Annotated in this window: 48 protein-coding genes and 7 pseudogenes (1 of these 55 running past the window's edge); 24 read left to right on the plus strand and 31 right to left on the minus strand. The window is 71.0% G+C overall.

Annotated features, from left to right (window positions below):
- Positions 1–291 (minus strand): annotated as a pseudogene (locus AB0F91_RS11845) (acetyl-CoA C-acetyltransferase) (its annotated part extends 351 nt beyond the left edge of the window); the annotation flags it as partial.
- Positions 292–581: 290 nt separating this feature from the next.
- Here AB0F91_RS11845 and AB0F91_RS11850 point away from each other — a divergent pair.
- The 4 genes and pseudogenes from AB0F91_RS11850 to AB0F91_RS11865 form a co-directional block, all read left to right on the plus strand.
- Positions 582–1,007: pseudogene (locus AB0F91_RS11850) on the plus strand (acyl-CoA dehydrogenase family protein); the annotation flags it as partial.
- 243 nt (positions 1,008–1,250) lie between these two features.
- A complete protein-coding gene (locus tag AB0F91_RS11855) occupies positions 1,251–2,285 on the plus strand; it encodes an acyl-CoA desaturase (protein ID WP_360597102.1) in 1,035 nt (344 codons plus the stop codon).
- Positions 2,286–2,295: 10 nt separating this feature from the next.
- Positions 2,296–3,366: an MBL fold metallo-hydrolase gene (locus AB0F91_RS11860; protein ID WP_360596971.1), complete on the plus strand. Its 1,071-nt coding sequence runs from the start codon at positions 2,296–2,298 to the stop codon at positions 3,364–3,366.
- A 156-nt stretch (positions 3,367–3,522) separates the two neighbouring features.
- The gene (locus tag AB0F91_RS11865) at positions 3,523–3,738 is read left to right on the plus strand and encodes a hypothetical protein (protein WP_360596973.1); all 216 of its coding nucleotides are present in this window, start codon (positions 3,523–3,525) and stop codon (positions 3,736–3,738) included.
- Positions 3,739–3,741: 3 nt separating this feature from the next.
- Here the strand turns inward: AB0F91_RS11865 and AB0F91_RS11870 are convergent, their stop codons facing one another.
- Positions 3,742–3,963 (minus strand): hypothetical protein, encoded by a 222-nt coding sequence (locus tag AB0F91_RS11870; protein ID WP_360596975.1) that lies wholly within the window; start codon positions 3,961–3,963, stop codon positions 3,742–3,744.
- Positions 3,964–4,241: 278 nt separating this feature from the next.
- On the opposite strand from AB0F91_RS11870, the pseudogene AB0F91_RS11875 reads away from it, so the two are divergent.
- Together AB0F91_RS11875 and AB0F91_RS11880 are read left to right on the plus strand one after the other, a co-directional pair.
- Positions 4,242–4,395: pseudogene (locus AB0F91_RS11875) on the plus strand (3-alpha,7-alpha,12-alpha-trihydroxy-5-beta-cholest-24-enoyl-CoA hydratase); the annotation flags it as partial.
- A gap of 57 nt (positions 4,396–4,452) precedes the next feature.
- Positions 4,453–4,935 (plus strand): riboflavin kinase, encoded by a 483-nt coding sequence (locus AB0F91_RS11880; RefSeq protein ID WP_360596977.1) that lies wholly within the window; start codon positions 4,453–4,455, stop codon positions 4,933–4,935.
- Between the two features lie 33 nt (positions 4,936–4,968).
- Here AB0F91_RS11880 and AB0F91_RS11885 read toward each other — a convergent pair whose 3' ends face one another.
- From AB0F91_RS11885 to AB0F91_RS11895, 3 genes and pseudogenes are all read right to left on the minus strand, one after another.
- Positions 4,969–5,547, minus strand: coding sequence for a DUF5134 domain-containing protein (locus AB0F91_RS11885; protein ID WP_360596979.1), 579 nt, complete (start codon positions 5,545–5,547; stop codon positions 4,969–4,971).
- A gap of 139 nt (positions 5,548–5,686) precedes the next feature.
- Positions 5,687–6,039, minus strand: a pseudogene (locus AB0F91_RS11890) (hypothetical protein); the annotation flags it as partial.
- A 10-nt stretch (positions 6,040–6,049) separates the two neighbouring features.
- Positions 6,050–6,261: pseudogene (locus tag AB0F91_RS11895) on the minus strand (acyl-CoA dehydrogenase); the annotation flags it as partial.
- Positions 6,262–6,410: 149 nt separating this feature from the next.
- Between AB0F91_RS11895 and AB0F91_RS11900 the strand changes: the two are divergent.
- Positions 6,411–7,361: an alpha/beta hydrolase gene (locus AB0F91_RS11900; RefSeq protein WP_360596981.1), complete on the plus strand. Its 951-nt coding sequence runs from the start codon at positions 6,411–6,413 to the stop codon at positions 7,359–7,361.
- Between the two features lie 3 nt (positions 7,362–7,364).
- Here AB0F91_RS11900 and AB0F91_RS11905 read toward each other — a convergent pair whose 3' ends face one another.
- Positions 7,365–7,916 (minus strand): Uma2 family endonuclease, encoded by a 552-nt coding sequence (locus tag AB0F91_RS11905; protein WP_360597103.1) that lies wholly within the window; start codon positions 7,914–7,916, stop codon positions 7,365–7,367.
- A 504-nt stretch (positions 7,917–8,420) separates the two neighbouring features.
- On the opposite strand from AB0F91_RS11905, the gene AB0F91_RS11910 reads away from it, so the two are divergent.
- Both AB0F91_RS11910 and AB0F91_RS11915 read left to right on the plus strand, forming a co-directional pair.
- A complete protein-coding gene (locus AB0F91_RS11910) occupies positions 8,421–10,094 on the plus strand; it encodes a TIGR04141 family sporadically distributed protein (RefSeq protein ID WP_360596983.1) in 1,674 nt (557 codons plus the stop codon).
- Between the two features lie 130 nt (positions 10,095–10,224).
- Positions 10,225–10,383 (plus strand): hypothetical protein, encoded by a 159-nt coding sequence (locus tag AB0F91_RS11915; RefSeq protein WP_360596984.1) that lies wholly within the window; start codon positions 10,225–10,227, stop codon positions 10,381–10,383.
- Between the two features lie 26 nt (positions 10,384–10,409).
- Here AB0F91_RS11915 and AB0F91_RS11920 read toward each other — a convergent pair whose 3' ends face one another.
- Positions 10,410–11,804: a wax ester/triacylglycerol synthase family O-acyltransferase gene (locus tag AB0F91_RS11920; protein WP_360596986.1), complete on the minus strand. Its 1,395-nt coding sequence runs from the start codon at positions 11,802–11,804 to the stop codon at positions 10,410–10,412.
- A gap of 160 nt (positions 11,805–11,964) precedes the next feature.
- Here AB0F91_RS11920 and AB0F91_RS11925 point away from each other — a divergent pair, with 160 nt between their 5' ends.
- Positions 11,965–13,206 carry an alpha/beta hydrolase gene (locus AB0F91_RS11925; protein ID WP_360596987.1) on the plus strand — a complete coding sequence of 414 codons (1,242 nt, stop codon included), beginning with the start codon at positions 11,965–11,967 and terminating at the stop codon, positions 13,204–13,206.
- Between the two features lies 1 nt (position 13,207).
- On the opposite strand, the gene AB0F91_RS11930 is transcribed toward AB0F91_RS11925, so the two are convergent.
- The gene (locus tag AB0F91_RS11930; RefSeq protein ID WP_360596989.1) at positions 13,208–14,428 is read right to left on the minus strand and encodes an FAD-dependent oxidoreductase; all 1,221 of its coding nucleotides are present in this window, start codon (positions 14,426–14,428) and stop codon (positions 13,208–13,210) included.
- A 14-nt stretch (positions 14,429–14,442) separates the two neighbouring features.
- Positions 14,443–15,042, minus strand: a complete 600-nt coding sequence (gene folE, locus AB0F91_RS11935; protein WP_360596991.1) for a GTP cyclohydrolase I FolE — start codon at positions 15,040–15,042, stop codon at positions 14,443–14,445.
- 199 nt (positions 15,043–15,241) lie between these two features.
- On the opposite strand from folE, the gene AB0F91_RS11940 reads away from it, so the two are divergent.
- Complete coding sequence (locus AB0F91_RS11940; protein ID WP_360597105.1) at positions 15,242–15,886, plus strand: transcriptional regulator; 645 nt, start codon at positions 15,242–15,244, stop codon at positions 15,884–15,886.
- Here the strand turns inward: AB0F91_RS11940 and AB0F91_RS11945 are convergent.
- The 3 genes and pseudogenes from AB0F91_RS11945 to AB0F91_RS11955 form a co-directional block, all read right to left on the minus strand.
- Positions 15,871–17,031: an SWIM zinc finger family protein gene (locus AB0F91_RS11945; protein WP_360596992.1), complete on the minus strand. Its 1,161-nt coding sequence runs from the start codon at positions 17,029–17,031 to the stop codon at positions 15,871–15,873. The two genes, AB0F91_RS11940 and AB0F91_RS11945, sit on opposite strands and share 16 nt — an antisense overlap.
- Positions 17,031–19,772: a DEAD/DEAH box helicase gene (locus tag AB0F91_RS11950; RefSeq protein WP_360596994.1), complete on the minus strand. Its 2,742-nt coding sequence runs from the start codon at positions 19,770–19,772 to the stop codon at positions 17,031–17,033. The genes AB0F91_RS11945 and AB0F91_RS11950 overlap by 1 nt, the downstream gene beginning before the upstream one ends.
- A gap of 173 nt (positions 19,773–19,945) precedes the next feature.
- Positions 19,946–20,105 (minus strand): annotated as a pseudogene (locus AB0F91_RS11955) (acyl-CoA dehydrogenase family protein); the annotation flags it as partial.
- Positions 20,106–20,257: 152 nt separating this feature from the next.
- Here AB0F91_RS11955 and kstR point away from each other — a divergent pair.
- Positions 20,258–20,887: a cholesterol catabolism transcriptional regulator KstR gene (gene kstR / locus AB0F91_RS11960; RefSeq protein WP_360596996.1), complete on the plus strand. Its 630-nt coding sequence runs from the start codon at positions 20,258–20,260 to the stop codon at positions 20,885–20,887.
- 27 nt (positions 20,888–20,914) lie between these two features.
- On the opposite strand, the gene AB0F91_RS11965 is transcribed toward kstR, so the two are convergent.
- From AB0F91_RS11965 to AB0F91_RS11980, 4 genes are read right to left on the minus strand one after another with little or no spacing between them, the layout of a single operon-like run.
- Positions 20,915–21,904, minus strand: a complete 990-nt coding sequence (locus tag AB0F91_RS11965; RefSeq protein ID WP_360596998.1) for a TIGR03557 family F420-dependent LLM class oxidoreductase — start codon at positions 21,902–21,904, stop codon at positions 20,915–20,917.
- Between the two features lie 14 nt (positions 21,905–21,918).
- On the minus strand, positions 21,919–22,749 hold the full coding sequence (locus tag AB0F91_RS11970) for an LLM class F420-dependent oxidoreductase (protein ID WP_360597000.1): 831 nt from the start codon (positions 22,747–22,749) through the stop codon (positions 21,919–21,921).
- The gene (locus AB0F91_RS11975) at positions 22,746–23,585 is read right to left on the minus strand and encodes an LLM class F420-dependent oxidoreductase (RefSeq protein ID WP_360597002.1); all 840 of its coding nucleotides are present in this window, start codon (positions 23,583–23,585) and stop codon (positions 22,746–22,748) included. Before AB0F91_RS11975 ends, AB0F91_RS11970 begins: the two co-directional genes overlap by 4 nt.
- A 19-nt stretch (positions 23,586–23,604) precedes the next feature.
- Entirely contained in the window at positions 23,605–24,435 is an 831-nt protein-coding gene (locus tag AB0F91_RS11980; protein WP_360597003.1) for an LLM class F420-dependent oxidoreductase, read from the minus strand.
- A 130-nt stretch (positions 24,436–24,565) separates the two neighbouring features.
- On the opposite strand from AB0F91_RS11980, the gene AB0F91_RS11985 reads away from it, so the two are divergent.
- A complete protein-coding gene (locus AB0F91_RS11985) occupies positions 24,566–25,285 on the plus strand; it encodes a class I SAM-dependent methyltransferase (RefSeq protein WP_360597005.1) in 720 nt (239 codons plus the stop codon).
- Positions 25,286–25,330: 45 nt separating this feature from the next.
- Here the strand turns inward: AB0F91_RS11985 and icmF are convergent, their stop codons facing one another.
- Positions 25,331–28,576 carry a fused isobutyryl-CoA mutase/GTPase IcmF gene (icmF, locus tag AB0F91_RS11990; protein WP_360597006.1) on the minus strand — a complete coding sequence of 1,082 codons (3,246 nt, stop codon included), beginning with the start codon at positions 28,574–28,576 and terminating at the stop codon, positions 25,331–25,333.
- A 144-nt stretch (positions 28,577–28,720) separates the two neighbouring features.
- Here icmF and AB0F91_RS11995 point away from each other — a divergent pair, with 144 nt between their 5' ends.
- The 4 genes from AB0F91_RS11995 to AB0F91_RS12010 all read left to right on the plus strand — a co-directional run bounded on the left by AB0F91_RS11995 (position 28,721) and on the right by AB0F91_RS12010 (position 30,911).
- Positions 28,721–29,065, plus strand: coding sequence for a metalloregulator ArsR/SmtB family transcription factor (locus AB0F91_RS11995; protein ID WP_360597007.1), 345 nt, complete (start codon positions 28,721–28,723; stop codon positions 29,063–29,065).
- Positions 29,062–29,505, plus strand: a complete 444-nt coding sequence (locus AB0F91_RS12000; RefSeq protein WP_360597009.1) for an SRPBCC domain-containing protein — start codon at positions 29,062–29,064, stop codon at positions 29,503–29,505. The genes AB0F91_RS11995 and AB0F91_RS12000 overlap by 4 nt, the downstream gene beginning before the upstream one ends.
- Positions 29,502–30,152 carry a DUF899 domain-containing protein gene (locus AB0F91_RS12005; RefSeq protein ID WP_360597011.1) on the plus strand — a complete coding sequence of 217 codons (651 nt, stop codon included), beginning with the start codon at positions 29,502–29,504 and terminating at the stop codon, positions 30,150–30,152. The genes AB0F91_RS12000 and AB0F91_RS12005 overlap by 4 nt, the downstream gene beginning before the upstream one ends.
- Positions 30,153–30,338: 186 nt before the next feature.
- Positions 30,339–30,911, plus strand: a complete 573-nt coding sequence (locus AB0F91_RS12010) for a dihydrofolate reductase family protein (protein ID WP_360597013.1) — start codon at positions 30,339–30,341, stop codon at positions 30,909–30,911.
- A gap of 30 nt (positions 30,912–30,941) precedes the next feature.
- Here the strand turns inward: AB0F91_RS12010 and AB0F91_RS12015 are convergent, their stop codons facing one another.
- Genes AB0F91_RS12015 through AB0F91_RS12030 form a run of 4 tightly spaced genes read right to left on the minus strand, consistent with a single transcriptional unit; the run spans position 30,942 to position 36,810 of the window.
- The gene (locus tag AB0F91_RS12015; RefSeq protein WP_204090344.1) at positions 30,942–31,553 is read right to left on the minus strand and encodes an ATP/GTP-binding protein; all 612 of its coding nucleotides are present in this window, start codon (positions 31,551–31,553) and stop codon (positions 30,942–30,944) included.
- Positions 31,534–32,304, minus strand: a complete 771-nt coding sequence (locus AB0F91_RS12020; protein ID WP_360597015.1) for a DUF742 domain-containing protein — start codon at positions 32,302–32,304, stop codon at positions 31,534–31,536. The genes AB0F91_RS12015 and AB0F91_RS12020 overlap by 20 nt, the downstream gene beginning before the upstream one ends.
- A 7-nt stretch (positions 32,305–32,311) precedes the next feature.
- Positions 32,312–32,764, minus strand: a complete 453-nt coding sequence (locus AB0F91_RS12025; protein WP_220238205.1) for a roadblock/LC7 domain-containing protein — start codon at positions 32,762–32,764, stop codon at positions 32,312–32,314.
- Positions 32,761–36,810, minus strand: coding sequence for a nitrate- and nitrite sensing domain-containing protein (locus AB0F91_RS12030; protein ID WP_360597016.1), 4,050 nt, complete (start codon positions 36,808–36,810; stop codon positions 32,761–32,763). Before AB0F91_RS12030 ends, AB0F91_RS12025 begins: the two co-directional genes overlap by 4 nt.
- A 977-nt stretch (positions 36,811–37,787) precedes the next feature.
- Here AB0F91_RS12030 and AB0F91_RS12035 point away from each other — a divergent pair.
- On the plus strand, positions 37,788–38,216 hold the full coding sequence (locus AB0F91_RS12035) for a DUF485 domain-containing protein (protein WP_360597018.1): 429 nt from the start codon (positions 37,788–37,790) through the stop codon (positions 38,214–38,216).
- On the plus strand, positions 38,213–39,811 hold the full coding sequence (locus AB0F91_RS12040; protein ID WP_360597020.1) for a cation acetate symporter: 1,599 nt from the start codon (positions 38,213–38,215) through the stop codon (positions 39,809–39,811). Before AB0F91_RS12035 ends, AB0F91_RS12040 begins: the two co-directional genes overlap by 4 nt.
- 497 nt (positions 39,812–40,308) lie before the next feature.
- Here the strand turns inward: AB0F91_RS12040 and AB0F91_RS12045 are convergent, their stop codons facing one another.
- On the minus strand, positions 40,309–40,872 hold the full coding sequence (locus tag AB0F91_RS12045; RefSeq protein ID WP_360597021.1) for a helix-turn-helix domain-containing protein: 564 nt from the start codon (positions 40,870–40,872) through the stop codon (positions 40,309–40,311).
- Positions 40,873–41,020: 148 nt separating this feature from the next.
- Here AB0F91_RS12045 and AB0F91_RS12050 point away from each other — a divergent pair, with 148 nt between their 5' ends.
- On the plus strand, positions 41,021–42,463 hold the full coding sequence (locus AB0F91_RS12050) for an MFS transporter (protein ID WP_360597023.1): 1,443 nt from the start codon (positions 41,021–41,023) through the stop codon (positions 42,461–42,463).
- Here AB0F91_RS12050 and AB0F91_RS12055 read toward each other — a convergent pair.
- The 5 genes from AB0F91_RS12055 to AB0F91_RS12075 form a co-directional block, all read right to left on the minus strand.
- Positions 42,460–42,810: a DUF3817 domain-containing protein gene (locus AB0F91_RS12055; protein WP_360597024.1), complete on the minus strand. Its 351-nt coding sequence runs from the start codon at positions 42,808–42,810 to the stop codon at positions 42,460–42,462. The genes AB0F91_RS12050 and AB0F91_RS12055 overlap by 4 nt on opposite strands.
- A gap of 29 nt (positions 42,811–42,839) precedes the next feature.
- Positions 42,840–43,250 carry a hypothetical protein gene (locus AB0F91_RS12060; protein WP_360597026.1) on the minus strand — a complete coding sequence of 137 codons (411 nt, stop codon included), beginning with the start codon at positions 43,248–43,250 and terminating at the stop codon, positions 42,840–42,842.
- Positions 43,251–43,395: 145 nt separating this feature from the next.
- A complete protein-coding gene (locus tag AB0F91_RS12065; RefSeq protein WP_360597028.1) occupies positions 43,396–44,292 on the minus strand; it encodes a lytic murein transglycosylase in 897 nt (298 codons plus the stop codon).
- A 123-nt stretch (positions 44,293–44,415) separates the two neighbouring features.
- Positions 44,416–44,898 carry a helix-turn-helix transcriptional regulator gene (locus AB0F91_RS12070; protein WP_360597030.1) on the minus strand — a complete coding sequence of 161 codons (483 nt, stop codon included), beginning with the start codon at positions 44,896–44,898 and terminating at the stop codon, positions 44,416–44,418.
- 316 nt (positions 44,899–45,214) lie between these two features.
- Positions 45,215–45,382, minus strand: a complete 168-nt coding sequence (locus tag AB0F91_RS12075; RefSeq protein ID WP_220238194.1) for a hypothetical protein — start codon at positions 45,380–45,382, stop codon at positions 45,215–45,217.
- A 173-nt stretch (positions 45,383–45,555) separates the two neighbouring features.
- Here AB0F91_RS12075 and AB0F91_RS12080 point away from each other — a divergent pair, with 173 nt between their 5' ends.
- Positions 45,556–46,074, plus strand: coding sequence for a GNAT family protein (locus AB0F91_RS12080; RefSeq protein ID WP_360597031.1), 519 nt, complete (start codon positions 45,556–45,558; stop codon positions 46,072–46,074).
- Between the two features lie 316 nt (positions 46,075–46,390).
- Here AB0F91_RS12080 and AB0F91_RS12085 read toward each other — a convergent pair whose 3' ends face one another.
- Together AB0F91_RS12085 and AB0F91_RS12090 are read right to left on the minus strand one after the other, a co-directional pair.
- On the minus strand, positions 46,391–47,527 hold the full coding sequence (locus AB0F91_RS12085; RefSeq protein WP_360597032.1) for a CaiB/BaiF CoA-transferase family protein: 1,137 nt from the start codon (positions 47,525–47,527) through the stop codon (positions 46,391–46,393).
- Positions 47,528–47,555: 28 nt separating this feature from the next.
- Positions 47,556–48,707 (minus strand): acyl-CoA dehydrogenase family protein, encoded by a 1,152-nt coding sequence (locus AB0F91_RS12090; RefSeq protein WP_360597033.1) that lies wholly within the window; start codon positions 48,705–48,707, stop codon positions 47,556–47,558.
- 100 nt (positions 48,708–48,807) lie between these two features.
- Between AB0F91_RS12090 and AB0F91_RS12095 the strand changes: the two genes are divergently transcribed.
- From AB0F91_RS12095 to AB0F91_RS12105, 3 genes and pseudogenes are all read left to right on the plus strand, one after another.
- The gene (locus AB0F91_RS12095; RefSeq protein ID WP_360597034.1) at positions 48,808–49,419 is read left to right on the plus strand and encodes a TetR/AcrR family transcriptional regulator; all 612 of its coding nucleotides are present in this window, start codon (positions 48,808–48,810) and stop codon (positions 49,417–49,419) included.
- 102 nt (positions 49,420–49,521) lie between these two features.
- Entirely contained in the window at positions 49,522–50,313 is a 792-nt protein-coding gene (locus tag AB0F91_RS12100; protein WP_360597035.1) for a hypothetical protein, read from the plus strand.
- An 80-nt stretch (positions 50,314–50,393) separates the two neighbouring features.
- Positions 50,394–51,412 (plus strand): annotated as a pseudogene (locus AB0F91_RS12105) (aldehyde dehydrogenase family protein).
- Here AB0F91_RS12105 and AB0F91_RS12110 read toward each other — a convergent pair.
- The gene (locus AB0F91_RS12110; protein WP_360597037.1) at positions 51,413–52,354 is read right to left on the minus strand and encodes an amidohydrolase family protein; all 942 of its coding nucleotides are present in this window, start codon (positions 52,352–52,354) and stop codon (positions 51,413–51,415) included. It lies immediately after the preceding pseudogene.
- Positions 52,355–52,643: 289 nt separating this feature from the next.
- The gene (locus tag AB0F91_RS12115; protein WP_360597039.1) at positions 52,644–55,664 is read right to left on the minus strand and encodes an AAA family ATPase; all 3,021 of its coding nucleotides are present in this window, start codon (positions 55,662–55,664) and stop codon (positions 52,644–52,646) included.
- Between the last annotated feature and the right edge of the window lie 51 nt (positions 55,665–55,715).

Consider the following 55,715-nt stretch of genomic DNA (forward strand, 5'->3'; position numbering starts at 1 on the left):
GGTTGGTGAGCATCCACACCGGATCCCCGCGCGGACCAACGGTCGTCGGTACGTGCTCTGGGCGTGAGCTTGTGCTCGGCTACGAACGCCGCCGAGGCCAGCAGCGTCGCGCTGGCGCCGTCGGAGAGCTGACTGGAGACGGCGGCCGTGATGTGGGACCCTCGAAAAGTGGCTACAGCGCGACCATCTTCGCAAGGCTGGTGTCGCGACAGGGCCTTCGCCCACGCGGAAGTCGCCGTAGGCCACGAGTTCGGCGTCGAAGCGCCCTTCCTCGATGGCAGCGGTCGCGCGTGGCTCGCCCGTAGGTTGCCCTACCGAGCAGTTGCCGGGGAGTCGCGGAGGAACTCGGCCGCAACCTCACCGACGTGCCGCTTCCCGGCTCCTCCGTCCTCGCCGTCACCTCCCTTCTCGCCACCACCAACACCAACGCCACGCCGGCGCTGGGCCCACCTCACTCCCGGCCCAGGCCGACGGCACCGTCGGCGCTCTTGCCTGGACCGCCGATGGACGCGGGGATCCGCTGCAGCCCGCCATCACCGCCGAAGGGTCTACAGTGGACGGAACTGCCCACTATGTGCTCGATGCCGCCGGCGCCGACGTCCTCCTGGCCTCCGCCCGGACCCCGGGCGGCACGGCGCTGTTCGAGATCGGCCCCACGCACCCCGGCGTCCGCTGCGAACCCGTGCCGACGATGGACGAGACCCCGCCGCCTCGCCACCGCGACGCTCGACCACGCCCGCGCGTGTCCGCTCGAACTTGTGGACCTCGCACGGGTCCGTGACGTCGCCTGTGCCGTGCTCGCGGCCGAACACGCAGGCGCCGCGTCGCGAGCACTGGAGCTCACCGCGCAGTACACGCGCCACCGACTGCAGTTCGGCCGCCCGATCGGGAGCTTCCAGGCGCTCGAGCACCGGATGGCTGACCTCCACGTGCTGGTCGAGACCGCTCGTTCCGACGCCTACGTCGCGCCGGGATCGCCCCGGCTCGCGGCGGTGGCGAAGGTGCACTGCAGCGAGGTGTTCGCGGAGGTGGCCGCCGAAATGATCCAGCTGCGCGGCGGCAGCGCGCCATCACCTTGGACCTTCCCGCGCACCGATACTTCAAACGGGCACACGCGACCGCCCAGGTTTTCGACGCACCCCATCACCACCTTTCGCGCGTCCACCCCTCGCAGGGTGGGGCCATCCCCCGTACGGGTTCTGGGGTCTGCCGGGTTCTGCTCGGCCGGCTTCCCCGAAAAACTCGACGAGGTGACCCCAGACAATCTCGTCCTCCCGGCCGCGGCCGGCCCAGGTAGCGACTTCGCCCGCCTCTCCCGTCGCATCACCGACGCGGGGCTGCTCGCGCGGCGCCCCGGCTACTACACGGCCAGGATCGCCGTGGTGACCACGCTGTTCGCCGGCGGCTGGGTCGCCTTCGCTCTCCTCGGGGACTCCTGGTGGCAGCTCGCCGTCGCCGCGTTCCAGGCCTTCATGTTCGGCCAGATCGCCTTGCTCTCCCACGACCTGGCCCACCGCCAGGTGTTCCGCAGGCGACGCCCGACCGAAGCCGCCGGGCTCCTCGCGGGCAACCTGGGTGTGGGCATGAGCTACGGCTGGTGGATGGACAAGCACACCCGCCACCACGCGAACCCCAACCACGAGGAGCTGGATCCCGACGTCGACCCCGACATCCTCGTGTGGTCGCAGGACCAGGCCCGCGCCAGCCGCGGCGTGCCCCGGTTCATCGGGCGGCACCAGGCGTTCCTGTTCTTCCCGCTGCTCACGCTCGAAGGCCTGAACCTGCACTGGTCCGGCATCCGCGCGGTTGCCCGGCCCGGCCTGCGCCGCCGTCGTCTCGAGGCCGCTCTCCTGGCGCTGCACTTCGCGGCCTACCTCACCGCGTTGTTCGTAGTTCTCCCGCCGAGCCTGGCTCTGCTCTTTTTCGCCGTCCACCAGGGACTGTGGGGTGTCTACATGGGATCGATCTTCGCGCCGAACCACAAGGGCATGCCGACACTGACCGGTCGGCCCCAGCTCGATTTCCTCCGCAAGCAGGTGCGCACTTCGCGCAACGTCCGCGGTGGCGCGATCGTGGACGTCGCCCTCGGCGGCCTCAACTACCAGATCGAGCACCATCTGTTCCCGAGCATGCCGTCGGTGCACCTGCGACGCGCGCAGCCGATCGTGCAGGGCTACTGCGCCGAGCTCGGCATTCCCTACCTGCAGACCAGCCTCGTCGAGTCCTACCGGCAGGCGCTGACCCACCTCCACGAAGCTGGGGCTCCTCTCAGGAAGCGTTCGTAGACTCGGGGGCATGCTCAGGAAAACTGTCTCGGCACTCGGTGATCTCCCGGTGGCCTTCGGCGCGAAGGCCACCGGTGCGCGTGCCGAGCGAATGCGCCGTTCGCCGCAGTACGCCGACGGCGTCTTCCACAACGCCTCACCCACGCGCTCGGCTCCTTCGCCCTCGTCCGCCGGGAGCATCCTGCGCGAGCTGTTCTTCGGCGACGACCGCGACCGCCGCAAGCCCGCCGGGGAGATCCCACTCGTGGCCGAAGCCGCCGCAGACTCCGCCGAAGGCTTGTTCCTCACCTGGTACGGCCACGCCTCGACGCTCGTCGAGATCGACGGCACCCGCGTGCTGTGCGATCCGGTGTGGAGTGATCGGGTGTCGCCCGCCGCTTTCGTGGGCCCGCGCCGCCTGCACGCCGCGCCGGTGCCGCTGGCCGCGGTCGGCCGGGTCGACGCGATCGTGATCTCGCACGACCACTACGACCACCTTGACCTCGCCACCGTGCGCGCCCTGCTCGAGGCGCACGACGCGCCGTTCCTCGTGCCGCTGGGGGTCGGCGCGCACCTGGAGCGGTGGCACGTGCCGGCCTCGCGGATCGTGGAACTCGACTGGTACGAGGAAGCCGAGGTCGCCGGCATCCGGTTCGTGGCGACGCCGGCCCAGCACTTCTCCGGCCGCGGCATCGGCAATGACAGCACCCTGTGGACGTCGTGGGTCATCGCCGGGCCTCAGCACAAAGTGTTCTACAGCGGGGACACCGGCTACTTCGACGGCTTCGCCAAGATCGGCGAGGCGTACGGCCCGTTCGATGCCACGCTCATCCAGGTCGGTGCGTACGCCCCGCACTGGCCGCACATCCACATGACGCCAGAAGAGGGCATCGCCGCGCACATCGACGTTCGCGGCGGGCTGTTCGTGCCCGTGCACTGGGCCACGTTCTCCCTCGCCATGCACCCCTGGGGCGAGCCCGCGGACCGCGTGTGGCGCGAGGCCAAGGCGAACGACGTCGCCCTCGCCGTGCCGAAGCCTGGCCAGCGGATCGAGGTGGCGAATCCGCCCACTGTGGACGGTTGGTGGCAGGCCCTGGGGTGACGCCCTGGGTCTTCGCTCGCCGTCCGTGAGACGACGCTCCGGTCTCCGGCGCGGACGGGCTTGGTTGCGCGCCGCCGAATTGACTTCCGCTGGGTACATCGCTGATCCGTTCTCGCGTGAATGTATCGGTGTGCTACTCGAGGATGTGCTGCTCGGGTGCAGAAATGGTTACTGCTGAAGGATTTCCGCACCGATGAGGACGGGACGGAGTCGCACCACGTCCGGCTGCTTTTGATGAATCCGACGTTAGCGCGCCCCGAGTGGCAAGCGCCGCCTTTCAGCCGAGCGACCACCCGATCGTGCGAACATGTGTTCGAATCGATGACACTGGCGGATCACGGTAGGCATGATGGAACGGTGCTGTTCCAGTGATCCTTACTCATCACTCAGGCCTGGGCGGCCACCTGCTGCAGATCCCGCGTCGGCAAGCCGCTCCTGCAGCCTCGCGTGCCGGAACTGGTACACCGCGCCGACTTGCCGCAACACGCCGCGCCGGTGCGCGTCGGCGCGATCGACGCGCTCGACCAGGCCGTCGGCGCCGGCCGCTCGCTGGTGGTGACCTGCCGCAGCGCCGAGCACGAGCTCGCGGTCCGGCAAGCCGGCTCCTTGCCGACACTACGACGTGGTGCTCGGCCTGGCGGGCGGGGTGGCCGCCGGGCTGTTGGGCCGGTACCTCGTGGCGAACCTGGGTGGTGTCGCCTACGGAATCGCCGGCGCCGTCATCGGTGGTCAGGTATGCCTGCCCGCGACCAGCGCGGCGCAGGCAGTGGTGGGTGGCGGTTTGTTCGGCCTTTCGGTAGGCGCGGGCGTGGGGCGCTTTTGCGTTCACCCGCCTCTGGCTGGCGTCGCGCGGTCGGATTCCATGGGGATTCATGGCTTTCCTCGCGAAGCTCGCCGGCGTGGTCTTCCCGGGCGAACGGTTGCGCACGCGCGTTTGGCGCGAGCGCGACCGGTTGCTGGTGACCGGCGACCGCTCCGGAGCGTGACGACGCTCCTGTGCTGTCCGACACAGTGCTCGTGCCACGCTGAGCCGGCCGCCAGTATTACGGTGTCGGCAAGGACACCGGAACAGGGACGGGACGGCGGATGGCGGACGAGCGCGCTCTCGGTCAGCACAGCGGCACCTTCTTCGTGGTCCGCGGACCGGTGGAGCCGGGTGACAAGCGCGGCCGCGAGCTGGGCTTCCCCACGGCGAACATCGCGCTGCACAACCAGAGCGGGCAGGTAGGCGACGGCGTGTGGGCCGGCTGGGCCGAGCGCGCGGACGGCACGCACGTGGCCGCCGCGGTGTCCGTCGGGCGCCGCCCCACCTACTACGGCGCCGATGGCTACCGGCTCGTCGAGGCCCACCTGCTCGACTTCAAGGGTGACCTTTATGGCGAGACGCTCACGGTGTGGCTCGGCGCGCACCTGCGTGAGCAGCAGAAATACGGCTCCGGGGAGGAGCTGATCGAGGCGCTCGACCGCGACGTCGCGGCCACCCGCAAGTGGATCGAGGAGAACCCGGCGAGCGAGCTGCCGGACCTCGGCACGCCGCCGCCCGACGGCGAGGTCCGCCGTATCGGCTGAGCGGGCATCGCCCGTTCGCCCGACAACAGGGAGTCACACAGCGGCGAGCAGCAGGTACCCCATACCCGCACCCATCACCGCGCGGCACACCGTGCGCGAGGTAAGCCCGGGTGAGGCCGCGCCGCGCGTGCGGACCGCGACCACGCCCGATCGCGCGGCGTCGGCCACGAAGTACATCGCACCCAGCACGGCGAGCAGCGGCACCGCGAGCCGGGTGTCCATTGAGGACATCGTGAGCCACGGACCGTGGACCATGCTGCCGTGGGGCATTGCGCTCACCATGTACAGCATCGCGGCCGCCGACAGCGCGTGGTGGCCACACCCCGAAGCGTGCGCCGCGTGCGCCCGGCCCCGCCCGCGCCACCAGGCGAACCCGAACCAGGCCGCCGTGAGCAGAAACACCGCCTGCCAGCCGGCGGCGGGGATGGGGCCGCCGACGGGCGAGATCATCGCCACCATGGCCACCACGAGCAGCAGCTCGGCGAGGTCGGCGTTGCGCACGCCGGAGCCGAGGTGCGCGTAGTCGAGGCGCACGAGCCGCAGCACGCACGGCAACGCGAGCACCGCGAAGACCGCGGTGAGCAGCCACGCCACCGGCACCGGTGCGCTCATGGCGAGCCCGCGAGGACGGTGGATCCGGACATCGTCGTGCCTGCTTTCACGCTGCGTCGCTGATCTCACTTCCACGGTGGCATTCCGCGGCGGGTGAGCACCAGCCAGCAAAGAGGTGAAAGCCGTTGCCCCACAAGAGTTACAGCTCTGCGGAACCTACCGTACCGGGCCAGGGTATGAGTCGCGCCCAGTGACGATCAAAGACCAGTCCACCGGTCGGGACGCCGGTGCCCGCGGTCCCGAGCACGGTCGCGGCTTCGCGCACCTGGTTCACCGCGGTGCCGCGGATCTGGCGCACGGCTTCGGCGATGCCGTTCATCCCGTGGCGGTAGGCCTCGCCGAGCTGCCCGCCGTGCGGGTTGAGCGGCAGTGCGCCCTCCAGCCTCAGCGTGCCGCCGGCGATGAAGTCCTTCGCCTCGCCGCGGCCGCACAAGCCCAGCTCCTCCAGCCGCCGCAGCACACACGCGGGGTGAAGTGGTCGCAGAGCACCGCGCTACGCGGACACGGCGGCGGTCGCGCGGCCGACTTCGGCCAGCACCGCGCCCACCTCCTCGACCCGAGCCCGTCGCCCCCGAGGTCCGGCGGCAGGGCGAGTGCGAGCAGCCCGGCACCGGCCGGCGCGCGCCACTGCTCGCCCGCGCCGGCGGATTTGCCGAGCGCCCTCGCGGTCAGCGCGGCGATCTCGGCCTGCGTATCGTCTGGGGTGAAGTCCACACCGGTCCCCCCTCCGAGCGGCTACCGCAAGTGATACACGTTCTAGTTTTGACCGGAAGGTGGCAGGGATTGGAGGCCCCGGCGGCTTCGGCAACCGGGTACTCCAGAAGCGGAACAGGCCGTCGAGCGAAGAGGGGCGCCGAGTCGACGTGGGTGTGGAACAGGTTCTGATGGGCGCGCTGAGCGACGTCGGCTGGCAGGCGACCCGGAAGCTGGCGACGATCCCGTCCACGGCGGGAGTGCCGGACCCGGAGCCGCTCTCACTGCCCGGCCGAGGCCAGACCGTGGTGGTCGACGTCGGCCCGCGCCAGGCGCCCGCGATCATCTTGTTGCACTCCGTGGCCTGCACCGGCCTGCTGACCTGGTACCCAGTGCTGGAGCGGCTTTCCGCCCACTACCGCGTGGTCGTGTTCGACCAGCGCTGGCACGGCCAGGGCATCCGCTCCCAGGAGTTCACGCTGCAGGACTGCGCCGACGACGTGGTGGCGGTGGCCGATGCGCTTGGCGTCGACCGGTTCATGATCGCCGGCTACTCGATGGGCGGCATGGTCGGCCAGATGGTCGCCCACCAGCAGCGCGAGCGCGTGAGCGGGCTCGTGCTGTGTTCGACGGCGAGCTACTTCCGCCGCGGCGTGCGCCAGCGCGTGGCGCTCGACCTGTTCGGGCGCACACTGCAGCTCATGCGTGACCAGGCCAAGATCGGCCTCGTGCCCGGCGAGCCGCGCCGCGAACGGCTCGCACGCCTGGAGGACCACCGGTGGGCGCTTGCCGAGTTCCGGTCCACGAGCCCCTGGGCCATCGCCGTCGCGCTCGACGAGATCGGCCGCTTCGACTCCGCTCCGTGGCTGCACACGCTTCGCGTCCCGACGTCGGTGGTCGTGACCAGCCGAGACGGCTTCATCGCGCCGGCGCACCAGCGGTCGCTGGCGCGGCGCATCACGGGCGCGGCGACGTACGAGATCCCCGCCGGGCACACGGCGTGCGTGCTCGCGGCGAACCACTTCGTTCCCGCACTGATGGCGGCGTGCACGTCGGTGCACGCGGCGATCACCGACGAGGACACCGGCCGGGTGCGCGAAGAAGAACCCGACTCGGCGTGAGGCTCAGTAGCTGGAAACCAGGTCCGCGGGGCTGAGGTCGAGGCGGTAGGGCACCTCGAGGTGTGCGGTCTCGTCGCCGGTGGCCTCGGCGTCGAGCACGTATTCGGTGCCCTCCAGACGAAAACAGCTGAGCGTGGGATCATTGGGCTCGATCACCCAGTAGAACGGGCAGCCGGCCGCGGCGAGGCGGGCGGGCTTGAGGTGGCGGTCGATGTAGCGGCTGGACGGCGAGACGACCTCCACCGCGAGCACGGGCACACCCACGAGTGCGCGCTCGGTGAAGGTCTCGCGCCGGCCGACCACCACGTCGGGGATCATCACGGTGAACTCGTCGAGCACGACGTCGACCGGTGCGGGGAGCACCTCGCAATCCGCGGGGCACACCGGGCTGAGCGCCGCGAGCAGGCGCGCGACGACCCTCTGGTGCAGCGGACGCGGAGACGGGCTCACCAGAAGCGTCCCGTCCACCAGTTCGTATCGACGGCGTTCATCCGTGATCGCCTCCAGGTCCCGACGGGTGAGACGGTCGCCGTGTGCGAACGACGGGACTGTCATCATGCTGCCCCCAGGACGGGCCGACCGGAAAACGACTACGCCAGGGTAGACGTGCACACGCGGCAGCGCGAACCGTCCTCCGGTGTGGGGGAAACCCGGGCGGCCTATTCGTCCGCGCGCCCTCCGGCGTTCGCCATCACACAGGGTCACCGAAAAGCGGCGAAACAGACCCGGACAGCCGAAGCGAACCGCGCGCGACAGGGCCGTTCGGGTCGTGTGAGTGAATTCCCGAAACGGCCATTCCCGGTAGGGTAATACGACACCGATGGATTACCCGTTGGACGTCTGAGCTGGTCCGAAACCGATCTTTCGCGGTACCGCAAATGTCCACCATGCGGCGCCACATCACGTTATCATTGCGCGATGCGCCAGTGCGGGAAACACCGAGTAAGATGGACTTCACCATTCCGCATCACGTTCGCTCTCCGTGATTAACCGGGTGGACAAGGAAATCAAGCATCCTGACTCGACGTTCGCACGCGTCAGCACACTTCGGTGGTGGTCATGCCTGCCTCGTCCGCACCCAGCCGACCCGTCTCGCTCTTCCGCCTCGACGGCGCCGGCGCCGAGGCCGACCTGCTGGTGTCTCTCAAACCCGAGCAGGTCAGCACCGACACGACGGTGGACCTCTCCGGCACGCGCGCGCGGCTCGTCGCCGGCGCGTTCCACACCGAGATCCCGCAATGGCTTCCGCACGCGAGCGCGCTGACCGGCAACGAGCTCGAACTCTCTTCCACGCTGCCGTTCGCCGTGCTGCTCGTACCGCGTCCACCTTGGACATACGCGGTGTCCTGGGGCGCCGGGCATCTGGTGCTCAACGACGAGTACGTGGAGCAGGGTTTCGGGCTGCTGTTCGGGATCCGCCGCCTCGACCCGTTCGACCTCGGGCTGGTGTCGAGCGCCGCACTCGACCTCTCGGCGCGCGCCACGCAGATCTCGATCCCGGGCGGTGGCGAGCTTTCCGCGTTCCGGCTGGAGCCCTACGGCGACCTCGTGAACCGGCTGGCCGGCTCCGCGGACCTGACCGACCTCACCTACGGGCGCGTGACCGGCAAGCGCTACCGGATCCGCGTCGGCAACTCGCTCTATGTGCCACTTGCGAAGGAACCACAGGCTTTTCTCGCGGATCTCGACGCGGTGGGTGCTGTCGTGGACGAACCCGACGCGTCCTCGGCGCTGCGGTTCGTGGCGCAGACGCGACCCCTCGACCGCCACCACCGGGTGGTGCCGGCGCTCGAGGCGCAACTGGCCGAAGCCCTCGGCGGCGACACCGGCGCGTCGCTCGGCCTGGCGTGGCCCGCGACCGCGGTGAACGACGCCGAGAACGCCGGCTCGTTCCGCATCACCGGCCTGGGTTCCGGTGGGCCGCTGCACGTCGAGTCGCGGCTGGAGCTGGACCACCTCACCGGCCGGCTCGCGCAGCTGCCCGCGGACAAGCGCGTGAAAGCCCTGCGCGCCGGGCGCGTGGTCACCTGCGCCGACGAGGCCGGCGAGGAGGAGACCGGGTCGCCCGTGCAGGTCGCGAAGTGGCTCGTGTTCGAGACGACGATCGGGCACACGCGCTACGTGTTCCACCAGGGCCGCTGGTACCGCATCGGCGAGACGTACGTGGAGCAGATGCGCGAGCAGGTCTCGCACCTGCTGGCGCGCAAGTACGAGTGGCCGGACCTCATGTGGAAACCCACCGGCGAGCCCGACGACGAGAACCGCTACTGCCGCCAGGTCGCGACCCTCGACGGGTACGTCTGCCTCGACCGCGACACCGCGACCACGCCGCTGCACCCGCGGTTCGAGCTGTGCGACCTGCTGGGCCCGGGCAACGAGCTGATCCACGTGAAGTGGCTTGGCCGCGCGACGGCCGCCAGCCACCTCTACACCCAGGCACTCGTGTCAGCCGAGGCGCTGCACGACGAGCCGGAAGCGTTGGCGCAGCTGGCCGAGAAAGTGTCCGCAGTGGACAAGGGGCGCGTGCTGACCGGCGCACCGGACACCGTCGTGCTCGCCGCCGCGGGACGCGCGTGGAACGTCGACGAGCTGTTCACGCTCTCACAGGTCGCGCTGCTGCGGCTCGACCGGGCGGTGCGCAGCCTGCAGGCGACGTTGAAGTTCGCCGACATTCCGTACCAGGCCAAGAAGAAGACGGCCGCCCAGCCCGCGAAACGCCGCCGGAAGGCGTGAGCGTCCGACGTTTCGGCCCACGCCGGCGCGAGGCGCCCGGCGGGACGGTGAGGACACTGACGACGGTTGCCCCCTGAGCCCACGTTCCGCGCCCGGGTCGAAACGCACCGGCGCCTCCGAGGCCGCGGACATGGACGCAGGGGACGCGATCTGCTCCGAGGACGCGATCCTCCGCTACCCGTGGTGCGGCGAACGCTTCCGCGACCGGATCCGCGCGCAACTCGGCTTCGTCACGCACGAAACCCAGTACTTCGCGGGCCCCTTCCCAGCGCCCGAGTCCCGGCGGTGATCGCCGGGCGGATAACCGGTCGCGGCTCAGGCCGGTGCCGCCTCGAGCAGCTCCGTCATCGCCTCGGGCAGGGCGTCGGCCAGTGGCCAGAGGTCCTTCACGAGCTCCTTGGCGCCGAGCAGGCCGACGCCGACCTTGCCCTCGTAGGAGAAGACGGTGATGTTGAGCCCGGCGCCGTGGAAGACCGGGCCGAGGGGGTACAGGCCGGTGACGCGGGCGCCGAGCAGGTAGAGCGGCACCGATGGGCCGGGCACGTTGGAGATGATCAGGTTGTGCACCACCGGATGGCGCTCCGCCAGGCGCAGCGAGGAGTAGGCCCGCACGCCGAGGCCGAACGCCGTGGCCGGGGAGAACTGGGCCCAGTCGGCGAGCATGTCGGCGTCGATGTCGTAGTGGTGGTCTTTCGACAGGCGATTGGCCTCGGCGAGGAAGAACACGCGCGCGGCTGGGTCACCCAGATGGGTGGGCAGCGAGGCGAAGAACGCGGACACCTTGTTGCTCCCGTGGTCGCGTTCGGTGCGCTCGTGCACGGACACCGGCACGGTTGCCACCAGCGGGTCTTCCGGGAGCTCGCCGCGGCCGAGCAGGAATTGCCGCAGCGCGCCGGAAACGAGCGCCAGCACCACGTCGTTGGCGGTGACGCCGAAGGCGTTCTTCACGCGCTTCACGTCGGCGAGGTCGACCTGGGCGAAGGCGACGCTGCGGTGGCCGGTGATCGTGCCGTTGAGCGACGTGCGGGGCGCGGTGAACGGGATCGGCATCCCCTTGCCGCGCAACGTCTTGCCGAGCCAGCGCGGCACCAGCTCCACCAGCTCGGGCAGCAGCTTCGCCATCTCCAACGGGCGGTGCACGAGGCCTTCCACGCTTTCGCGCAGGATCTCGACGCGCGTGGGCAGGCCGCTGTTGTGCCGCTTGTCCTGCGGGATCTCCGGCAGCGGCGCCTCGGGCTCCAGGCCCGCGAGGTAGGTGATCAGGCTGGCGCCGCCGACGCCGTCGATGCTCGCGTGGTGCATCTTGATGAGTACCGCGATGCCGCCGTCCGACAGGCCCTCGATCACGTAGAACTGCCACAGCGGGTGCGCGCGGTCGAGCTGCTGGCCGGCGATGTGGGCGCACAGCTCGGCCAGCTCGCGGTCGTCGCCGGGGGCGGGCACGCCGATGCGGTGCAGATGGTTGTCGAGATCGAAGTCCTCGTCCTCGACCCACACCGGGTGACTGAGGTTCCAGAGTGGATTGTGCAGTTTGCGACGGAACTCCGGAATCAGCGCGACGCGCTCGGCCAGCCGGCGCTGCAGCTCGGCGAACGAGTAGCCGCCGGGGATGGTGGATCCGTCGAGCGTGAGCAGCCCGCAGACGTGCAGGACCTGTGCGGGGGTCTCCAAGTAGAGGAAACTCGCATCCAGGCCGCTCAGTCTCTGCATGTCGCCAGGCTACCAATCCGGCCAACAGCCGGCGGGTTCCGAAACCGCGCGTTGCCGCGCGTGACAACCGTTCCCGCCGCGACTGTGGTCGGGTTGGCAGCGGGCAGCACAGCAAGGCAGAACGGCGGACGGGGCCGGGTGCGGCGGTAGCATCGGGAAGGTGAAACCGGCCTTCCTGACGCGCCGGGCCGCACAGCTCGGCCTCACCGCCGTCGCCCTGCGCCCGCCGCGCAACCGCGTCACGTCGATCCCCGTGTTCTTCACCGCGTGGCTCACCGACGAGCTCGCTCCGCAGCTGCTCGCGCTCACCGCCGCCGACACCGTGCAGCACCTCGCGCGGCACGGGCGGCGATCCTCGAAGGCCGGGGTCGCCTTGGCCGCGCTGTCGGCCGCCGGGCTGGGCGCGCTCGTGGCGACGGCGCAGCACGCCCGTGGCGAGGTCGAGTCGGCGCTCACCGAGGCACTCGGGCCGGACTACGCCACGCTGCTGGAGCACCCACCGAGCCCCCGCGACCTGGCGACGCCGTGGGGTCAGCTGGCGCTGCCGTTCCTCGGCCGCGACCCGGAGGTCGTGCGCGAGCGGAACATCCCGTACGCCCCGGGCGGCAAGCGGTTCCTGCTCGACGTGTTCCGGCCCGCGAAACCGGTGACCGGCGCGCCCGTGCTGCTGCAGATCCACGGCGGCGCCTGGACGATCGGCAACAAGGACGAGCAGGGCCAGCCCCTCATGCGCCACCTCGCGCGCCGCGGCTGGGTGTGCGTGGCGATCAACTACCCGCTCGCGCCCGCCCACCGCTGGCCCGCGCACGTGGAGGCCGCGAAGCGCGCGCTGGTGTGGATCCGGTCGAACATCGCGTCGTACGGCGGGGACCCGGGTTTCGTGGCCGTGACGGGTGGTTCGGCGGGCGGGCACCTCGCCGCGCTGCTCGCGCTGAGCCAGAACGACCCGGCGCTGCAACCGGACTTCCCCGGCGCCGACACCAGCGTGCAGGCGTGCGTGCCGCACTACGGCGTCTACGACATCGCGGCCACCAGCGGCGCGGCCGAGAGTAAGTACCGCCTGGAGAGCCTGCTGGCCCGGCGCATCTTCTCCCCCGACCGCGACCCGGTGACCTACCTCGACGACTACGTGGCCGCGTCCCCGCTCGACCGCGTCTCCGACTCGGCGCCGCCGTTCTTCGTGATCCACGGCCGCAACGACTCGCTCGTGCCCGTCGAGGAGGCCCGCGAGTTCGTGGCTCGGCTTCGCGCGACGTCCCAGCAGCCCGTCGCCTACGCCGAACTCGCGGGCGCGCAGCACGCGTTCGACATCTTCCCCTCGATCCGCAGCGCCCACGTGGTCCGGGGCGTGGAACGGTTCCTCGACCACACCTACCGGGCGTGGGCCGCGGCGGACCGGTAGCTCAGGGTTCGAGCGGCGCCTCCGGGTCCGCGAGCCGGTCGGCGTCGATCGGGCCTTCGGCGCGGATGAGGGCCTTGAGCTGGTCGCCGACGTCCCAGACGTTGACGTTCATGCCGGCCAGCACGTGGCCGTCGCGGAGCCAGAAGGCGATGAACTCGCGCGCCTCGACGTCGCCGCGGAAGACGACGCGGTCGTAGGCGCCCGGGTCGACGTGGCCGTGGTACTCCATGCCCAGGTCGTACTGGTCGGTGTAGAAGTACGGGAGCTCGTCGTAGGTGGCGTCCTGGCCGGTCATCGCGGCGGCAGCGACGGCGGGCTGGTTGAGGGCGTTGGCCCAGTGCTCCACGCGCACGTGCTTGCCGAACAGCGGGTGCAGCGCGGAGGCGACGTCGCCGGCGGCGAAGACGTTCGGGTCGGTGGTGCGCAGGGACGAGTCGACCACCACGCCGTTGTCCACGGCCAGGCCCGCGGCCTGCGCGAGCTCGACGTTGGGCGCGGCGCCGACCGCGACCAGCACGGCGTCGGCCGCGACCTCGGTGCCGTCGTCGAGACGGACCCCCGTCGCTTTGCCCCCGTCGGTGGTGATCGCCTCGACGTGCACGCCGAGGCGCAGATCCACGCCGTGGGCGCGGTGCAGGTCGGCAAAGACCGTGGCGACCTCGCGGCCCAGCACGGCCAGCAGCGGCAGCTCCGCGACCTCCAGCACGGTCACCTCGGCCCCCGCCTCGCGCGCGGCGGCGGCGACCTCCAGGCCGATCCAACCCGCGCCGATCACGGCCAGGCGCGTGCCGGCGGTCAGCGTCTCCTTGAGCTTCGCGGAGTCGGCCAGGCGGCGCAGGTAGTGCACGCCCTCGGCGTCGGCTCCGGGGATCGGCAGGTGCCGCGGGCTCGCGCCGGTGGCCAGCAGGAGCTTGTCGTAGGCCACGGTCTCGCCACCCTCGAGGCGGACCACGTGGTTGTCGCGGTCGATGGCGGTGGCCGTGACGCCCAGGCGCAGGTCCACGTCGTGCTCGGTGTACCAGCCCTCCTCGTGCACGAACACGCTGTCGCGCTCGGCCTTGCCCGCAAGGAAGTCCTTGGACAGCGGCGGGCGCTCGTAGGGCCGGTCGGGTTCGTCGCCGATGAGCGTCACCCGTCCGGCGAACCCCTGGGTCCGCAGTGCCTCAGCGGCCTTGGCGCCGGCCAAGCCCGCGCCGACGATGACAAAACCCTGCTCTGGCAAAGGAAACAACTCCTTTATGCGTTGACGCCCGTGAGTGCGAAGAACTCTTGGCGGGAGCGGGCATCCTCCCGCAGTGTGCCCAGCAATGTCGAGGTGACGGTGCTGGAGCCGGTGGCCTGCACGCCGCGCAGCGTCATGCACGTGTGCTCGGCCTCGATGACCACGCCGACTCCCTTCGGGCTCAGCTGCTCGCTCAGCCAGCCCGCGACCTGCTTCGTGAGCCGCTCCTGCACCTGCGGCCGGCACGCGAAGTGCTCGACCACGCGTGCGAGCTTCGACAGGCCGAGGATGCGGTCGCCCGGCAGGTAGCCGACGTGCGCGACGCCCGTGAACGGCAGCAGGTGGTGCTCGCACACCGACCGTACGGGGATGTCGCGGGCCAGCACCAGCTCGTCGTAGCCCTCGTCGTTGGGAAACGTGGTGAGGTCGAACGAGCGCGGCGTGAACAGCTCCGCGTACGCGCGCGCCATGCGCTCGGGCGTGCCCTGCAGGCTTTCCGTATCCAGGCTGACGCCGAGCGCCCGCAGGAAGTCGCCCGCGGCGCGCGCGGCGGCGGCGAGATCGATGCCGGGGTCGGGTTCGTGGACGACGTGGAGAGCAGAGCCGGAGCGCATGGAGACCCCTCGGGGTTCGTCGGGTTTTCGTCCATGAATATTGGTCTTATTGTCAGGCGTGGTCAAGGTGACCAGTTCAACAAGTTGAACTGACACTTGCGGACACGTTCATCGGCGTTATCGTGGACCCGTGACGACTGAGCCCGCCGCTCCTGCGATCAAGGCCGTGGCCGCGCTGGAGGAGGACCTGCGCCGCCGGATGTACACGTTCATCCGCGGCTCGGTGCGGCCCGTCACGCGCGACGAGGCCGCCGCGTCGGTGGGGATCTCGCGCAAGCTCGCCGCGTTCCACCTCGACAAGCTCGTGGACGCCGGCCTGCTGCGCTCGCGCTACGAGGCCGTCGGCGGCATCCGCAAGGTCGGCCGCACCCCGAAGGTGTACGAACCCGCCGACACCGACTTCGCCGTCACCATCCCGCCGCGCCGCCACGGCGTGCTCGCCGACATCCTCCTCGACGCCGTCGTCGCCGAAGCCGACGGCGAAACCGCCCGCGTCGCCGCGCTGCGCGTGGCGGGTGAGCGCGGCGAAGAGCTGGGCGCCACCGAACGCGCCTCCTTGCGCCCCGGCCGCCTCGGCGCCGAACGCGGCTTGACGCTCACCGAGGCCGTCCTCGCCCGGCAGGGGTTCGAGCCGCGTCGCGAAACGCCGACCTGTGTGCGGCTGCGCAACTGCCCGTTCCACCCGCTGGCGAGCAAGGCGCCGGATCTGGTGTGCGGAATCAACCAGGCCTTCCTGGGTGGCGTCGTGGCGGGGCTTCAGGTGCCCGGTGTCGAGGCGGTGCTGATCGATCCCGCGCCCGGCGGCTGCTGCGTGGAGCTGCGGGCGGATCAGCCCGGCGGGTAGGCGACGTCGAGGGCGCTGGTGGCCGGCGGGCCGTCGAGCTGCCAAGCCGAGCCCGCGCGGACGAAGCGGTACCAGCGGTGGTCGCGGCCGTAGCGCAGTTGCAGGGGGCCTTGGGTCACGCGGTTGCGCCAGATCGTAATGGGGCCGGGGAGGCCGGAGTCCGAGAGGCAGGCGCGGGCGTCGGCGAGCGGGCCCGGGCCCGGTGACCACGTTTCGCGCAAGGCAGCCAAGCCGCCACGGCCGGCTTCGCGCCAGCAGTGGGCCCAGGTGGTGAGCTCGGGCAGCGCGACACCGGCAGCCAGGGCGAGGGCGGGGAGTTCGGCGGCGGGCCGGGCGGCGACGCGGCGGGCCAGGTCCTCCTCGAACGTCAGCTCGGCCGCGGTGGCGCCCGAAACGAGCAGGTCACGCGCGAGGGAAGCGGCGTCGGCGGCGAGGGTGCCGAAGGTGGCCGCCGTCCAGCCCGTGCTCGGCGGCGGGTCGAGGTCGAGCACGGCGGGTGGGCCGGCGACGTCGGGCACAGGCGGTAACCGGGGTACGGCGGTGACGCGGCGGGCGTACGCGCGCTTCGGGGTGAGGCCGGGGTCGCGGACCTTCTTGTGTTGCGGGCGGTCGGGGGCGCGGAGCGTGCGAAGCCGGGCGAGGACTTCTTCGCGCGGGCGGCCGCGGAGTGTGAAGAGCACGAACGGGTCGGTGTCGACCTCGTCGGCCACGACGTAGTACACGGCGGCGACGTGTTTGCACGGGTTCGCCGAGTCCGGGCACGAGCAGCGCGGTCGGAGGTCGCCCGGGCCGGGGAGCAGGTCGGCGCCCACCTCGCGGGCCTGGGCGGCCAGCTCTTCAGGCAGCTCCCCGTCGAGCAACGCGGCGGTGTGGCCGAGGCGGCGGCCGACGACGTCGAGCAGCGTGTCCCACTGCCCGGGCGAGAACTCCTTCATCCGGATGGTCACGTGGTACGGCTCGGGCCGGCTCCCGCGCACGCGCGCGGTGACCTCACCGGCACCGACGCGCAGCTCGGTCACGGTGTCCTTGCGCGCGTAGGTGCGCCCGCGCGGCAGGCGGTTCGGGTCGACGCTCGCGCGCTGCTCCAGCGCCTCCACCCAGGCGCGGCCCCACCAGGTGTTGCCGAACGTCCTTCGCGGCGGCATCACCCACCCCCGAGCCGCACGAGGTCGGCGAGCTGGTCGTCGGACAGCTCGGTGATCCAGTCCTCCCCCGCGCCGACCACGGCCTCGGCCAGCCCGCGCTTCGTCTCGAGCACCGTGGCGATGCGCTCCTCCAGCGTGCCCTCGGCGATCAGCCGGTGGACCTGCACCGGCCGGTCCTGCCCGATCCGGTATGCGCGGTCGGTCGCCTGGTCCTCCACGGCCGGGTTCCACCAGCGGTCGTAGTGGATCACGTGCGTGGCGCGGGTGAGGTTGAGCCCGACGCCACCCGCTTTGAGCGACAGCAGGAACACCGGCACCTCGCCGGACTGGAACGACGCCACCAGTTCATCGCGCCGCTTCGGCCCGACCTCGCCCGACAGCAGCGCGACGGGCAGCCCGCGGTCGGCGAGGCGGCGTTCGAGCAGGCGGCACAGCCGCACGTACTGGCTGAACACGAGCACGCTGTCGCCCTCGTCGAGGATCACGTCGAGCAGCTCCTCGAACGCGGCGAGCTTGCCGGAGCGGCCGGTGAGGACTCCGCCGCTCTCCTTGAGGAACTGCGCGGGGTGGTTGCAGATCTGCTTGAGCTCGGTGAGCAGCTTGAGCACCTGCCCGCGCCGCTGAACGCCCTGCGACTCCCGGATCTCGACCAGGTTCTCCCGCACGACGGCCTCGTACAGCGTGGTCTGCTCGGCCGTGAGCGGCACGAACCGGTCGGTCTCAGTCTTGCGCGGCAGCTCCGGCGCGATGTCCGGGTCGGTTTTCTTGCGCCGCAGCAGAAAGGGGCGCACGGTCGTGGCCAGCCGCTCCGTGGCGGCCTGGTCCCGATCGCGCTCGATGGGCCGCGCGACGGTGCGGCGGAAGCGGTCGAGCGGGCCGAGCAGACCCGGTGTCGTCCAGTCCACCAAGGACCACAGCTCGGTGAGCCGGTTCTCCACGGGCGTGCCGGTGAGCGCCACACGCGCGGCGGCCGGGACCTTTCGCAGCTCTTTCGCCGTGGCGGACAACGGGTTCTTCACGTGCTGGGCCTCGTCGGCGGCGACGAGACCCCAGTCCACTTCGGACAGGGTCAAGCGATCGCGGCGGACCACGCCGTAGGTGGCGAGCACGACCTCGTCGGGCAGCAGGTCGTCGAGGTGACGGCCGCCGCCGTGGAAGCGGCGCACGCGCACGTCCGGCGCGAACCTGGCGAACTCGCGTTCCCAGTTGCCGAGCAGCGACGTCGGGCAAACGACCAGCGTGGGCCCGGCTTTCAGCGCGCGGCGGTGCAGGTGCAGGGCGATGAGCTGGATGGTCTTGCCCAGGCCCATGTCGTCGGCGAGGCACGCGCCGAGGCCGAGACTCGTCATCGTGGCGAGCCAGCCGACGCCCGCGAGCTGGTACGGGCGCAGCGTCGCCGCGAGTCCGTCCGGGGGGCCGACCGGCTCGGGGTTTCGCTCTTTGAGCCGTTCGACGAGGCCTGCGAGCGCGGGTTGCGCGGCGAACTCGACCGTTTCGCCGTCGAGTTCGAGCTCGCCCGTGAGCGCCGCGGCGAGTGCTTCGGCACCGGTGAGCTTGCGGTTGCGCTTGGCGCGCATGCGGGCGAGCAGGTGTGGGTCGAGCTTCACCCACTGGCCGCGCAGGCGGACGAGCGGCCGTTTGGCCTCGGCGAGCGTAGCGACTTCCTCGTCGGTCAGCTCGGCTCCTCCGAGGGAGAGGCGCCAGCGGAACTCCAGCAGGCCGGTCAACGGGAACGCGGGACCGGCTTCGCCGGCCGGGGCCTGCGTCGCGCTCGCCTTCGCGCGGACTTCGCCGGCAAAGAGATCCTTGGGCCACAACACTTCGATGCCGGCGCTGCCGAGGTCGCGGCCGCCGGCGCCGAGCAGGTCGACGACGTCGTCGTCGGACAGCGCGAGCTCCGTCGGCGCGGCTTCCGCGAGCACGCGTCCCAGAGGTGGCCACGCTCGCGCGCCGCGGCGCAGGCCGAGCAGCAGCTGGGTCTCCACCTGGTCGCCGAGGCGGTGCAGCACGGCGTCGGGCGCGTCCCACAGCGTCGCGGCTTCGACGACCAGGCTCGGCTCGAGCGCGGACCGCACGGCCAGCACGCCCGCGAACTGCTCGTCTTCGCGCGCTTCGACCCGCAGGATCAGCTGCGCGCCGTGGGGCCCGCGGGCGTCCAGCTCGGTGAGCCACGCCGCCGCGTCCGGCCCGACCAGCGTCGGCTCGGCCTCCGCGAACGCCGGCCCACCAGCCCCGACGGGTGCGGCCGGGCTGCGCACGAGCACGTCGGCCGCCGCGTCCCACAACGCCCGGACCAGCGACTCCGGCGAATGCAGCCGGATCCGCTTCACCCCGGACAACGGCAACGCGTGTGCCTCGGGCGGCAACGCCGACGCGAGCCCCCGCAACAGCTCCTCGTCCGCGGCGTCCAGCGGCCCCACCCGCCACGACCCCACGCCGCCCGCCGTGAGCGCCGGCCGCAACCTGCCGCGCGCCACGAGGTTGACCCCGGCGTTCACCACCGCCGACCACGCGGCGATCGCCGGGCTCACGTCGTCGGGCACCACCAGCAGCCGCGGGATCGCGCGCGCCAGCGGGACCAGCCTCGCGTCCACCTTGGTGCGCGCGAACTTCTTGTCGTTGGGCAGTACGAGCTCGATCGCGGTGTCGCCCGCGACGTCGTCACCCCACAACGCCAGCACACCCTCCCGCGGCGGGTCCGAGGGAAGGTAGGTGGCCTGGGTCAGTGCGCCGAACTCCACGCCCAGCACCGTAGGGCAGGGGTACGACAACCGGCTCGGCGCGGCGGGTCAAGCAGCCGGTCAGACGGCCGCGCGCCTCACCGACCGAGTGAATCCCGCGCCGCGCCGCCCGCCGGCGACGCCCGCCGGACGAGGCGGCGCACTGCGGCCGAGCGGTGCTGCGGGCCGAAAGTCGCCGTCGCCGCGTCCCACGCCAGTGCCTCCGCCACCTCGGCGCCGCACCGCATCTCGGCGCACACGTGCTTCACCGCCCGGAACGCCCCGATCACCTGCCCGAACTGCTCCCGCACCCGCGCGTTATCCGCCCGCCGTCAGGCACCACCGCGCGACTCCCCACCCTCGGGGCCTCGTCGCGGTACGGGACTCCTAACAAACATAGAACGCGTTACAGTTTTCCGGCCAGCGGGTCGGTAGGTGAACGTTTCGCCAGGAAAGGTACGCTGAACGCAGAACTGAAACGGGTTCCGCAAGACAGGAGAAGGCCGATGCCGGGCAAGGCGAAGGCGCCGGCGGCGAAGGCGCGCACCGGACTGGGCACGATCGGCGACGAGCTCGGCACCGCGGCGCAGCGCGACCGCCGTCGCCGCATCATCGACGCCACGCTCGCGCTGGCCTCCAAGGGCGGCTACGACGCCGTGCAGATGCGGGCCGTCGCCGAGAAGGCCGATGTCGCGCTGGGCACGCTCTACCGCTACTTCCCGTCGAAGATCCACCTGCTCGTGTCCGGCCTCGCGCGACAGTTCGAGCGGGCGCAGGAGAAGCTGGAACGCGCCGCGATCCCGGGTGAGACCCCCGCGGAGCGGCTGATGTTCGTACTGGGCCGCAACACGCGGCTCATGCAACGCGACCCGCACCTGACCGAGGCGATGGTGCGTGCGTTCATGTTCGCCGACACGTCCGCCGCGGCCGAGGTCGAGCTCGTCGGCCGGCTCATGGAGGACATGTTCGCGCAGGCCATGGGCATCGCCGAACCCACCGAGTCCGATCGCGACATCTTCCACGTCGTCGCCGACGTGTGGATGGCCAACCTCGTGGCGTGGGTGACGCGCCGGGCCTCGGCCGCCGACGTCGCCCACCGCCTCGAGCTGTCGGTCCACCTGCTGCTGGACAGGTAGGGCCCGCCGGCCGCGGGCCCTACCGGCTCAGGCAGTCAGCTTCGGCAGGACGTCCTTGCCGAACACGTCGAGGAACTGGTCCTGGTTGCGCCCGACGTTGTGGATGTAGATGCGGTTGAAGCCGGCGTCGACGTACTTCTGCAACGCCGCGCGGTGCTCGTCCGGGTCCGACGAGACGACCATGCGGCCCTCGAAGTCCTCGCGGCGCACGAGCTTGGCCATCTGCGCGAAGTCGAAGGGCGAGCGCACGTCGGCTTTGGGGAACTTCATGCCACCGTTGGGCCACTGATCCATCGCGTTGGCCCACGCGGTCTCGTCGTCCTCGGCCCAGGACAGGTGCACCTGCAGCAGCTTGGGCATCTCGTCCGGGTTCTTCCCGGCCTTCTTCGCCCCGGCATTGAAGTTGTCGAGGATCCGCGCCAGCTTCTCGATCGACGCGCCCGGGGTGATCAGCCCGTCGGCCAGCTCCCCGGTCTTGCGCGAGGTGTAGGGTCCGGCGGAGGCGATGTAGACCGGCGGCGGCGTGTCGGGCAGGGTCCACAGGCGAGTGGTGTGCAGCTTGAAGAACTCGCCGTTGTGCTTGACGTCCTTGCCCGTGAACAGCTTCCGGATCACCTCCAGCGCCTCGAACATCCGCCGCACCCGCTCCGGCGCCTCGGGCCAGTAGCCGCCGATGATGTGCTCGTTGAGCGCCTCACCCGACCCGATCCCCAGCCACGTACGCCCCGGATACGTCGCCTCCAGCGTCGCCGCAGCCTGCGCCACCATCGCCGGGTGCAACCGGAACGACGGGCACGTCACCCCGGGACCCAGGTCACCGGTGGTGTTCTCCGCCAGCGACGCCAGCATGCTCCACACGAACGACGACTCACCCTGCTGCGGAACCCACGGCTGGAAGTGGTCCGCCGCCATCTGCCCCGAGAAGCCCCGCTCCTCGCCCGCCTTCGCCAACCGAATCGACTCCCGCGGCGAAAACTGCTCCAACGCAGCCGCAAGACCGATCTGCACGTCACTCACGCGTTTCCGCTCCTTCACCGGTACTTTTCGACGACCTCGACGAGGGCGTCGAGCCTGCTCAGGGTCTCCGCTTCGGGCCGCGTGCCGAGCAGGAGCGTGATGCGCTCCACCCCGGCTTCGGCGTAGGCCTCCAGCAGAGCTTCGTTCTTGCTGCCCACCGCGAACACCGACACCGGCGTACCGGGGGCGAACTCGTCGCGCAGCGCCATGAGTTTCGCGACCCGCTCGGGCACGACCACGGAGTTCGGCATCCACACGCCGCCGTGGCGGGCGGCCCGCCGCGCCGCGTGCCGGCTGTTGCCGCCGACGTAGATCGGCGGGTGCGGCTTCTGCGCCGGCTTCGGGTACGCCACGGCGCGATCGAAATGAGTGAACTCGCCGTGGAAGGTCGCTTCCTCGGCCGTCCACAGCTGTTTCATCGCGGCCAGCCGCTCGTCGAGCAACTGGCCGCGCGTGTCGGGATCGGTGCCGTGGTCGCGCATTTCCTCGAGGTTCCAGCCCGCGCCCACGCCGAACACCACGCGCCCGCCCGAGAGGTGGTCGAGCGAGGCGACCTCCTTGGCCGTCTGGATCGGGTCGCGCTGCGCCAGCAGGGCGACGCCGGTGCCCAGCAGCAGCGTCGAGGTCACCGAGGCGGCCGCCGTGAGCGCCACGAACGGGTCGTACATCCGGTAGTACATCCGCGGAAGCTCCCCGCCCGCCGGGTACGGCGACTGCCGGTCTGCGGGGATGTGCGAGTGCTCCCCGACGAACAGCGCGTCGAACCCGCGTTCCTCGACGCTGCGCGCGAGCGCGTCGGGCCGGATGCCCTCGTCCGTGACGAAGCTGAAGATCCCGAACTTCACGACGCCGTCCCGTAGGCCGCCGCGACGCGCGCGAATTCGTCGAGCGCCGCGAGTGTCTCCGCTTCGGGCAGCGTGGGCAGCTGAACCGTGTAGCGCTCCACCCCGGCCGCGGCGAACCGCTTCATGCGCTCCGCGTCGGCGCCACCGCCGAAAACGGTGACGGGCACGTCGGGGCGCCCCTGCTCGGCGAGCCACTCACGCACGCGGCGAATCTCTTCGCTCCCCGTGTACGCGATCGGCATCCAGCCGTCGCCGTGCCGGACCAGGCGGCGCAGCGCCGCGGGGCTCGACCCACCGATGTAGATCGGCGGGTGCGGCGTCTGCACCGGCTTGGGCCAGGCGAAGATCGGGTCGAAGTTCACGTGTTTGCCGTGGTAGGCCGCCTGCTCCTGGGTCCAGATGGCCTTGAGCGCCTCGATCTGCTCGTCGATCAGCTCGCCACGCGTGGCCGGGTCCGTGCCGTGGTTGGCCATCTCCTCCCGGTTCCAGCCCACGCCGACACCCAGCGCCACCCGGCCGCGCGACACCAGGTCCAGTGACGCGACCTCCTTGGCCGTGTGGATCACGTCGCGCTGGATCAGCAGCGCGATACCCGTGCCCAGCACGAGGTCCGACGTGTTCACCGCGGCGGCGGTGAGCGCGACGAACGGATCGAGCGTGCGGTAGTACTCCCGGGCCAGGTCACCGCCACCGGGGTACGGGGTCTTCCGGCTGACGGGGATGTGGGAGTGCTCGGCCAGCAGCAGCGAGTCGAAACCCCGCTCCTCCGCCGCCTCGCCCAGCACGTCCGGGCGGATACCTTCATCGGTCACGAACGTGGAGATCCCGAGCTTCATGAGATCATCGAACCACGGTTCACCGGTGGTCCGCCGCGAGCCGCGCGAGGTCGTCGAGCGCGGCCAGCGTCTCGGCTTCGGGCAGCGTCGGCAGCATGAAGGTGTAGCGCTCTACGCCCGCTTCGGCGAACCGCTTCACCGCGTCGGCGTCGGGTCCGCCCCCGAAAACGGTGAACGGCACGTCGGTGCGGCCCTGCTCGGCGAGCCATTCGCGCACACGCTTGATCTCGTCGGACGGCGTCTGCTGGCGCGGCAGCCAGGCGTCGCCGTGGCGGGCCAGCCGGCGCAGCGCGGCCGGGCTCTCGCCGCCGACGTAGATCGGCGGGTGCGGCGTCTGCACGGGTTTGGGCCAGGCGAAGATCGGGTCGAAGTTGACGTGTTTGCCGTGGTAGGCCGCCTGCTCCTGGGTCCAGATGGCCTTGAGCGCCTCGATCTGCTCGTCGATCAGCTCGCCACGCGTGGCCGGGTCCGTGCCGTGGTTGGCCATCTCCTCCCGGTTCCAGCCCACGCCGACACCGAACGCCACCCGGCCGCGCGACACCAAGTCGAGTGACGCGACCTCCTTGGCCGTGTGGATCACGTCGCGCTGGATCAGCAGCGCGATACCCGTGCCCAGCACGAGCTCCGAGGTGTTCACCGCCGCCGCGGTCAGCGCGACGAACGGGTCCAGCGTGCGCTTGTACTTCTCGGGCAGGCCGCCGCCACCGGGGTAGGGACTCTCCCGGCTCGTGGGGATGTGCGAATGCTCGGCGAGGAACAGCGAGTCGAAGCCCCGCTCCTCCAGCGCCTCGCCCAGCACGTCCGGGCGGACACCTTCGTCGGTCACGAACGTGGAGATCCCGAAGTCCATGCTTCGTTCTACCCGTTGGGCCATGGCTCTATTCCCGCGACGGGCACTCGCGGGCGCCCTCGGTTGACGACGTGCGCCGGACCGGCACAGCATGATGCCGAAGATCATCAACTGTGAACAGGTGGTTACCGTGGCCGAACCGGGCACCAACATGGATGTCCCCGACTTCGAGCAGATCTACCGGGGTGAGACACCGCTCGGTGGCAAGATCCCGTGGGACTTCGGCGCGCCCCAGCCCGTAGTCGTGGCGCTGGCCGGCGGCGGCGGCGAGTTCGTCGGCGAGGTGCTCGACGTCGGCTGCGGCCTGGGGGACAACGCCTCGTTCCTCGCCTCGCGCGGCTTCCGCGTCACGGGCGTGGACAGCTCGCCGACGGCGATCGAGCGGGCTCGCGCCCGCGCCGCCTCGATGGGCCTCGACGTCGCGTTCGCCGTCGCCGACGCGACGAAGCTCGACGGGTACGAGAACCGCTTCGACGCCGTTCTCGACAGCGCGCTCTACCACTGCCTGGAAGCCGCGCAGCGGCGGGAATACCTCGCAACACTCACCCGCGTGACCCGCCCGGGCGCCCGGCTGCACCTGCTCTGCTTCTCGTCCCAGCTGCCCGACGCCTTTCCCACGCCGCACCGGTTCGGCGAGACCGAACTGCGGGAGGAGGTCGGGCAGGAGTGGACGGTCGAGAGCGTCAAACCTGCCTTCTACACCACGTCGTTCACCCGCGAAGACCTCGAGGCCGGCGCCCGCATGTTGCTGGGTGGAGACGCTGACACCACCGGTCTCGCCCTGATGGACACCGACGCGGACGGCCGCGTGCTGGCCCCCGTCTGGCAACTGACCGCCCACCGCGCCTGAGCGCGGGCGGGGCCCGGATCCCGCACGGATCCGGCCCCGCCGCTGTCAGACGTTGCGCCGGTATTGACCGCCGACTTCGAAGAACGCGTCGGTGATCTGCCCGAGCGAGCAGACCCGCGCGGCATCCATCAGCACGCCGAACAGGTTGCCGCCGCGGGTCGCCGCCTCACGTAGGGCCTTGAGGGCCTGCTGCGCGTCTTCGGCGTGGCGGTGCTGGAAGTCGGTGAGCCGGTCGAGCTGGGACTTCTTCTCATCCTCCGTGGCGCGGGCCAGCTCGACCTCGACGTCTTCCTCACCCGCGTGCGGGTTGCGGAAGGTGTTGACGCCGATGATCGGCAGCGAGCCGTCGTGCTTCTTGCGCTCGTAGAGGATCGACTCGTCCTGGATCTTGCCGCGCTGGTAGCCGGTCTCCATCGCACCGAGCACGCCGCCGCGCTCGGAGATCCGGTCGAACTCGACCAGCACGGCTTCCTCGACCAGGTCGGTCAGCTCGTCGATGATGAACGAGCCCTGCAGCGGGTTCTCGTTCTTCGACAGGCCCCACTCCTTGTTGATGATCATCTGGATCGCCATCGCGCGGCGCACCGACGACTCCGACGGCGTGGTGATGGCCTCGTCGAACGCGTTGGTGTGCAAGGAGTTCGCGTTGTCGTAGAGCGCGCACAACGCCTGCAGCGTGGTGCGGATGTCGTTGAAGCTCATCTCCTGCGCGTGCAGCGAGCGGCCCGAGGTCTGCACGTGGTACTTGAGCTTCTGCGAACGCTCGTTGGCGCCGTAGCGCTCGCGCATCGCCACCGCCCAGATCCGCCGCGCCACGCGGCCGAGCACCGAGTACTCCGCGTCCATCCCGTTGGAGAAGAAGAACGACAGGTTGGGCGCGAAGTCGTTGATGTCCATGCCGCGCGCGAGGTAGGACTCGACGTAGGTGAACCCGTTGGACAGCGTGAACGCCAGCTGCGAGATGGGGTTCGCCCCGGCCTCGGCGATGTGGTAGCCGGAGATCGAGACGGAGTAGAAGTTGCGCACCGCGTGCTCGATGAACCACTCCTGGATGTCGGCCATCATGCGCAGGCTGAACTCCGTCGAGAAGATGCAGGTGTTCTGCCCCTGGTCCTCCTTGAGGATGTCGGCCTGCACGGTGCCGCGCACATTCTTCAGCGCCCACGCGCGCAGCTCGGCGGCCTCCTCCGCCGACGGCTCGCGGCCGTGCTCGGCGCGGAAGGCGTCGAGCTTCTGGTCGATCGCGGTGTTGAGGAAGAACGCGAGGATCGTCGGAGCCGGGCCGTTGATCGTCATCGACACCGAGGTGTTCGGCGCGGTGAGGTCGAAGCCGTCGTAGAGCGCCTTCATGTCCTCGATCGTCGCGATCGAGACGCCCGAGGTGCCGACCTTGCCGTAGATGTCCGGGCGGGTGTCGGGGTCGTGGCCGTAGAGGGTCACGGAGTCGAAGGCCGTGGACAGGCGCTTGGCCTCGGAGTCGGCCGAGAGCAGCTTGAACCGGCGGTTGGTGCGGAAGGCGTCGCCCTCGCCGGCGAACATGCGCGCCGGGTCCTCGCCGTCGCGCTTGAACGGGAACACTCCGGCCGTGTACGGGAAATACCCGGGCAGGTGTTCGCGGCGCAGGAACGAGAGCAGCTCACCGGATTCGGTGTAGCGCGGCAGGGCGACGCGCGGGATCCGGTTGCCCGACAACGTGTCGCGCCACAGCTGCGTACGCAGTTCCTTGTCGCGAACCTTCACCACGAGCTCGTCCTCGCGGTACTCCTGCGCCAGCGCGTGGAACCGTTCGAGCAGCTCGGTGGTCTCGCCGTCCACAGCGGACTCGGCGGCAGCGAGCAGGCCGTCCAGCGCGTCCGTGGAAGTGTCCACTGTGTCCAACTCGGACAAAGCAGCCTTCGCGGCGGCCAGGTGCTCGCGCTTGCGCACGGCGGCCACCTGCTTCTCGGTCTGCTCGTGGTAGCCGCGCACGGTCTCGGAGATCTCCGAGAGGTAGCGCGCCCGGTTGCCCGGGATGACCGTGCTCGCGTCGGTGGACACCTTGCCCTCGACGGCGGGCAGCACGCCGGCTGACACCGACAGCCCGCGCTCCGCGAGCCGGTCGCGCAGGTGCTGGTACAGCGCGGTCACGCCGTCGTCGTTGAACTTCGCGGCGCTCGTGCCGAACACCGGCATGTCCTCGGGGGCTTTGTCGAAGGCCTCACGGTTGCGCACCAGCTGGCGCGCGACGTCGCGACGGGCGTCCTCGGCGCCGCGGCGCTCGAACTTGTTGATGGCCACCACGTCGGCGAAGTCGAGCATGTCGATCTTCTCCAGCTGCGACGCGGCGCCGAACTCCGGCGTCATCACGTACAGCGACTCGTCCACGTAGTCGACGATGCCCGCGTCGCCCTGGCCGATGCCCGGCGTCTCCACGATCACGAGGTCGTAGCCCGCGGCCTTGCACGCGAGGATCGACTCGCGCAGCCCTGCCGGGATCTCGCCGCTGGTCGTGCGGGTCGCAATGGAACGGAAGTACACCGGTGAGCCGTCGAGGCAGTTCATCCGGATGCGGTCGCCGAGCAGCGCGCCGCCGCCCTTGCGCCGCGACGGGTCCACGGCGAGCACCGCGATCCGCAGTTTGTCCTCCTGATCGAGACGGAAGCGGCGGATGAGCTCGTCGGTCAGCGACGACTTGCCGGAACCGCCGGTGCCGGTGATGCCGAGCACGGGTACACGGCGCTTCTCCGCGGCCTCGGTGAGGGCGGCGAGCCAGTCTTCGGGCAGTTTTTCACGCTGCAGCTGGGTGATCACCCGCGCGAGCGCCGGCACGTCGCCGGAGAGCAGCTTGTCGACCGACGCGGGCGGCTGGTCCGAGAGGTCCACGTCACAGGCCTTGATCATCGAGTTGATCATGCCCGGCAGGCCCATCTCGTAGCCGTCCTCGGGCGAGAAGATCCGCGCCACGCCGCGCGAGTGCAGCAGGTCGATCTCCTCGCGGACGATCACGCCGCCCCCGCCGCCGAACACCTTGATGTGCCCCGCGCCGCGTTCGCGCAGCAGCTCCACCAGGTAGGAGAAGTACTCGACGTGGCCGCCCTGGTAGGCGGAGATGGCGATGCCCTGCACGTCTTCGGTGATGGCGGCGGTGGCCACCTCGTCGACCGAGCGGTTGTGCCCGAGGTGCACGACCTCGGCACCCTGCGACTGCAGGATCCGCCGCATGATGTTGATCGAGGCGTCGTGGCCGTCGAACAGGCTCGACGCGGTGACGAACCGGACCGGGTTCTCGGGGCGGTAGAGGTCGCTGCTCATCCTCCCAAAATACTTGGACTTCCTACTATTGGAAACTCGAGCGGTGGTGACGCAGGTCTCAAGCCGGTTCCGCGCACGGTTGACAGGAGCCAGCTGGGAGCTATATTCAACCTACAAGTTAATCAACCAAGCGATTGAGTACCGATGGCCACTGACCAGCTCAGCACCACGTTCGCCGCCCTGGCGGACCCCACGCGGCGGGCCATCCTCGCCCGGCTCGCCCGGGGCGAGGCGACGGTGAACGAGCTGGCCGAGCCGTTCGAGGTGAGCCTGCAGGCGGTGTCGAAACACCTGAAGGTGCTGGAAGCGGCCGGGCTCATCACCCGCGGCCGGATGCGCCAATGGCGCCCGTGCCGGCTCGAGACGAAGCCGCTCGTGGTCGTGGCCGACTGGGTGGACGAGTACCGGCAGTTCTGGGAGGCGGGGTTCGACCGCTTGGACGAGCACCTGCGGCTCCTGCGGGAGCCCCGGAAGGAGACCGAGCAATGACGCAACGGGACCTGACCATCACGCGCGTGTTCGACGCCCCACGGGAGCTGGTGTTCCGCGCGTGGACCGAGCCGGAACGCCTCGCGAGCTGGCTCGGCCCGGACAAGTTCGCCGCCTCGGCAGTCACGATCGACCTTCGGCCCGGCGGCGCGTGGCGCGCGCGGATCCACAGCGCCGAGTACGACGTCGAGCGCTGGATGCAGGGCGCCTACCGCGAGATCAGCCCACCCGGGCGGCTCGCGTTCACGTTCTCGTGGGACCAGCCCGACGACGTGGTCGGCGAGACCGTCGTGACCATCACGTTCACCGAGATCGGCGACAAGACCGAGATGACGTTCCACCAGGCGCCGTTCCCGACCGAGGAAGAGCGCGCCGGCCACCAGGAGGGCTGGAACTCCACCTTCGAAGCACTCGCCCATCACCTCGAGGAGGTCCGATGACCACCGCACTCCCCCGTGTCGTGTCCGCCCAGGACTGGCAGGCCGCGCGCGATGCCTTGCTGGTCAAGGAAAAGGAACTGATGAAGGCGGCCGACCACCTGACGGCCGAGCGCCGCCGGCTGCCGATGGTGCGCTTCGACAAGGCGTACGAGTTCACCTCGGCCGAGGGCAAGAAGAGCCTGCTGGACCTGTTCGAGGGCCGCCGCCAGCTGATCGTCTACCACTTCATGCTGCACCCCGGCGACGAAGCCGGCTGCCCCGGCTGCTCACTGGTCGTGGACAACGTGCCACACCTGGCGCACCTGCACGCCCGTGACGTCACGTTCGTCGTCACCGCACCCGCGACGCTGCCGGAGATCGAGCGGTACAAGGCCCGCATGGGCTGGGACCTGCCGTGGGTTTCCGCGAACGGCAGCGACTTCACCGAGGACTGCGGCGTCGGCCGGTTCTTCGGGACCAGCGTGTTCCTGCGCGACGGCGACGACGTCTACCGCACGTACTTCACCAGCGGCCGCGGCGCCGAGACGTTCTCCGCGGTGCACCGCTACCTCGACATCACGCCGTTCGGCCGGCAGGAGGCGTGGGAGGAGGAGTCGCGCGGCTCCGACGAGCCCGGCGGCTGGTGGCGAAGGCACGACGAATACTGAGGAGTCCTGAAACTTCCGGTGGAGTACCGAGTTCACCGCGGAGCACGGGCCGGTTCCTGGGGGACCGGCCCGTTTCCGCGGCTCCGGCAAGATTTTTTCGCCGCCGATGTCCGATCGCGGCAGCCGGCTCCGACCGTAGGCTGAACGGCGTCCGACACGGACGCCACTCGGTGAAGGAGCCTGGTCATGGGTGAGCTGGTGTACTACGTCCACGTCTCGGTCGACGGCTGCGTCGAGGGCCCGAACGGCGAGTTCGACTGGCCGCGGATGGGGCCCGAGCTGTCGGCCCACTCGCACGAGCTCTCCGACCGCGCCGCCGTGTTCGCCTACGGACGGCGGGTGTGGGACATGATGGCGGGCTTTTGGCCGCGGGCGGAGTCCATCTCGGACGATCCGCACGACGTGGCCTTCGCCCCCGTGTGGCGGAAGACCCCGAAGGTCGTCTTCTCCCGCACGCTCACCGACCCCGGGTGGGACACCGAGGTGCTCGGCGGCGACCTGACCGACGAGGTCACGGCGCTGAAAGCGCGGCACACCAAGGACATCCTGCTCATGGGCGGCGCCGACGTGCCCGCGCAGCTGAGCCGGCTCGGGCTGATCGACGAGTACCATGTGCTCGTGCACCCGGTGGTGCTGGGCGGCGACAAACGACCGTTCGCCGTCGACGCCGAGCGGCTCGGCCTGCGGCTCGTCGAGTCCCGCGTGATCGACGGCGCCGTGGTGCTGCTGCGGTATCGCCGGGCCACCGAAGAGAGGTGACCCGGCCGCCGCAGCCCTGCCGGGACGGGGTCAGCGGGCTTTGGCCGCCCGCAAGGCAATCCACTGCCGCATGGCGTACTCGACGAGCGTGATCAGCGTCTGCTTCGTCGACTCCCGGTCCCGCGCGTCACAGCGGACGATGGGGATGCTGGGGTCGATCGACAGCGCCTCGCGCACGTCGTTGATGTCGTGTTCCAGCACCCCGTCGAACGTGTTGATGCCGACGATGTAGGGCAGGCCGCGGTCCTCGAAGAAGTCGATCGGCGCGAACGAGTCCGCCAGGCGGCGGGTGTCGGCCAGCACGACGGCACCGATCGCGCCGCGGACCAGGTCGTCCCACATGAACCAGAATCGCTGCTGGCCCGGGGTGCCGAACAGGTACAGGATCAGGTCGGCGTCGAGCGACACACGGCCGAAGTCCATGGCGACCGTGGTGGTCGTCTTGTTCGGGGTCTGGTCGAGGTTGTCGATGCCGCGGCTCGCGTCGGTCATCATCGCCTCGGTGGTGAGCGGAACGATTTCCGACACCGAACCCACGAAGGTCGTCTTGCCCGCTCCGAAGCCGCCCGCCACCACGATCTTCGCCGATGTCATGGTCGGGGGCGCGGTTTCCCGCGGTGCCTTAAAGCCGACGGAGTCCACTCAAAACCCTTTCCATCAACATCAAGTGTGCTTCGGCGCCGTCATTGCCCGAAATCGTCCGGTGCACGGTGACGAGGCCCGCGTCGGCCGCGTCACTGATCAGCACCCTGGCGACACCCAGTGGCACCCGCAGGGCCGCCGCGACCTCGGCGACCGACCGCGGGGTCCGGCACTCTTCCATGATCGAGATGCTCTCGATCTGTTCGGCCGCCGCCTCGGGGAAGCCCCCCGCGACGACGTGGTCATTGGTGGAGATCAGCGTCTCCAGCTCGAGCGCGTAGTTCGCCCGGGTCCGGCCGCCGGTGAGAGCGTACGGCCGCACGATCGACGTCTCCTCGGCCGGGTCCACCCGATCGGGTCGGTCCGGCCGGGTGAACGCGGCGGGCATCACGAACTCGCCGCTGGGCGGTCCGGGGTCGAAAAGCCCGCCTGGTCTAGGCCCATCCGCATCGGTACTGCCCGGTGGAGAGACTAGAGAGGTCACTCGATCTCCTAACTCGGCCGGCGGCACTGGCGCCACCGGCGGTTCCTCCGCCGCGTGCGCCCCCGCGGGCGGGGGTTCGGGGGACTGGGACTCCTTACCGGTCTTCTTCCGCTTCTTGCGCGAGCGGCCCGAATCGAGGCTGAAGCCGTTGAGGAGGTCGGCGAAGGTGCCGTCGTCCTCACCGCGGGCGGCACCGGGAGCCCCCGCGCGCGGGGGTTCCTCGCTGTCTCCGGGCTCTCCGCCGAATAATCCGGACCCCGTGCTCATCGCGTAATCATCCCACCGGCTCACCGATCAGCGACCCACCCGCGCCCTGCAGCTGCGCACGGAGTTCCGGGGTCAGGATCTGCCCCACGCGGTCCACGAGCATCGTCATCTCGTAGGCCACCTGACCGATGTCGCAGTTCGGCGCCGCGAGGATCGCGAGGCACGAACCGTCGCTGATGGACATCAGCACCATGATGCCGAGTTCCATCTCGACCACGGTCTCGTTCACCGCGCCCGCCTCGAAGCAGCGGGCCGCGCCCTGGGTAAGGCTCACGAGCCCGGAGGCGACGGCGGCGAGCTGGTCGGCGCGGTCGAGCGGCAGGCGGTTGGAGGCCGTGAGGAGGAGCCCGTCGGCCGACACCACCACGGCGTGCGCCACACCCGGGACCCGCTCGGCGAAGTCGTTCACCAGCCAGCCGAACTGGTTCTGCTGCGGCTGAGCCGTACTCGGCGAGGTCATTCACCCTCCAGTGTTTCGTGGTTGGTCTCAGTGGCCTGCCCAGTGCGGTGCCGGCCGCGCTGGATGCCCTGCTGGAAACTGCTCAGGCGGCCACGCACGTCGTGCGCGTCGCGGGTCGGACGGGGGTTCGCCGCTCCGGCGGGCGGCGGAGCGCTCCCGGGGAGCAGCTGCTCCCCGCGGCGGCGCCGGGGCAATCCTGCCGAAGTGAACGAAGAGGGCGTCGACTGGGACACCGATTGGACCGTCCGCCAGCCCTCGTCGGACCCGAAAACCCATTCCGCGGCGGGTGTCCCGGCCGCGGCGGCCTCCAGGTTCGCCACCGCGGCGGGCACCTGACCCGGGTCGACGGCCGGCGGTCCGGGCGGCAGGTTGCTGGCGGCGGGACGCCGGGTGGGCAAGGACTCGGGCGCCGCGGGGCGGCCGGGCACCTCGCCCTCCGGGCGGCGTGCCGGGCGCGGGGTGGGCGACGGCCGGGTCGTGCCGTTGCCGTTGCCGTTGCCGTTGCTGCCGTTGCCGTTGGTCTCGCTCGGGGTTGTCCACCCGCCCTGCGGGTCGAACGCCGGCGGCACCGGATGGTCCGCCGCGGGCTCCGGCTGAGCGGTGCGCGCCGCGCCGAAGGCACTCGCGACGCCGCGCCGATCCGGCCGGGTCCCGCCGTCCTGCTCGCGCTCGGCCGCGGGCGTTTCCGCCTGGACCGCACCGAAAGCGTTCGCGACGGCCGGCCGGCCGGCCGCGGGCCTGGCCGGCTGCTCGACCGGTGCGGCCTGCTCGGCGGCGTCCGCCGCGGCCACCGCCGCGTCGAGGGCACCGGCGAAACCGGGGTACTCGGCCGTGGTCTCGTTGTCGCCCACCGGACCTGACTGGTGCGGACCACCGGTGCCGAACGCGTTCGCGACGCCCGGGCGATTCGCCGGGGGCTCGCCGGCCGGGGTGAACGCGGGGGCCGCGAACGCGCTGCCGGGCTCCCCCTCCAGGCGGTTGAGCGCCGCGGCGCCCAGACCCTGCTGTTCGGCGACCGGCTCGACGACGCCGTCGCGGACCTGCCGCCGGCCGCGGTTGACCCCGCGCTGGAAGCTGGTGAGGCGACCGCGGACATCCGCCGGGTCGCGCACCGGCAGGCCTGGCTTGGCCGACTCGGCGGCCGGCAGTTCGTCCGGCGCCGCACTGCCGGGCATGAGCTGCTCGCCACGACGGCGGCGCGGCAGCCCTGCCTTCGTGAACGCCGTGGGCTCGACCTGCGAGACGGCCTGGACGGTGCGCCAGTTCTCGTCGCTCGCGAAGTCCCAGTTGCGCTCGTCCTGTTCCGGCGTGGACACCGGGGCGACACCGGGCTCCGGCTTTGCCGCGTCGGACGGCGGTTGCTCCCCCGGCTTCGGCTCGGTCTTCGCGCCGGCCTTGTCATCGGTGCCCGCAGCGGACTCGCCGGGCCTCGCGGTCTTCTCGACCGCGGGCTGATCTGTACCGGTTTTGGCCGCCGTCTCGTCCGCGGGCGGCGCGGGCGAGCGGAACCACGCCGAGAGCATCTCGTCGAAGATCGGCGTGTTCTCGATCGTCGTCTCGGCGGCCGTGGGCGGCGGGACCTCCGGCACCTTCCGCGCCGCCTCGTTCCACCATTCGCTCAGGGTGGTTCCGTTGGCGGAGAAGAGGTCCTTGCCCGAGGGCAGCTCGCGTGCGCGCTCGTCGGCGGGCTCCGGGCGCGTTGCGGGCTCCGGCTCCGGCCGCGGCGGCGGCACGTCGACGATCTGCGGCAGCTGCGGGACCGCCGGGTTGGGCGGCGCGGGCGCGTCGTCACGCGGAATCGGGCTGAACAGCGCGGTCCCGGAGATCTCGAGGTCCGACGGCGGGCGCACGCCCGGGCCGACGGTGTGACCGTTGGCGAAGCCGGCGAGGTCGCTCGCCGAGGGCCACCGCTGCTGCTCGTCGGCTCCCTGGGTCGGCTGCTGCGGCACGAGCGTGCGGTCCGCGGCCGGGCGTGCCGAGCCGTTGACCGGACGCTGGCGGCGCGGCAGGCCACCGGGGATCGCGGGCGGCGCCGTGACGCTGCCGAACGGACCGGCCTGCTGCGGCGGGTTCTCCAGCGCGGCACCGGTCATGACCAGCTCAGGCGGGACCACCACGGTGGCCCGCACGCCGACGATGTCCTTGCCACCGTGCAGCGAGACGCCGATGCGGTGGCGCCCGGCGAGGCGCCCGACCACGAACAGGCCCATGCGGCGCGAGGTCGCGAGGTCGACCGAGCCGGCCTCCGTGAGGCGGCCGTTGGCCTCGACCACCTCGTACTCGTTCATGCCGATGCCCTTGTCGAGGATGTCGACGTTGAGCGAGCCGTCGTCGGCCAGGCGCGTAGCCACGGTCACCTGCGTCTCCGGCGCGGAGAACGCGGTGGCGTTGTCGAGCAGCTCCGCGATGAGGCGCTGGACGTCGCTCGCGGCGAACCCGACGATCTTCACCACCGGCGGCTGCTGCACCGAGACCCGTTGGTACTGCTCGATCTCCGACACGGCGGCACGCAGCACGTCGTGCGCGGCCACGGGTTGGCCCGAGCGGCGGCCCGGCTCGGCGCCGGAGAGGACCATCAGGTTCTCGTTGTTGCGCCGCATCCGGGTGGCGAGGTGGTCGAGCTGGAAGAGCGTGGCGAGCTGGTCGGCGTCCTCCTCGTCGCGCTCCAGTCGCTCGATCAGCTGCAGCTGGCGCTGCACGAGGCTCTGGCTGCGGCGCGAGAGGTTGACGAACACACTGCTGTAGCCCGTGCGCATCGCGGCCTGCTCGGTCGCGAGCCGCAGCGCCTGGCTGTGCACCTTCTCGAACGCGCGCGCGACCTCGCCGATCTCGTCGGACGCCCGCACGTGCACCGGCTCGACCTCGACGCTCTGCGCGCGGCCCTCCTGGATGTTGCGGACGGCGGCGGGCAGGTCCTTCTCGGCGACGTCGAGCGCACTGCGGCGCAGCGTCTTCAGCGACCGCAGGATCTGGCGCGTGATGAGGAAGACGACGGCCGCGGCGGCGACCATCGCGGCGAACAGCAGCACCGCGAGCAGACCCGCGCTGCTGCTGGCGTCCTCCACCAGCGCGGCGGACGCGGCGGTGGCGTCGGCGCTCATGCGGTTGCCGACCTCGGAGAGCTGGCCGACCACCGCGTTGGACGCGTTGTTCCACTCCTGCGCCTGGACCTGTGACAGCCCCTGGTCGCTCGTGGGGCCCTGCTCGCCGAGGACGATGCCGACCATGCGCTTGCGGTCGTAGGCGGTGTCGGGCTTGAGGGTGCTCTCGAGGTCCTGGCGCTGCGGCGCGGTGGCGGCCGCGTTGAAGTCGTCGATGCGGTCGTCGTAACGCAGTTCGGCGTCGCGGACGTCGCTGAGCTGCTGCGCTTCCAGCGTGTGATTGGCGATGCCGTAGGACACCAGCGCCTGGCTGACCGAGACCTGCTCCTTGGCTGCCTCGAGGTCATGCAGGGCGTTCGCCGTACCGCCCAGCGCGTCGGCGCTCGCACCGGCGGCCACCGCGGTGTCGGCGCCGATGAGGGCACCGGTCACCGCGTTGTAGTCGCCCACCGCCTCGGCGGCGTCGAGCAGGCCCGCGCCGACCTGCTGGCGGATCACGGCGATCTCGTTGACCTGCGCGGTCGCCGAGTTCACGGCACCGGACACACTGGACTCGGACCCGCCGACGCGGTTCGCCGCGGTGATGAATGGTTCGACCGCGGCGTCGGTGGCCGCGCGGGCGGCCTTCAGCTCGGGCGTGACGCCGGCGGCGCCCGCCGTGAGCTGCGCCGCGGTGAGCGTGCGCTCCTTCTGCAGACCGTCGGTGAGCTTGCGCAGCTGGGTGCTCAGGCCGACCAGCTTGTCGATCCGCTCGTAGTCATCGGAACGGCTGACCTGTCCTGCGATCGCGGTAATGCCCAGCACCAGCGCGAGGACGATGGGGACCAGCGTCACTGCCGAGAGCTTGACCGGAATGCTCCAGTCCCGCCAGCGCAGCGCCGCTCGCCAGCCCGAGGACCGGCTCGGTCGCCGGGGCGGGCGGCCGAGCAGCTTCTCAACAGGCACCTGGCCATCTCCTGCAACGGTCACGAAAGTGACTCCCTGTCCCGCGTCGTGGCTGCCCGTGGGCGGCTTCCGGTGCTCCCGGAACGGTCCACGGCATTCCGCCGACCCGCGCGATCGACCCCGTGAGGACACGACCGTGCAGACCTTTCACCGTGTTCACCGGCGTGCTGCTTCCCGGGACTTTGCACGTGCACGGCGCAAGTTGCGTACTGCACGGCGGTGGTCGAGGTCAACTTGTCTGTGCCTATCGATCGCTGCGGTCAGCTGGGCCAAAGAATCGTACACCAATCCCGGCTGAGGATATTGTCTTCCACTTCGCACGGCTGACCTGGGAAAAGTCGATTCGGCCCAGGCCGCGGGCCGGGGATTGAACCCCGACGGGGTCGAAGCGGGAATTCCGGTTACCGGTTGCTCCGGGGCGCAGCGTCCGACAGTCACCCGATTAGCCCACGCAGGGTAGTCGAATCCCTCGGAGGACCTACGCTCCGTGCCCCCATCGAGTGGAGTGCCCCCGAAGATGAACCCGATGTTGTGGTCTGGCAGCAACTCGCCGCCCGACCCGGTGATTTCTTTCGCGATCCGTCACCGGCCTGCGAATCCTCGCCCCGGCCCACCGGAGGGACGCCGGACCGGGGCGCCGGCCCCGCACTTCGACTACCCCGTGTCACAGTATTCGTCCGACCCTGGTCCGCGTCTCCACCATTTGCCGCAGCGTTCCTCAGCTGCGACAACGTGGCGTGACATACGCTCTCACTATTACGAGTGATCTGTTCGTGATCTTCATTGAGAGTTCCGTTTTCGCACATTTCCAGCCGGAAAACGAATTCCGGAGACCCTTCTCAGGAACCGGCTTTTTCGGGGATGCGACGCCGTCGTTACTATGGCCGCCTCCCAGTCCGCAAGGGCAGACCGGGTGCCACTCGAACGAGGGGCCCCGACCCGGCCACCGCCACGGACGCAAGTTGCCGGAGGCAGCCATGCACAACGTCGCGAACACCCCCGCGGCGAGCACCCCGCTCGAGGAGACCGGACAGCTGCCGGCCATGTTCGCCCGAGAGGGCGCGGAGCCGGTGCCGTCGACCCGGCGCGGTCCCGACTACGACCTCATCCAGCGCAGCCCCGAGTTCACCGCTCTGCGCCGGCGGTTCCGCAGATTCGTGTTCCCGATGAGCGCCGGCTTTTTCGTCTGGTACCTGACCTACGTGGTCCTGGCCGCGTACGCGAACGACTTCATGAGCACCCGCGTGTTCGGGCTCGTCAACGTGGGCATGCTGCTCGGCCTCGCGCAGTTCGTGACCACGGCGCTGATCACGCTCGTCTACGTCCGGTTCGCGGACCGGGAGGTGGACCCGCGGGTCGCCGAGCTGAGGGAACGGGCCGCCGTGACGGAAGGAACCCGCCAGTGACCACCACCGAGCTCGCCGAGAGCGTGCCGGCGAGCAACCCGCTCGTGAACACGGGGGTGTTCGCGCTGTTCGTCGCGATCACCCTGTTCGTCGTGTACCGCGCGGGCAACCGCGGCAAGAAGACCACCGCCGACTACTACGCGGCCGACAGCGCCTTCACCGGGCGGCAGAACGGCATCGCGCTCTCGGGCGACTTCCTGTCCGCCGCGTCGTTCCTGGGTATCGCCGGCGCCATCGCGATCCACGGCTACGACGGCTTCCTGTACTCCATCGGCTTCCTGGTCGCGTGGCTGGTTGACCTGCTGCTGATCGCCGAACTGCTGCGCAACACGGGCCGTTTCACGATGGGCGACGTGCTGAGCTTCCGGATGAAGCAGCGTCCGGTGCGCGCGGCCTCGGCCGCCTCGACGCTCGTGATCTCGTTCTTCTACATGCTCGCGCAGATGGCGGGCGCCGGCGGCCTCGTCGCGCTGCTGCTCAACGTGCACTCCCGGCTGGGCCAGTCGCTGGTGATCGGGGTCGTCGGCCTCGTGATGGTCGTGTACGTGCTCGTCGGTGGCATGAAAGGCACCACGTGGGTGCAGATCATCAAGGCGAGCATCCTGCTCGTGGCCGCCACGCTGATCACCGTGTTCCTGCTGGGCAAGTACGGGTTCAACTTTTCCAACCTGCTCACCGCGGCCACGGACAACAGCCCGATGGGCACCCGCCTGCTCGAGCCGGGCGGCTCGTACGGCGCCAGCGGCACCACTCGCCTGGACTTCGTGTCGCTGTCGCTCGCGCTCGTGCTCGGCGTCGCGTCGCTGCCCCACGTGCTGATGCGCTTCTACACCGTGCCGAACTCACGGGAGGCACGCCGCTCGGTGGTCTGGGCCACCGTCTGCATGTTCGTGTTCTACCTGTGCACGCTGGTGATCGGCTTCGGCGCCGCGGCGCTCGTGGGCAGCGACGAGATCAAGGCCGCACCCGGCGGCGAGAACTCCGCGGCCCCGCTGCTGGCCCTGCACATCGGCGGCACGCTGCTGCTGGGCATCATCTCGGCGGTCGCGTTCGCGACGATCCTCGCGGTGGTCGCGGGCCTGACGATCACCGCGTCCGCCTCGTTCGCCCACGACGTCTACGCGAACATCTTCAAGCGCGGCAAGGCCGAACCGGCCGACGAGGTCCGCGTCGCGCGCCTGACCGCCCTGGTCGTCGGCATGATGGCGATCGTCGGCGGCATCCTCGCCAACGGCCAGAACATCGCGTTCCTCGTGGCGCTCGCCCTGGCGGTCGCCGCGTCGGCCAACTTGTCGACGCTGCTGTACTCGCTGTTCTGGAAGCGGTTCAACACCACGGGCACGCTGTGGAGCATCTACGGCGGCCTCGCGGCGTGCCTGGTGCTCGTGCTGTTCTCCCCGGTCGTGTCCGGCGCCGCCGACTCGATCTTCAAGAGCGTGGACTTCCACTGGTTCCCGCTCAAGAACCCGGGCCTGGTCTCGATCCCGTTCTCGTTCCTGTGCGGCTTCATCGGCACCATGGTCGGCCGCTCGAAGGCCGACGCGGCCAAGCACGCCGAGATGGAGGTCCGGTCCTTGACCGGCATCGGGTCCTGACGGCTGTCCGGCTGTGACGAGAAGGGGCGGGTCCGGTGAGGGGCTCGCCCCTTCTTCTCGGGACGACTCGGGTTTCAGGCCGGCAACGTACGCAGGCGACACTGCGGGACACGCTCGGCCGGACCGATCACCAGGACCCGACCGGTCGGCACCGCGACGTCGACGTCGTCCAGCAGCACGGGCGTCGGCTCCGGCGTGACGTCACGCAGCCGGGCGAGGAACTCCCGCGACCGCGGCTGCTGCGCCGCGTGGCTGCTGTCGCCCGGCCGGCGGAAGTGGGCGTTGGCGAGCAGGAACTCCGACAGCGTGGTACAGACGAGGGTGCCGAAGCCGACTCGCGGCCGGCTCCCGCACGTTGTGCACCTGCAGGACCTCGTCGGCGACCGCCACGGGCGTGCCGAGCGTCTCCTCCTGCCCCGGCACTTCCGGCCGGTCGGCACCGTCCACGGTGCACATCGACCCAGGCTGAGGACGCACACCGACAATCTGCGCGACGTTCACCCGCGCAGGCCGTCCATCATCACCTTCATCAGGCGGGCCGCGTCCTCTTCGGACGCGTTCTTCGCGGCCGTGCCGATGCCGTGGCCGAGGCGCAGGACGTCGGTGCCCGTGATGTCGGCGCGGACTTCGCCGGTGGTCTGGGCGGCGGTGACCAGGTCGGCGCACGCGGTGCGCAGGCGGGTCTGGCACCAGAGGAACGTCTCGGAGCCCGAGTCGATCGACGCCTTGAGGAGGGCAGCGAGGCCGTGGCGCTCGATGACGTACGCGACCTGCTCCCCCAGCCACGCCTGGAGCGCCTCCCACGGTGGCAGCTCGGCGGCGAGCACGGCGGCGCGCGAGGCGAGCTGGTCGATCTCGTCGCGGTAGACGGCTTCCATCAGCTTCTCGCGCGTCGGGAAGTGGCGATACAGCGTGCCGGCGCCGACGCCGGCGCGTTTGGCGATGTCGTCGAGCGGGACGTCGACGCCGTGTTCCGCGAAGGCGTCCTTCGCGGTCGCGACGATGCGGTCGTAGTTCCGCTTCGCGTCCGCCCGCATCGGCCGCGCTGCCTCCGCCGTCATCCACGCACCTCCTCGCACCCGGCTCCCCAGAGAACGGAGAGATTCTCCGAATTCCCTTGCGGAACCGGAGACCCTCTCCATATTATCGCGGACGCAACCAAGTGGAGAGTTTCTCCACTTACCTCGTCCCTCTCTGGGGAGTCCTCCTTTGACCGAGTTGACCGAGCGAACCTCGTCGACCGAGCCTAGGCCGAGACACCGGACCGCCGCGTCCGGGCTCGTCCTCGCGATCGTGCTGACCTGCCAGCTCATGCTGATGCTCGACGCCACCGTGATGAATGTGGCGCTGCCCCGCATCCAGACCGACCTGGGCTTTTCCGCTACCGGCCTGTCGTGGGTGATGACCTCCTACAGTCTCGTGTTCGGCGGTCTGCTGCTGCTCGGCGGACGGGCGGGCGACCTGTTCGGCCGCCGCCGGATGTTCGTGCTGGGCACCGCCGTGTTCACGCTCGCTTCGCTGGCCGGCGGGCTGAGCACGTCGGCCGGGTTCCTGATCGCCGCGCGCGTGGCGCAGGGGGTCGGCGCCGCACTGGCGGGGCCGAGCACGATCGCGTTGATCACCACCACGTTCACCGAGGCCAAGGCCCGCGTGCGCGCGCTTGCGCTGTTCTCCGCCGTCGCCAGCGGCGGGTTCGCGATCGGCCTGATCGTGGGCGGCCTGCTGACCGAGTGGATCTCGTGGCGGGCCGCGCTGTTCATCAACGTCCCGTTCGGGTTGACCATCGCCGTGCTCGCACCGCGGTTCGTGCCCGCGCCGCCGCGCCGGGCCGCGCACCTCGACGTGCCCGGCGCCGTACTCGGCACCTTCGGCGTCGCGTCGCTCGTGCTGGCGTTCACCCACGCCGCGTCCGACGGCTGGGGCGCGCCGCTCACGCTCGCGGCGCTGGTGGCCGGGATGGTGCTGCTGATCGCCTTCGTGCTGCTGGAGCGGCGCGTGGCCCATCCGCTGGTGCCGCTGTGGCTGTTCGCCGAACGCAACCGCGCCGCCGCCTACGCCAGCTTCTTCCTCGGGCCGATGGCGATGATGTCGATGTTCTTCTTCCTGACGCAGTTCCTGCAGGACGTGCGCCACTTCGCCGCACTGGCCACCGGGTTCGCGTTTCTGCCGATGGCCGCGTCGATCTTCACGCTCAGCCGGCTCATGCCGCGCCTGCTCGCGCATTTCGGGCCGAAGCCACTGGCCGTCACGGGCACGGTGCTGATGGTCTCCGGCGTCGCGTGGCTGTCGGTGCTGACGCCGGACAGCGGGTACGTCGCTTCGCTGCTCGGGCCGCTGCTGCTGATGGGCATCGGCGGCGGGCTGGCGTTCTCGCCGCTCAACGTGATCATCATGTCCACCGTGCCCGCCGAGGACGCGGGGGCCGCGGGTGGCGTGCTGCAGACCATGCAGCAGGTCGGCAGCACGCTCGGCCTCGGGATCCTGGTGACGGTGTTCGGTGCGGCGACGCGTTCGGCCGCGGCCTCGGGTGCCACCGGCACCCCGTTGCTGGTCGACGGGATGACGGCCGCGTTCCTCGCGGCGAGCGGGCTGGCCGCGCTCACCGTCGGGGTCGCGCTGACCTTCCGGCGGGGAAAAGCCGTGCCGGCTTAGAAGATGTCCTTGCCCGCCTGGACCCGGTGCGTCACCCGGCGTTCGACGATGAACGAGACGAACGGGACACAGCCGGCGAGCAGCACGAGGATCGTGCTCTTGATCGACCAACGGGCCTTGATCGCGAGGTCGATGCTGCAGGCCAGGTAGATCATGTAGAGGACACCGTGGATCGGCGAGTACACCGCGGCCGGCGTGGCGTTGCCGAAGCCGTACTCGATCACCATCGTGGCGCAGAGCACGAGCAGGCCGACACCGGTGATCCACGCGGTGGTGCGGAACCGCACCAGGGCTCCGTTCAGTCGCGCCGGGCGGGTCTGGGCGGCACCGTCGGTGCTCGTGGTCATGGGTTCGTCCTCACTTCCGAGGTGGTGGTTCAGGCCTGCTGGTCGCGGGCGTTGAGCTCGCGCAGGTAGCGGTTGTACGCGGCGAGCTCGTCGTCCTCTTCGGCGACGGGCCGCGGCGCCGGGGGACGCGCGGGCGTCGAGGCTCTCGGAGCGGGCACGGTGACCGCGGCCTGCTCGGCCTGGGCCTCGCCGCTCTCACCCTGGGCCTCTTCCCGTTCGCGCAGCTTCTTGATCCGCCAAAACATGAACGCGGGGAACAGCCCGAACAGCGGCCACTGCAGCACGTAGCCGAGGTTCTGGAACGTGCCGTTGGCGGAGGTGAACCGGTCCCACTGCCACCACGCCAGCCCGCAGCACAGCAGCAGGCTCACCACGCACGTCGCGGCGATCAGGAGCCTGCGCCCGAGCGGGGACACGGCCGGGCCGGAATTCACTGCCACGACCTTGACGCTAGCACTGGGAACCGGGGCCGAAGCTGAGAGGCGGGCCCCCACGTGGTCCGCCTCTCAGCCGGTGACCTCGCGGTTCGCACGGATTTCACACCAGCGGGAATTCGGGCCGGACCGGATGTCGGACGAACGGGTCTCAGCCGGCCCGCACGGCCTTCGCCGACTGCGCGTACCCGTCGGCGAGGCCGAAGACCTTCTGGGCGTATTCGGTGGAGTTGTTGTACGACAGGATTCCCGACCACCAGCCGGACGGCGTGGCCATGTCGCGCCCGCCCGCACACAGGTACCGCCCGGCGGCCAGCGCGGCGTCGTCGATCTGCTGCGGGTCGCCGAGACCGTCGCCGTTGCCGTCGGCGGCCCACTTGCGCCAGGTGCTGGGGATGAACTGCATCGGGCCGACGGCTCGGTCGGCCACGGGGTCGCCGTCGAAGCGGCCGCCGTCGGTGTCACTGATGGCGCGCACGCCCGACGAACCGTCGAGCGGGACGCCGATGATCGGCTTGGACGGGCGGCCGTCGGCGCCGAGCACCGCGCCGCCGTACTGGCCGTGGTTCGACTCGATGCGGCCGATGCCGGCGAGCGTGGCCCACGAGATGCGGCAGCCCGGCTCGGCCGAACGCATCGCGAGCTCCGCGTTGCCGTACGCGCGCAGAGCCCGCGCGGGCACCCCCGTGACGGCGGCGACCTTCTTGGCCCAGTCGTCGAGCGGGTCGGCACTGGAACGCACCGACTGCGGAGTGGTCTGCTGGTCGGCACCACCCGCGACGACGGCGCTGACGGGAGCGATCGAGCCCGGCCGCACGTCGGCCGCCTTCACGCTCAACGCGGGGATGTCCGTGGTGGTCGGGCTCGCCACCGGCGCCGACGCCCGGGTGACGAGCCACGTACCGCCACCCGCCACCGCGAGGACCACCAGAACCACCGCGAGCCGCACCGCCACGGCCGCACCCCCTCGGGCGGGTCCGCCCGCGGGGGCGGCCTCGGCCTGGGTCTCGGCAGCGGTCTCGGCGTCGGCGTTTCCGGTGAGGGGCACGAACTCCGGTCCTCCAGCGTGGCGGTCGGTCGATCACACAACGAGCCCGCGCAGGTTAGCGTTACGGACGGGTTCGGATCGCTGCCGCCACGCCGGTTCACCCGGCCGTGTCGAGAGGGTGGATCAGGCGGACTTCTGCTGCCGCGCGAGACGCGCGACGCACCAGGCCGGGGCACTGCCGCGGCGCAGGTGCTGGAGCACGGTCATCGGGCCCAGCCGGCGGCTGAGGTCCGAGGGCTGCAGGCCCGCCGCACGGTAGTCGAGGGCCCGCTGGTCGAGCGGGCTGATACCGGCGTCCCACCACTGCTCGGCCTCGGCGACGTCGCCGACCATCTGCCACCAGCCGGCGGCGGCCACGAGCAGCTCGTCCGGGACCTCGGGCAGCCGGACCCGCATGGCGTCGAGGTAACCAGGGTCCGCGGCGTCGACCTGCGCCCAGCGCGAGGGACCGGACCGCGCGCGCTGACCGGGGATGCCGGGCGGAGCCTGAGGCGCGTCGGCCAGCCAGGCGGACGTGATGCGGTTGACCTCCTGCTCCTCGGCGGTCTGCTCGCGCTCCGCGGCCCACTGCCGGATCAACGCGTCCACTCCGGGATCTCCGGTCATCCCTGCCTCCTCATTGGTCCCCGACGGGCCGGCCCTGACGCCTGCCCCGTTGCGCGTCCACGACTTGCACCCAATGCGCGTGACCGAGCGGAAAACCCCGCTGTGACCCGACTCCCGGGGGACCGGAGAACCGGCTGATCACGCAATGTGAGCACCGTAGGGCCGGGCGCACTTTCCGCGCCATACCCCGGGCCCCACAAATTCCTTGACCAGCCCCTTTCAGGGGGCAATCCACCCGGATGGTCGAGCGATCAGCTCGGATCCCGGGATCGCGTTACGCTGGGTAATTACCGACAGGTAACGAGGCCCGGGATGCTCAGGCGAACAGGGTCTGGAAGAAGGTGATGATGGCCTCGGCACCGTCGCGCAGCCAGCCGAGCACCTGGTGCACGAGGTTGGCCGACTGGGTGGGCTGGGTGATCAGGAAGAACAGCACGAGGACGACCACCCCGATGACCACGATCTTCTTCACGCCGCCTGACATGGCACCATCCAATCCGCTCGCCGGCGTCCCGACCGGTCGCGCACGCTCACTCTAGTGACGACAGGCCCGCGAGGCCCGCTCGGCAATCGCTCAGCGGGACGCGTGTCACGACCGGGTGTTGCCGGTCCGATCGAGTGAGCCGGCGCCGCGGAGCCGCCCGCTAGGCTGCCGCGATGGACGACGTGGTGCTCCGCCCGGTGCTCGAGGCCGACCTCGACCTTCTCGATGCCCTCACCAACGACCCGGCCACTGCGGGCGAGTTCCAGTGGTTCGGCTGGCACGACGCCGGCTACCTCCGCCGCCGCTGGCGCGACAACGCCGTCCTCACCACCGAGGGCGGCCTCCTCGTCCCGACGCTCGGCGGCGCCGTCCTCGGGCTCCTGTCTTGGCACCGCTCCCGCTCGGGGCCCAGCTCGTACTGCTGGAACATGGGCCTCGTGCTGCGCCCGGAAGCCCGCGGTCACGGCCACGGCACCGAGGCCCAGCGCCTGCTGGTGCGCTACCTGTTCGCGCACACGCAGTTCAACCGCGTCGAGGCCACCACCGACGTGGACAACCACGCCGAGCAACGCTCCCTGGAGAAGGCCGGCTTCACCCGCGAAGGCGTCCTGCGCGGCTACGGCTTCCGCGACGGCGCCTGGCGCGACAGCGTCGTCTACTCGGTGATCCGCTCGGACCTCGTGCCCCGCTGAAATCTCCCCGGCCTTCACCGGAGTCACGCAGCCCGCGTCGGCCGGGTGTCGCGCCGGCGCGCTTGCGACCGGTGTGAGGGCTGCGTCGGACAGCCGAGCGAGTGGCACGCCGGTGCATTCGTCCGCCGGACACGTGCGCCGCGCGGCCGGCGAACGTGAGCCGTCGAGCGAGCAGTGCGGCCGTGGCGCAGCCCCGAACTGCGGACTCGCCGGCAGCGGCACCGCGCCGCACCGGAGTCTTCGCCCGCGACCGGCCAGCAGCCCACGCGTCGCCCCGGCGCGAATGAGGGCAGGCACGACCGCCGCGTTTCCCCTGTCAGGCGATGGCGCCCGCCGTGCGCAGGGCGGCCACGTCGGCGGCGGAGAGGCCGAGTTCGGCCAGCACGTCCGCGGTGTCCGTGCCCGCCTGGCGGGGCGCGTGGGGCGTCGAGGGCGGAGTCCGGCCGAAGCGCGGCGCCGGGGCGGGCTGGACGGTGCCGCCGATGTCGACGAAGGTGCCGCGCGCCGCGTTCTGGGGGTGGGTCGCCGCTTCCCACGGCGAGAGCACGGGTGTCAGGCAGGCGTCAGTGCCTTCGGCGCGGGCGACAAGGTCCTCGCGCGTGTGCTTGCCGACGGCTTCGGCGATGAGCTCCCGCAGCTTCGGCCACTGCGTCTTGTCCAGGTGCGGCGGCGCGTCCTCCAGGCCGAGCACCTTCACGAGGTCACCCCAGAAGCGCATCTCGATGGCGCCGATGGCGACGTACTTGCCGTCGGCGGTCTCGTAGGTGTCGTAGAACGGGGCGCCGCCGTCCAGCAAATTGTCGCCGCGCTCGCCGGACCACGCGCCGGCCGCGCGCAGGCCGTGGAGGCTCGTGGTGAGCAGGGCCGCGCCCTCGACCATGGACGCGTCGACGACCTGGCCGCGCCCCGAGGAGGTCCGCTCGTACAGCGCCGCGAGCACACCCATCGCGAGCATCAGGCCGCCACCGCCGAAGTCGCCGACGAGGTTGAGCGGCGGCACCGGGCGTTCGCCGGCACGCCCGATGGGGTCGAGCGCGCCGGCGATGCCGACGTAGTTGATGTCGTGGCCGGCCGCCTGCGCGAGCGGGCCGTCTTGGCCCCAACCGGTCATGCGGCCGTAGACGAGCCGCGGGTTGCGTGCGTGGACCACCGAGGGCCCCAGCCCCATCCGTTCCGCGACGCCGGGGCGGAAGCCCTCGATCAGCACGTCGGCCCGCTCGGCCAGCTTGAGCACCACCTCGACGCCCTCCGGCGTTTTGGTGTTGACGCCGATCGAGCGCCGGCCGCGCGCCAGCGGGTCGTTCGGGATGCCGAGCACGTCGGCGCCCGGTGTCGCGCGGTCCACGCGCACGACGTCGGCGCCGAGGTCGGCGAGGATCATGCAGGCGAACGGCGCGGGCGCGAGCCCGGCCAGCTCCACCACCTTCAGCCCGCCCAGGGGTCCGGCTTTCACGGCGGAAATCCTTTCGTCGGCCGAAAACTCAGAGCGTGCGGGAGATGATCTCCTTCATGATCTCGCTGGTTCCGCCGAAGATCCGGGAAATCCGGACGTCGGCCCACGCGCGCGCGATCGGGTATTCGGTCATGTAGCCGTAGCCGCCGAACAGCTGCACGCAGTCGTCGACGACCTTGTTGACGCGCTCGGTCGTCCACAGCTTCGCCATCGCCGCGCCCTGCACGTCGAGCTCTCCCTTGAGGTGGCGCTCGATGCACTGGTCGAGGAACGCGCGCGACACCGCCGCCTCCGTCGCGGCCTCGGCGAGCTTGAACTTCGTGTTCTGGAAGCCGAAGATCGGCCGGCCGAACGCCGTGCGATCCTTGGTGTAGTCGATCGTGAGGTTCACGGCCGCCTCGAGCCCGGCCACCGCGGTCACGGCGATGATGAGCCGCTCCTGCGGCAGCTGCAGCATCAGCTGGACGAAGCCCTGGCCCTCGGTGTCGCCGAGCAGGTTGGCGGCGGGCACGCGCACGTCGTCGAAGAACAGCTCCGCGGTGTCCTGGCCCTTGAGGCCCACTTTGTCGAGCACGCGGCCGCGGCGGAAGCCCGGTGTGTCCGTCTCGACCACGATCAGCGACACTCCCTGCGCGCCCGCGTCCGGGTCGGTCTTGCACGCGACCACCACGAGGTCGGCGTGGAAACCGTTGGTGATGAACGTCTTCGCGCCGTTGAGCACGTAGTGGTCACCGTCGCGCACGGCGCGGGTCTTGATGCTCTGCAGGTCGGAGCCCGTGCCCGGTTCGGTCATCGCGATGGCGCCCACGAACTCGCCGCTGGCGAGCTTCGGCAGCCACTCGCGCTTGCGCTCCTCCGACGCGTACGACAGCAGGTAGTGCGCGACGATTCCGTTGTGGACGGTCACACCCCACGCGTTGTCGCCGGAGCGGGCCTGCTCCTCGTACAGCACGGCCTCGTGCGCGAACGTGCCGCCGCCACCGCCGTACTCCTCGGGGATCGACAGGCACAGCAGGCCGACCTCGCCGGCCTTGGTCCAGATCTCGCGGTCGAGCTTCTTCTCCGCTGCCCACCGCTCCTGGTGCGGGACGATCTCCTTCCGCAGGAACGACCGGGAAAGTTCTCGGAGGTCCTCGAGTTCGGTGGTGCTCCACGAGCTCTTCTGGATCTGCAACGGCACGGCGACGCCTCCTGCGAAGCTGGAAAACATTACGCGTGGAAGGTAAGTTCTGTTCGGAATGTACATCCGCGCAGTCCGGTACGTAAAGCGGGAGAGGCGAATGACCGAGGCCACGGCCAAGGCGCACCGCACCCAGGCGCAGCGCCGGGAGCAGACGCGCACGGCTCTGCTCGACGCGACCGTCGAGTGCCTGGTGGACATCGGGTACGCCCGCGCGTCGATGCAGGAGATCTGCGCCCGAGCGGGCGTGTCGAAGGGCGCGGTGCAGCACCACTTCGCCACGAAGGCCGAGCTGATGGCCGCCGCCGTCGAGCACCTCACCACGAGGCTGCGCACCCAGCTGGCTTCGTCGCTGGAAGACCTGCCGGGTGGCGCTTCAGGGGTCGAAGCCGCAATCGACCTGCTGTGGGCGGGCTACTCGGGCACGCTCTCCACGGCCGTCACCGAGCTGTGGGTGGCCGCGCGGACCGACCCCGAGCTGCGGGCGGCGATCCGGCCCGTGGACCGGGCACTGGGCCGCGCCACGCTGGCGCACGTGAGCCAGGTGGCAGGTGACCTGCCGAAGGAACGCGCGGAGACGCTGTTCTGGCTGACCGTGAACCTCACCCGCGGCCTCGCGCTCGACGCCGAGCTGGGCGGCGACCCGAACCGGCGCCGCAAGCTGCTGCAGGAGTGGAAGCGCATCGCGGTGCTGATGTACTCGCAGCCCTGAGCCGATCCCGGGCCGACCGGTGGCCGGATCCCGCCACCCCTTAGCGCGACGGGGTTGTTCGTGGTGGAATCGCAGATGCCCTGAGCAGGCGAAGGAGCCCCGATGACCAGCGTGCCGCAGTACCCGCCGCCACCCGTCGCCGAGCCGGGCGCGGTCTCGCGGCTGCTCGCCGGGATCCTCGGGGTGTTCTCGGCCGCTCTCACGGTGGCGGGCACGTTCCTGCCGGCGGCGGCGTCCAGCGTGACGGTGAACGGCCGGCTGCAGAGCTCGTTCTCCGTCAGCGCGTGGGCCCGGGACGTCGAAACGGCTCCGCGGTCGGAGCAGGACCTGTTCGGGGTCAGCCACGTCGCGCGGTTCGGCATCCCGATCACGGTGGCGGCCGTGGTGCTGCTCATCGGCGCCGTGCTCGTGTTCACCCGCGCTCGCGCCGCCGCGCGAATCGTGCTGATCACCGGCAGCGCGGGCCTGGTCGCGGCGGTGTGGACCATGAGCATGGACGTGTCGGCCAGCCTCAGCTACGAGCAGAAGACCTCCGTCATCGTCGCTCACTACACCACCGGCACCGGGTTCTGGGTGATGCTCGGCGGTGGCGTCATCGCCGTACTGGTGCTGGCGCTCGCCGCGTTCGGCGGCGGCCGCTGGACCGCGCCCTGGGCACCGCAGCCGTACTACTACCCGCCTGCGAACGACGAGCCGGTGATCTACTCGCTCAGTGACCCGCCGCCCGCACAGTCCTGGGCCGAGCGACCCGCGCAGGGCGTGCTTTCGCCGGAACCCGAGCCCGAGCCCGAGCCTGCCGAGGAGCCGGCTTCCCCGCCGTTCCCGCCGCAGGAGGCGCAGCCCGCGCCGGGCGTCGAGCCGCCGGGCCGGCACCGCGACGACTCCGATACGTGAATCTGATTCGCATTTTCCGTTCGACCGCCGTACCGTCGGTATGCTGTACTCGTCGGTAACCCGGTCTGAACGGAGACGGCATGACCAGCACGACACCGGCGAACCTCAGCGGCGAGACGGGCCTGCCCGCGACGATCGGGGGTGTCGCGGGAGCGCCCACGGCGGCGCGCGCGGCCCGGCTCGTCGCCCGCGCGACCGGCGGTGCGGGATCCGCGCCGATCCGCATGACGGCGCCGTTCACCGGGCTGCCGATCACCACGATCCCCCAGGCCACCGACGCCGACGTGCGGGCGGCGTTCGCGACCGCGCGCATGGCCCAGCACGAGTGGGCGGCCCGGCCGGTCGCGCAGCGCCAGCGGTTCCTCGTGCGCCTGCACGACCTGATCCTCGCCCGCCAGGCCGAAGCCCTCGACCTCGTGCAGGTGGAGGCCGGCAAGGCGCGGCTCGACGCGTTCGACGAGGTGAGCGCGGCGGCGCTGGTGGCGGCCTACTACGGCAAGCACAGCGCGAAGATCCTGGCGCCGAAGCGCGCGGCCGGGGTGATCCCCGCGCTGACGAAGGCGGGCGAGCTGCGCCACCCCAAGGGTGTCGTCGGCATCATCTCGCCCTGGAACTACCCGGTGGCGCTCACCGCGATGGACGTGTTCCCGGCACTCGCGGCGGGCAACGCCGTGGTGCAGAAGCCGGACAACCAGACGGCGCTCTCCGCGTTGTGGCTGCACGAGCTCGCTTTCGAGGCGGGGCTGCCGGACGGGCTGTGGCAGGTGGTGCTCGGCCGCGGTTCGCAGGTCGGCCCGGCACTGCTCGAAGAGTGCGACTACCTCTGCTTCACCGGTCACGGCTGAAGGCCGGGACGGTGAACGTGAACGAGGGCTACGCCGCGACGTTCGGCAGCGTCGGCGTTCCGATGGGCGGGATGAAGGACTCCGGCGTCGGCCGCCGCAACGGTGCCGAAGGACTGCTGAAGTACACGGAGGCGCAGTCGATCGCCGTGCAGCGCGGACTGGCGCTGCGGCCGCCGCGCCGGGTGCCGGGCGGGGTGTGGGCGCGGGTGATGACGTCGAGCATGAAGCTGTTGCGGCACCTGCCCTGGCGGTGATCACCCGAGGCCGAGGAGCTCCACGGCCGTGCGGTCGAGGATCGCGGCGATGTCCGCTGAGGGCAGGCCGGAGCGTTGGACGTAGGTCACGGCCTCGGTGAACCCGTCGCCCTTCTGATACGGGAAGTCGGTGCCGAGCACCAGGCGGTCGGCGCCGAGCGTTTCGGCCGCGACGCGCAGCGCCGGCACGTGGTTGTGCCCCACGGTGTCGTAGAAGATCCGGCGCGCGGCGAGGCTCGGCTTCTCCGGGGTTTCCGGTGCCTCCCAAGGGTTCTGGCGGTCGATGCGCGGCAGCAGCAGCGGCAGCGCGCCACCGAGGTGCGGCAGGATGATCTTCATGCGCGGGAAGCGGCTCGGGATCCCGGCGACGATCAGGTGCATGACCGCGACGGTGTCCTCGATCGGCGCGCCGATCTGCCACGTGAGGTTCGGCCCGATCAGCGGTGACTCGGCGCCGACACCGGCGGGGTGCACGAACAGGACGCTGCCGCGGCGGTCGAGCTCTTCGTAGACGGGCAGGAACGCCGGGTCGCCGAGCGTGCGGCCCAGCACCGACGTGGTCACGGCGGCACCCTGGAAACCCAGTTCGTCGAGCGCGCGGGTGAGCTCGACCAGCGCCGCATCGGTGTGCGGAAGCGGCAGGGACGCGAACGCTTTGAACCGATCGGGGTGCTGCCGGACGAGTTCCGCGTAGTCGTCGTTGACGAACCGCGCGGCCTCCACGGCCGCCTTCTCGTCCTCGAAGTGCGGCGGCGCGGGCGTGGTCGAAAGCACCTGGAGGTCGATGCCCGCCGTCGCCATCTGCTCGAACCGTGAATCCAGCTCCGCCGCGGTCGCCCCCGCACCGAGCCGTCCCTGTGCGGCCGCCTTCTCGTTGCCCGCACGGGACAACAGGTCCAGGTACGCCTCGCTCCACAGGTGAGCGTGCACGTCGATGCGCATCCCCGGCTCCTCCAGACGCGGTTAGCATGCTATTTGATCACCAGTCAACCACCGCTCGGCGAGTTCGGCACGCGACGGGCGCCGGTGCGGAGTTGGCGTCGGACAACCACATCGCAATCCGGCAAATCCATCACGAACGCAGCCGGCGTCAACCCTTCACCGCCGGCACCGGCAACGGCCGACAACCGCGGCGGGCGCCGGGCGCGGCAGTGCGGCACACGAACACCACAATCAGCCCCACTCCCCACCGCACAGCCCCAAAACCAACCACACCACGAACCGGCGCAGGTCAGTTTTTCGTGGCCGGAGTCGTCAGCAGGCCGCGGTCGTAGGCGATGGCCACGGCTTCGGCGCGACGGCTGGCGCCCAGCTTGGCCATGACGCGGGAGAGGTGGACGGAGACCGTCTTCTCGCTGATGTAGAGCTCCTCCCCCACCTGGCGGTTGGTGCGGCCGAGGGCGACGCGCTCGAGGACGTCGCGTTCGCGGTCGGTGAGGGGGTTGGGTCCGGTGGGTGCGGCGGCGGCCGGGGTGACGCCGGGGAGGTCGGTGCGGGCGCGGTGGGCCAGGTCGCGCACGGCGTCGCGCAGGGGCAGCGCGCCGAGGGCGGACGCGACGGAGTGGGCGGCCGTCAGGGCGTCCTCGGCGGGCAGGCCGTGGGCGAGCAGCGCTTGGGCTTCGAAGTAGCGGCACATGGCCTGCTCGTAGACCGCGCCGTAGTCGAAGGCCGTGGCGGCGGCGGACCACAGCGCAGGGTCGGCGGGGCCTTCGAGGCCGGAGGCGGCGGCTTCCAGGCGGGCGAGCCAGGCGTGACCCTCCGGCCCGAGGGTGCCGGAGCGCGGGCTGCCCTCGACGGCGGTGCGGCGGCCGTGGTCCAGCAGACGGCGGCCCACGGACACCAGGTTCTCGGCGGTGCGCTGGTCGCCGTGCAGCCGGGCGTCGACGGCGAGGGCGGCGACCGACGTCATGCCCAGCGCGACGATCCGGATGCCGCCCAGCAGACAGGGCTCGATCTTCTCCAGCCACGCCACCAGTTCCTCGGTGACGCGCACGGCTTCGGTGTGGTCTCCGCGCCAGGTCGCGAGCTCGATGGCGGCGTCGCCGGCGGAGAGGGCGATCTGGATGTCGGCCGCCCACTGGTGCCGCAGCCCGGGCAGGAGCCGCGCGGCGTCGTCGAACCGGCCGCGCGCGACGAGGAACAGCACCCAGTTCGCGAGGATCCGGGCGGCGACCGCGCTCGACACCCCCCGCGCCGCGCGCCCGGCCGCATCCTCCGCGGGCCAGTCGCCGCTGAGGTAACGCAGGTAGAGCTGACGCGCGCGCAGCTCGAGCCCGAACGAGCTCCACGTGAGCCCCGTTTCCTCCGCGCGCGCCACCCCGTTGGCCGCGTGGGTGAGGGCTTCGGCCATCTCGGCCTGGTCGTCGTAGCTCAGGGCGAGGAAGTACAGGCCGCGCAGCTCGACGTTGAGGGCCTCGGCGTCACGCGCCTTGCGGATGCCCTGGCGCAGCCGTTCCCGCGCCAGCGCGGCGTCGCCCGCCGAGTCGGCCAGCGTGCCCAGGGTGATCAGCCCCGACGCCTCGGCTCCGACGGCGCCCACGGCCCGCGCGTCGGACACCGACGTGAGCGCGTTGTCCAGCGCCTCGCCCGGCTGGTCGAGCAGCCGCAGGAACCCCGCGCGCGTGGCGAGCACCCAGGCCCGCGTGGCGCTCGGTTCGCTGTCCTTCACCAGATCCCACGCCCGGTCGACGGCCAGCGTCGCCTCGTCCAGCGTGCCCTCCAGTGCCAGCAACGCTTCGGCCAGCCGGCGCCACACCTTGGCGGACCGCAGCGTCGGGGCGTCGGGCCCCAGCAGCTCGGTGGCCGAACGTGCGTACGCCGCCGCCCGCTCCGGCTCTCCCGACGTGCCCGCGAAGTACGAAGCCTCGTGCAGCAGCTTCAGCTCGTCGACGCCCTCGGGCCGGTCCGCGACGGGCACCGCGTCCCAGATGGACAGTGCCTGTTCGGCGTGGCGCAGGGCCGCCCCCGGCGCGCCCAGCTTCTCCGCCTCCGCCATCGCGCTCAGCAGCGCGGGCAGCGCTGTGACGAAGTCGCGGCTTTCGAGGCTGTGGAACGCCAGCTTGGCGTCGTGCCCGCGCCCCTGCGGGATCGCGCGAATACGAGCCGCGTACGCCGCGTGCGTGCGGTTGCGCTCCCCCGGCAGCAGATCCGCATACACCGCTTCCTGCAGCAACGCGTGGCGGAACACGTACGAGCCGTCCTCGATCACGAGCACGTGGTGCTGCACGGCCTCGCGCAGCGCCTCGTCGAGCTCCAGCTCGCCGATGCCCGCGACCTCCGCGAGCGCGGCGTGCGACACCGGTTCGTTGGCCACGGAGATCACCCGCAACACGCGGCGCGTCTCCGCCGGGAACCGTTCGAGCCGCGCGAGCAGCACCTCGGCCAGGCCGGCGGGCAGGTCCCGGCAATCGGCGTCGGTGGCCAGCAGCTCTTCGACGAAAAACGGGTTGCCCTCCGAGCGCGCGACGATGTCGGCCACCACGTCGGCCGGCAGCGGTTCGTCGGCCAGCGCCTCCACGAACGCACGCGCGTCGGCGGGCCCGAACGGCGCCAGCGCGACCTGCTCCACCGTCGCCAGGCGCACCAGCTCCGACAGCAGTCCCCGCAGCGGGTGGCGCCGGTGCACGTCCTCCTCGCGGTAGCTGCCCACGACCAGCAGCCGCTGCGCGCGCAACCTGCTGGCCAGGAAGGACAGCAGGTTGCGCGTCGAAGAGTCGGCCCAGTGCAGGTCCTCGAGCAGGATCACCACCGGCCGCGACTCGGCGACCTCGGTCAGCACCCCCAGTACCGCGTCGAACAGCTGGAGCTGACCCAGGTCCTGTTCCGGTCGCGGCCGGCGCATGACCTCGCGCTCGCTGGCCGACACCTGGCCGTGTTCCCCCGGTCCCATCGGCTCGGGCTCCCCGCTCTGCGGCAGCAGCCGCGCGAGCGCCGGCCGCGACCGCACCGCGGCGGCGACCACCGGGTCCCCCGACGAGCCCAGCGGCGCCAGCGCCTCGGCGAACGGGAGGTACGGCAGACCACCGTCGCGCACGTCGATGCAGCGGCCGGTGAGCACCAGCGCGCCGTTCGCCGCGACGTGCTCACCGAGCGCGGTGAGCAGCCGGGTCTTGCCGACGCCCGCGTCGCCCGCGATCAGCACGGCACCGGCCTCGCGCCGCTCCGCGCGAGCGAAGGCGGCACGGAGCTGCCGCATCTCGTGAGTGCGGGCGACCAGTGGGATTCCGGAGCCTAAGCGGGGCACGAGGAGCATTCTGTCCTACCCCACCGACAGTTCCGCCATGCTTTTCGCCGAGGGCGTGAC

The organism is Amycolatopsis sp. NPDC023774, from assembly GCF_040639695.1.
Taxonomy (GTDB): domain Bacteria; phylum Actinomycetota; class Actinomycetes; order Mycobacteriales; family Pseudonocardiaceae; genus Amycolatopsis.

What these genes read in the sequence shown, in the direction of transcription:
- AB0F91_RS11905 (WP_360597103.1), bottom strand. Translation starts at nt 7,916, where the DNA reads ATGACAGTCCCGTCGTTCGCACACGGCGACCGTCTCACCCGTCGGGAC.
- AB0F91_RS12070 (WP_360597030.1), bottom strand. Translation starts at nt 44,898, where the DNA reads ATGACCGGAGATCCCGGAGTGGACGCGTTGATCCGGCAGTGGGCCGCG.
- AB0F91_RS12075 (WP_220238194.1), bottom strand. Translation starts at nt 45,382, where the DNA reads ATGTCAGGCGGCGTGAAGAAGATCGTGGTCATCGGGGTGGTCGTCCTC.
- AB0F91_RS11945 (WP_360596992.1), bottom strand. Translation starts at nt 17,031, where the DNA reads ATGCCGCCGCGAAGGACGTTCGGCAACACCTGGTGGGGCCGCGCCTGG.
- AB0F91_RS12110 (WP_360597037.1), bottom strand. Translation starts at nt 52,354, where the DNA reads ATGCGCATCGACGTGCACGCTCACCTGTGGAGCGAGGCGTACCTGGAC.
- AB0F91_RS12025 (WP_220238205.1), bottom strand. Translation starts at nt 32,764, where the DNA reads ATGACCTCGCCGAGTACGGCTCAGCCGCAGCAGAACCAGTTCGGCTGG.
- AB0F91_RS12080 (WP_360597031.1), top strand. Translation starts at nt 45,556, where the DNA reads ATGGACGACGTGGTGCTCCGCCCGGTGCTCGAGGCCGACCTCGACCTT.
- AB0F91_RS12000 (WP_360597009.1), top strand. Translation starts at nt 29,062, where the DNA reads ATGACGCAACGGGACCTGACCATCACGCGCGTGTTCGACGCCCCACGG.
- AB0F91_RS11915 (WP_360596984.1), top strand. Translation starts at nt 10,225, where the DNA reads ATGGACGCAGGGGACGCGATCTGCTCCGAGGACGCGATCCTCCGCTAC.
- folE (WP_360596991.1), bottom strand. Translation starts at nt 15,042, where the DNA reads ATGCGCTCCGGCTCTGCTCTCCACGTCGTCCACGAACCCGACCCCGGC.
- AB0F91_RS11975 (WP_360597002.1), bottom strand. Translation starts at nt 23,585, where the DNA reads ATGAAGCTCGGGATCTCCACGTTCGTGACCGATGAAGGTATCCGCCCG.
- AB0F91_RS12100 (WP_360597035.1), top strand. Translation starts at nt 49,522, where the DNA reads ATGACCAGCGTGCCGCAGTACCCGCCGCCACCCGTCGCCGAGCCGGGC.
- AB0F91_RS11995 (WP_360597007.1), top strand. Translation starts at nt 28,721, where the DNA reads ATGGCCACTGACCAGCTCAGCACCACGTTCGCCGCCCTGGCGGACCCC.
- AB0F91_RS11910 (WP_360596983.1), top strand. Translation starts at nt 8,421, where the DNA reads ATGCCTGCCTCGTCCGCACCCAGCCGACCCGTCTCGCTCTTCCGCCTC.
- AB0F91_RS11940 (WP_360597105.1), top strand. Translation starts at nt 15,242, where the DNA reads ATGTACACGTTCATCCGCGGCTCGGTGCGGCCCGTCACGCGCGACGAG.
- AB0F91_RS11885 (WP_360596979.1), bottom strand. Translation starts at nt 5,547, where the DNA reads ATGAGCGCACCGGTGCCGGTGGCGTGGCTGCTCACCGCGGTCTTCGCG.
- AB0F91_RS12005 (WP_360597011.1), top strand. Translation starts at nt 29,502, where the DNA reads ATGACCACCGCACTCCCCCGTGTCGTGTCCGCCCAGGACTGGCAGGCC.
- AB0F91_RS11920 (WP_360596986.1), bottom strand. Translation starts at nt 11,804, where the DNA reads ATGCAGAGACTGAGCGGCCTGGATGCGAGTTTCCTCTACTTGGAGACC.
- AB0F91_RS12055 (WP_360597024.1), bottom strand. Translation starts at nt 42,810, where the DNA reads ATGACCACGAGCACCGACGGTGCCGCCCAGACCCGCCCGGCGCGACTG.
- AB0F91_RS12010 (WP_360597013.1), top strand. Translation starts at nt 30,339, where the DNA reads ATGGGTGAGCTGGTGTACTACGTCCACGTCTCGGTCGACGGCTGCGTC.
- AB0F91_RS11880 (WP_360596977.1), top strand. Translation starts at nt 4,453, where the DNA reads ATGGCGGACGAGCGCGCTCTCGGTCAGCACAGCGGCACCTTCTTCGTG.
- AB0F91_RS12115 (WP_360597039.1), bottom strand. Translation starts at nt 55,664, where the DNA reads ATGCTCCTCGTGCCCCGCTTAGGCTCCGGAATCCCACTGGTCGCCCGC.
- icmF (WP_360597006.1), bottom strand. Translation starts at nt 28,576, where the DNA reads ATGAGCAGCGACCTCTACCGCCCCGAGAACCCGGTCCGGTTCGTCACC.
- AB0F91_RS12095 (WP_360597034.1), top strand. Translation starts at nt 48,808, where the DNA reads ATGACCGAGGCCACGGCCAAGGCGCACCGCACCCAGGCGCAGCGCCGG.
- AB0F91_RS12045 (WP_360597021.1), bottom strand. Translation starts at nt 40,872, where the DNA reads ATGACGGCGGAGGCAGCGCGGCCGATGCGGGCGGACGCGAAGCGGAAC.
- AB0F91_RS11860 (WP_360596971.1), top strand. Translation starts at nt 2,296, where the DNA reads ATGCTCAGGAAAACTGTCTCGGCACTCGGTGATCTCCCGGTGGCCTTC.
- AB0F91_RS11980 (WP_360597003.1), bottom strand. Translation starts at nt 24,435, where the DNA reads ATGGACTTCGGGATCTCCACGTTCGTGACCGACGAAGGTGTCCGCCCG.
- AB0F91_RS12020 (WP_360597015.1), bottom strand. Translation starts at nt 32,304, where the DNA reads ATGAGCACGGGGTCCGGATTATTCGGCGGAGAGCCCGGAGACAGCGAG.
- kstR (WP_360596996.1), top strand. Translation starts at nt 20,258, where the DNA reads ATGCCGGGCAAGGCGAAGGCGCCGGCGGCGAAGGCGCGCACCGGACTG.
- AB0F91_RS12035 (WP_360597018.1), top strand. Translation starts at nt 37,788, where the DNA reads ATGCACAACGTCGCGAACACCCCCGCGGCGAGCACCCCGCTCGAGGAG.